The organism is Mesorhizobium sp. WSM4906 (assembly GCF_029674625.1).
Lineage (GTDB): Bacteria > Pseudomonadota > Alphaproteobacteria > Rhizobiales > Rhizobiaceae > Mesorhizobium.
Genome location: NZ_CP121355.1, coordinates 3,582,827 through 3,639,324 on the forward strand (window position 1 = coordinate 3,582,827; position 56,498 = coordinate 3,639,324).

General features: G+C 64.1%; 52 protein-coding genes, 1 tRNA gene and 1 riboswitch (2 of these 54 running past the window's edge). Of the genes, 36 read left to right on the forward strand and 17 right to left on the reverse strand.

Annotation, left to right across the window (positions count from 1 at the left end; genetic code table 11):
- The 17 genes from nuoG to QAZ22_RS17110 all read left to right on the forward strand — a co-directional run.
- A protein-coding gene (gene nuoG / locus QAZ22_RS17030; RefSeq protein ID WP_278201913.1) for an NADH-quinone oxidoreductase subunit NuoG crosses the window boundary here: on the forward strand, positions 1-1,532 show its 3' portion. Its footprint begins 550 nt before the window's first position; 1,532 of the gene's 2,082 nt are visible here — the last part of the coding sequence; its start codon lies beyond the left edge, outside the window; its stop codon occupies positions 1,530-1,532.
- A 2-nt stretch (positions 1,533-1,534) separates the two neighbouring features.
- The gene (nuoH, locus tag QAZ22_RS17035) at positions 1,535-2,578 is read left to right on the forward strand and encodes an NADH-quinone oxidoreductase subunit NuoH (protein WP_278201914.1); all 1,044 of its coding nucleotides are present in this window, start codon (positions 1,535-1,537) and stop codon (positions 2,576-2,578) included.
- Entirely contained in the window at positions 2,578-3,069 is a 492-nt protein-coding gene (gene nuoI, locus QAZ22_RS17040; protein ID WP_278201916.1) for an NADH-quinone oxidoreductase subunit NuoI, read from the forward strand. The genes nuoH and nuoI overlap by 1 nt, the downstream gene beginning before the upstream one ends.
- A 302-nt stretch (positions 3,070-3,371) precedes the next feature.
- A complete protein-coding gene (locus QAZ22_RS17045) occupies positions 3,372-3,992 on the forward strand; it encodes an NADH-quinone oxidoreductase subunit J (protein WP_278072859.1) in 621 nt (206 codons plus the stop codon).
- A 1-nt stretch (position 3,993) separates the two neighbouring features.
- Positions 3,994-4,302, forward strand: a complete 309-nt coding sequence (gene nuoK, locus QAZ22_RS17050; RefSeq protein ID WP_126099550.1) for an NADH-quinone oxidoreductase subunit NuoK — start codon at positions 3,994-3,996, stop codon at positions 4,300-4,302.
- An 11-nt stretch (positions 4,303-4,313) separates the two neighbouring features.
- The gene (gene nuoL, locus QAZ22_RS17055) at positions 4,314-6,287 is read left to right on the forward strand and encodes an NADH-quinone oxidoreductase subunit L (protein WP_278201918.1); all 1,974 of its coding nucleotides are present in this window, start codon (positions 4,314-4,316) and stop codon (positions 6,285-6,287) included.
- On the forward strand, positions 6,287-7,792 hold the full coding sequence (locus tag QAZ22_RS17060; RefSeq protein ID WP_278201919.1) for an NADH-quinone oxidoreductase subunit M: 1,506 nt from the start codon (positions 6,287-6,289) through the stop codon (positions 7,790-7,792). The genes nuoL and QAZ22_RS17060 overlap by 1 nt, the downstream gene beginning before the upstream one ends.
- Positions 7,793-7,805: 13 nt before the next feature.
- Positions 7,806-9,242: an NADH-quinone oxidoreductase subunit NuoN gene (gene nuoN / locus QAZ22_RS17065; RefSeq protein WP_278201920.1), complete on the forward strand. Its 1,437-nt coding sequence runs from the start codon at positions 7,806-7,808 to the stop codon at positions 9,240-9,242.
- 4 nt (positions 9,243-9,246) lie between these two features.
- Positions 9,247-10,068 carry a biotin--[acetyl-CoA-carboxylase] ligase gene (locus QAZ22_RS17070; protein ID WP_278201921.1) on the forward strand — a complete coding sequence of 274 codons (822 nt, stop codon included), beginning with the start codon at positions 9,247-9,249 and terminating at the stop codon, positions 10,066-10,068.
- A 94-nt stretch (positions 10,069-10,162) separates the two neighbouring features.
- A complete protein-coding gene (locus QAZ22_RS17075) occupies positions 10,163-11,833 on the forward strand; it encodes a ribonuclease J (RefSeq protein WP_278201922.1) in 1,671 nt (556 codons plus the stop codon).
- Between the two features lie 129 nt (positions 11,834-11,962).
- Positions 11,963-12,367: a methylmalonyl-CoA epimerase gene (gene mce, locus QAZ22_RS17080; protein ID WP_278201923.1), complete on the forward strand. Its 405-nt coding sequence runs from the start codon at positions 11,963-11,965 to the stop codon at positions 12,365-12,367.
- Complete coding sequence (locus QAZ22_RS17085; protein ID WP_278201924.1) at positions 12,364-12,648, forward strand: DUF1467 family protein; 285 nt, start codon at positions 12,364-12,366, stop codon at positions 12,646-12,648. The genes mce and QAZ22_RS17085 overlap by 4 nt, the downstream gene beginning before the upstream one ends.
- Positions 12,649-13,292: 644 nt before the next feature.
- The gene (gene proS, locus QAZ22_RS17090) at positions 13,293-14,618 is read left to right on the forward strand and encodes a proline--tRNA ligase (RefSeq protein WP_278201925.1); all 1,326 of its coding nucleotides are present in this window, start codon (positions 13,293-13,295) and stop codon (positions 14,616-14,618) included.
- Complete coding sequence (locus QAZ22_RS17095; protein ID WP_278201927.1) at positions 14,618-15,901, forward strand: lipoprotein-releasing ABC transporter permease subunit; 1,284 nt, start codon at positions 14,618-14,620, stop codon at positions 15,899-15,901. The genes proS and QAZ22_RS17095 overlap by 1 nt, the downstream gene beginning before the upstream one ends.
- Entirely contained in the window at positions 15,898-16,581 is a 684-nt protein-coding gene (locus QAZ22_RS17100) for an ABC transporter ATP-binding protein (protein ID WP_278072869.1), read from the forward strand. The genes QAZ22_RS17095 and QAZ22_RS17100 overlap by 4 nt, the downstream gene beginning before the upstream one ends.
- A gap of 299 nt (positions 16,582-16,880) precedes the next feature.
- Complete coding sequence (locus tag QAZ22_RS17105; protein ID WP_278201928.1) at positions 16,881-17,903, forward strand: IS110 family transposase; 1,023 nt, start codon at positions 16,881-16,883, stop codon at positions 17,901-17,903.
- Positions 17,904-18,583: 680 nt separating this feature from the next.
- The gene (locus QAZ22_RS17110) at positions 18,584-19,834 is read left to right on the forward strand and encodes an SRPBCC family protein (RefSeq protein WP_278201929.1); all 1,251 of its coding nucleotides are present in this window, start codon (positions 18,584-18,586) and stop codon (positions 19,832-19,834) included.
- A gap of 11 nt (positions 19,835-19,845) precedes the next feature.
- Here the strand turns inward: QAZ22_RS17110 and lipB are convergent, their stop codons facing one another.
- On the reverse strand, positions 19,846-20,589 hold the full coding sequence (lipB, locus tag QAZ22_RS17115) for a lipoyl(octanoyl) transferase LipB (protein WP_278201930.1): 744 nt from the start codon (positions 20,587-20,589) through the stop codon (positions 19,846-19,848).
- A 326-nt stretch (positions 20,590-20,915) separates the two neighbouring features.
- Here lipB and QAZ22_RS17120 point away from each other — a divergent pair.
- Positions 20,916-21,000: transfer RNA gene (locus QAZ22_RS17120), tRNA-Leu, on the forward strand.
- Between the two features lie 155 nt (positions 21,001-21,155).
- Here the strand turns inward: QAZ22_RS17120 and sucD are convergent.
- The 5 genes from sucD to QAZ22_RS17145 form a co-directional block, all read right to left on the reverse strand.
- Entirely contained in the window at positions 21,156-22,055 is a 900-nt protein-coding gene (gene sucD, locus QAZ22_RS17125) for a succinate--CoA ligase subunit alpha (protein WP_278201931.1), read from the reverse strand.
- A gap of 13 nt (positions 22,056-22,068) precedes the next feature.
- Positions 22,069-23,256: a malate--CoA ligase subunit beta gene (locus tag QAZ22_RS17130; RefSeq protein ID WP_278201932.1), complete on the reverse strand. Its 1,188-nt coding sequence runs from the start codon at positions 23,254-23,256 to the stop codon at positions 22,069-22,071.
- A 54-nt stretch (positions 23,257-23,310) separates the two neighbouring features.
- Positions 23,311-24,258 (reverse strand): CoA ester lyase, encoded by a 948-nt coding sequence (locus QAZ22_RS17135; RefSeq protein WP_278201933.1) that lies wholly within the window; start codon positions 24,256-24,258, stop codon positions 23,311-23,313.
- A 10-nt stretch (positions 24,259-24,268) separates the two neighbouring features.
- Complete coding sequence (locus QAZ22_RS17140) at positions 24,269-25,459, reverse strand: aminotransferase class V-fold PLP-dependent enzyme (RefSeq protein ID WP_278201934.1); 1,191 nt, start codon at positions 25,457-25,459, stop codon at positions 24,269-24,271.
- 120 nt (positions 25,460-25,579) lie between these two features.
- On the reverse strand, positions 25,580-26,203 hold the full coding sequence (locus QAZ22_RS17145) for a response regulator transcription factor (RefSeq protein ID WP_278201937.1): 624 nt from the start codon (positions 26,201-26,203) through the stop codon (positions 25,580-25,582).
- A gap of 395 nt (positions 26,204-26,598) precedes the next feature.
- On the opposite strand from QAZ22_RS17145, the gene mgtE reads away from it, so the two are divergent.
- Positions 26,599-28,017 carry a magnesium transporter gene (gene mgtE / locus QAZ22_RS17150; RefSeq protein ID WP_278201938.1) on the forward strand — a complete coding sequence of 473 codons (1,419 nt, stop codon included), beginning with the start codon at positions 26,599-26,601 and terminating at the stop codon, positions 28,015-28,017.
- A 152-nt stretch (positions 28,018-28,169) separates the two neighbouring features.
- Entirely contained in the window at positions 28,170-28,556 is a 387-nt protein-coding gene (locus QAZ22_RS17155; RefSeq protein ID WP_126088626.1) for a MerR family DNA-binding transcriptional regulator, read from the forward strand.
- Between the two features lie 302 nt (positions 28,557-28,858).
- Here the strand turns inward: QAZ22_RS17155 and QAZ22_RS17160 are convergent, their stop codons facing one another.
- Positions 28,859-29,335 (reverse strand): isoprenylcysteine carboxylmethyltransferase family protein, encoded by a 477-nt coding sequence (locus tag QAZ22_RS17160; RefSeq protein ID WP_278201939.1) that lies wholly within the window; start codon positions 29,333-29,335, stop codon positions 28,859-28,861.
- A complete protein-coding gene (locus QAZ22_RS17165) occupies positions 29,332-30,333 on the reverse strand; it encodes a DUF1624 domain-containing protein (RefSeq protein WP_278207869.1) in 1,002 nt (333 codons plus the stop codon). Before QAZ22_RS17165 ends, QAZ22_RS17160 begins: the two co-directional genes overlap by 4 nt.
- 215 nt (positions 30,334-30,548) lie before the next feature.
- Here QAZ22_RS17165 and QAZ22_RS17170 point away from each other — a divergent pair, with 215 nt between their 5' ends.
- Positions 30,549-31,748, forward strand: coding sequence for an MFS transporter (locus QAZ22_RS17170; RefSeq protein ID WP_278201940.1), 1,200 nt, complete (start codon positions 30,549-30,551; stop codon positions 31,746-31,748).
- On the opposite strand, the gene QAZ22_RS17175 is transcribed toward QAZ22_RS17170, so the two are convergent.
- Positions 31,717-32,919 carry an aromatic ring-hydroxylating dioxygenase subunit alpha gene (locus QAZ22_RS17175; RefSeq protein ID WP_278201942.1) on the reverse strand — a complete coding sequence of 401 codons (1,203 nt, stop codon included), beginning with the start codon at positions 32,917-32,919 and terminating at the stop codon, positions 31,717-31,719. The two genes, QAZ22_RS17170 and QAZ22_RS17175, sit on opposite strands and share 32 nt — an antisense overlap.
- A 133-nt stretch (positions 32,920-33,052) precedes the next feature.
- Here QAZ22_RS17175 and QAZ22_RS17180 point away from each other — a divergent pair, with 133 nt between their 5' ends.
- The 5 genes from QAZ22_RS17180 to cobO all read left to right on the forward strand — a co-directional run bounded on the left by QAZ22_RS17180 (position 33,053) and on the right by cobO (position 36,255).
- On the forward strand, positions 33,053-33,739 hold the full coding sequence (locus tag QAZ22_RS17180; protein ID WP_278201943.1) for a gamma-glutamylcyclotransferase: 687 nt from the start codon (positions 33,053-33,055) through the stop codon (positions 33,737-33,739).
- Positions 33,740-33,867: 128 nt separating this feature from the next.
- Positions 33,868-34,066: riboswitch (cobalamin riboswitch) on the forward strand.
- A gap of 36 nt (positions 34,067-34,102) precedes the next feature.
- Positions 34,103-34,282: a CbtB domain-containing protein gene (locus tag QAZ22_RS17185; RefSeq protein ID WP_095780832.1), complete on the forward strand. Its 180-nt coding sequence runs from the start codon at positions 34,103-34,105 to the stop codon at positions 34,280-34,282.
- A 15-nt stretch (positions 34,283-34,297) separates the two neighbouring features.
- The gene (locus QAZ22_RS17190; protein ID WP_278201945.1) at positions 34,298-35,095 is read left to right on the forward strand and encodes a CbtA family protein; all 798 of its coding nucleotides are present in this window, start codon (positions 34,298-34,300) and stop codon (positions 35,093-35,095) included.
- On the forward strand, positions 35,088-35,609 hold the full coding sequence (gene cobU, locus QAZ22_RS17195) for a bifunctional adenosylcobinamide kinase/adenosylcobinamide-phosphate guanylyltransferase (RefSeq protein WP_278201946.1): 522 nt from the start codon (positions 35,088-35,090) through the stop codon (positions 35,607-35,609). The genes QAZ22_RS17190 and cobU overlap by 8 nt, the downstream gene beginning before the upstream one ends.
- A gap of 1 nt (position 35,610) precedes the next feature.
- Complete coding sequence (gene cobO, locus QAZ22_RS17200; protein WP_278201948.1) at positions 35,611-36,255, forward strand: cob(I)yrinic acid a,c-diamide adenosyltransferase; 645 nt, start codon at positions 35,611-35,613, stop codon at positions 36,253-36,255.
- On the opposite strand, the gene cbiB is transcribed toward cobO, so the two are convergent.
- Entirely contained in the window at positions 36,252-37,241 is a 990-nt protein-coding gene (cbiB, locus tag QAZ22_RS17205) for an adenosylcobinamide-phosphate synthase CbiB (RefSeq protein WP_278201950.1), read from the reverse strand. The two genes, cobO and cbiB, sit on opposite strands and share 4 nt — an antisense overlap.
- Between cbiB and cobD the strand changes: the two genes are divergently transcribed.
- Both cobD and QAZ22_RS17215 read left to right on the forward strand, forming a co-directional pair.
- The gene (gene cobD, locus QAZ22_RS17210; RefSeq protein WP_278201952.1) at positions 37,240-38,295 is read left to right on the forward strand and encodes a threonine-phosphate decarboxylase CobD; all 1,056 of its coding nucleotides are present in this window, start codon (positions 37,240-37,242) and stop codon (positions 38,293-38,295) included. The two genes, cbiB and cobD, sit on opposite strands and share 2 nt — an antisense overlap.
- Entirely contained in the window at positions 38,292-38,801 is a 510-nt protein-coding gene (locus QAZ22_RS17215; protein WP_278072887.1) for a tyrosine phosphatase family protein, read from the forward strand. The genes cobD and QAZ22_RS17215 overlap by 4 nt, the downstream gene beginning before the upstream one ends.
- 100 nt (positions 38,802-38,901) lie before the next feature.
- On the opposite strand, the gene QAZ22_RS17220 is transcribed toward QAZ22_RS17215, so the two are convergent.
- The gene (locus QAZ22_RS17220) at positions 38,902-39,699 is read right to left on the reverse strand and encodes a creatininase family protein (RefSeq protein WP_278201953.1); all 798 of its coding nucleotides are present in this window, start codon (positions 39,697-39,699) and stop codon (positions 38,902-38,904) included.
- Positions 39,700-39,767: 68 nt separating this feature from the next.
- Positions 39,768-40,151 (reverse strand): RidA family protein, encoded by a 384-nt coding sequence (locus QAZ22_RS17225; RefSeq protein ID WP_278201955.1) that lies wholly within the window; start codon positions 40,149-40,151, stop codon positions 39,768-39,770.
- Between the two features lie 253 nt (positions 40,152-40,404).
- Between QAZ22_RS17225 and QAZ22_RS17230 the strand changes: the two genes are divergently transcribed.
- From QAZ22_RS17230 to QAZ22_RS17260, 7 genes are all read left to right on the forward strand, one after another.
- Complete coding sequence (locus tag QAZ22_RS17230) at positions 40,405-41,409, forward strand: ABC transporter substrate-binding protein (RefSeq protein ID WP_278201956.1); 1,005 nt, start codon at positions 40,405-40,407, stop codon at positions 41,407-41,409.
- A 15-nt stretch (positions 41,410-41,424) separates the two neighbouring features.
- A complete protein-coding gene (locus QAZ22_RS17235; RefSeq protein WP_278201958.1) occupies positions 41,425-42,243 on the forward strand; it encodes an ABC transporter ATP-binding protein in 819 nt (272 codons plus the stop codon).
- On the forward strand, positions 42,230-43,081 hold the full coding sequence (locus QAZ22_RS17240; RefSeq protein WP_278201959.1) for an ABC transporter permease: 852 nt from the start codon (positions 42,230-42,232) through the stop codon (positions 43,079-43,081). The genes QAZ22_RS17235 and QAZ22_RS17240 overlap by 14 nt, the downstream gene beginning before the upstream one ends.
- A 450-nt stretch (positions 43,082-43,531) precedes the next feature.
- Complete coding sequence (locus QAZ22_RS17245) at positions 43,532-44,830, forward strand: cytosine deaminase (protein ID WP_278201960.1); 1,299 nt, start codon at positions 43,532-43,534, stop codon at positions 44,828-44,830.
- Positions 44,831-44,832: 2 nt separating this feature from the next.
- On the forward strand, positions 44,833-46,230 hold the full coding sequence (locus QAZ22_RS17250) for an FAD-binding oxidoreductase (protein ID WP_278201961.1): 1,398 nt from the start codon (positions 44,833-44,835) through the stop codon (positions 46,228-46,230).
- A gap of 198 nt (positions 46,231-46,428) precedes the next feature.
- Positions 46,429-47,010, forward strand: a complete 582-nt coding sequence (locus tag QAZ22_RS17255) for an NAD(P)H-dependent oxidoreductase (RefSeq protein ID WP_278201963.1) — start codon at positions 46,429-46,431, stop codon at positions 47,008-47,010.
- Positions 47,010-47,597 (forward strand): NAD(P)H-dependent oxidoreductase, encoded by a 588-nt coding sequence (locus QAZ22_RS17260; protein WP_278201964.1) that lies wholly within the window; start codon positions 47,010-47,012, stop codon positions 47,595-47,597. Before QAZ22_RS17255 ends, QAZ22_RS17260 begins: the two co-directional genes overlap by 1 nt.
- 166 nt (positions 47,598-47,763) lie before the next feature.
- Here the strand turns inward: QAZ22_RS17260 and QAZ22_RS17265 are convergent, their stop codons facing one another.
- The 4 genes from QAZ22_RS17265 to QAZ22_RS17280 all read right to left on the reverse strand — a co-directional run bounded on the left by QAZ22_RS17265 (position 47,764) and on the right by QAZ22_RS17280 (position 54,618).
- A complete protein-coding gene (locus QAZ22_RS17265) occupies positions 47,764-50,211 on the reverse strand; it encodes an FAD-dependent oxidoreductase (protein WP_278201966.1) in 2,448 nt (815 codons plus the stop codon).
- Entirely contained in the window at positions 50,208-51,389 is a 1,182-nt protein-coding gene (locus tag QAZ22_RS17270; RefSeq protein WP_278201967.1) for a pyridoxal phosphate-dependent aminotransferase, read from the reverse strand. Before QAZ22_RS17270 ends, QAZ22_RS17265 begins: the two co-directional genes overlap by 4 nt.
- Positions 51,390-51,553: 164 nt before the next feature.
- Positions 51,554-54,007 carry an FAD-dependent oxidoreductase gene (locus tag QAZ22_RS17275; protein ID WP_278201968.1) on the reverse strand — a complete coding sequence of 818 codons (2,454 nt, stop codon included), beginning with the start codon at positions 54,005-54,007 and terminating at the stop codon, positions 51,554-51,556.
- Positions 54,008-54,030: 23 nt separating this feature from the next.
- Positions 54,031-54,618, reverse strand: a complete 588-nt coding sequence (locus QAZ22_RS17280; protein ID WP_278201969.1) for an XRE family transcriptional regulator — start codon at positions 54,616-54,618, stop codon at positions 54,031-54,033.
- Between the two features lie 229 nt (positions 54,619-54,847).
- On the opposite strand from QAZ22_RS17280, the gene QAZ22_RS17285 reads away from it, so the two are divergent.
- A complete protein-coding gene (locus tag QAZ22_RS17285; RefSeq protein WP_278201970.1) occupies positions 54,848-55,552 on the forward strand; it encodes a nitroreductase in 705 nt (234 codons plus the stop codon).
- 28 nt (positions 55,553-55,580) lie between these two features.
- Here QAZ22_RS17285 and QAZ22_RS17290 read toward each other — a convergent pair whose 3' ends face one another.
- Positions 55,581-56,498, reverse strand: partial view of an MFS transporter gene (locus QAZ22_RS17290; RefSeq protein ID WP_278201972.1) — the 3' portion only. It continues 525 nt past the right edge of the window; 918 of the gene's 1,443 nt are visible here — the last part of the coding sequence; the start codon falls outside the window, past its right edge — the gene reads right to left on this strand; its stop codon occupies positions 55,581-55,583.

Here is a 56,498-nt window from a genome sequence, read left to right on the forward strand (position 1 = left end):
AGATCACCACCTATCTCGAACAGGCGATGACGTCGGAATTGCAGGGCAACGTTATCGACCTCTGCCCGGTCGGCGCACTGACCTCCAAGCCGTTCGCCTTCCAGGCGCGGCCGTGGGAACTGACCAAGACGGAATCGATCGACGTCATGGATGCCGTCGGCTCGGCGATCCGCGTCGATTCCAGAGGCCGTGAAGTGATGCGCATCCTGCCGCGCGTCAACGAGGCGGTGAACGAGGAGTGGATCTCCGACAAGACCCGTTTCATCTGGGACGGTCTGCGCACACAGCGCCTCGATCGCCCCTATGTGCGTAAGGATGGCAAGCTCGCTCCGGCAAGCTGGGCGGAAGCTTTCGCGGCGATCAAGGACGAGGTGTCGAAGACCGCACCCGAGCGCATCGGCGCCATTGCCGGCGACCTCACCGCGGTCGAGGAGATCTATGCGCTCAAGCTTCTGATGGCGGCGCTCGGCTCCAAGAACATCGACTGCCGCCAGGACGGTGCTGCGCTCGATCCGTCGCTCGGCCGCGCCAGCTACATCTTCAATCCGACCATCGAAGGCATCGAGCAGGCCGATGCGGTGCTGATCGTCGGCGCCAATCCGCGCTTCGAGGCCTCGGTGCTCAACGCCCGTATCCGCAAGCGCTGGCGCGTCGGCAACCTGCCGGTCGGCGTCATCGGCGAGATCGGCGACACGCGCTATGACTACGAGCTCATCGGCGCCGGGCCAGAGTCCTTGAAGGACCTGGCCGACGGCAACGGCAAGTTCTTTGAGGTGCTGAAGAATGCAACTCATCCGCTGATCATCATCGGCCAGGGCGCCTTGGCGCGCTCGGACGGCGCGGCGGTGCTCGGCCAGGCGGCAAGGCTGGCGACGGCCGTCAATGCCGTCACGGCCGATTGGAACGGCTTTGCGGTGCTGCACAACGCTGCGGCCCGAGTCGGCGGGCTCGACGTCGGCTTCGTGCCGGGCGAGGGCGGCAAGAATGTCGCCGGCATGCTGGGCGAAACGGATCTCCTGTTCCTGCTTGGCGCCGACGAGATCGACATGGCCAAGACCGGCGGCGCCTTCGTCGTCTATATCGGCACGCATGGCGATGCCGGCGCGCACCGCGCCAACGTCATCCTGCCGGCTGCCGCCTACACCGAAAAGTCCGGCACCTATGTCAACACGGAAGGCCGCGTGCAGCAGACCAACCGCGCCGGCTTCGCCCCGGGCGAAGCGCGCGAGGACTGGGCGATTCTCAGGGCGCTGTCGGATGTGCTCGGCAAGAAACTGCCGTTCGATTCGCTGGCGCAGCTGCGTGCCAAGCTCTACGGCGAACATCCGCATCTCGCCCGCATCGACCAGGTTCTGGCCGGCAGCGCCGAAGACATCGCCAGGGCGGCGAAGCTCGGCGGACGCCTGAACAAGGGCACTTTCACTTCGCCGGTGAAGGATTTCTATCTGACCAACCCGATCGCGCGGGCCTCGGCCGTGATGGCTGAATGTTCGGCGCTGGCCAAGAGCGGCTTCAAGCAGGCGGCGGAATAAGCATGGATACCTTCTTCTCCTTCTACGTGCTGCCTGCGCTGCTGATCCTGTTGAAGTCGGTGGTGCTGATCGTCGTTCTTTTGATCTTCGTGGCCTATGTGCTTTACGCCGACCGCAAGATCTGGGCAGCAGTGCAGCTGCGCCGCGGCCCGAACGTCGTCGGCCCCTGGGGCACGCTGCAGGCCTTCGCCGACCTGTTGAAGTTCGTGTTCAAGGAGCCGGTGATCCCGTCCGGTGCCAACAAGGGCGTTTTCCTGCTGGCGCCGCTGGTCTCGGCGGTGCTCGCAATCTCGGCCTGGGCCGTCATTCCGGTCAGTCAGGGCTGGGCGATCGCCAACATCAATGTCGGCATCCTCTATGTCTTCGCCATCTCCTCGCTCGAGGTCTATGGCGTGATCATGGGCGGCTGGGCGTCCAATTCGAAATATCCGTTCCTCGGCGCGCTGCGCTCGGCCGCGCAGATGGTGTCCTACGAAGTCTCGATCGGCTTCGTCATCGTTACGGTGCTGCTCACCGTCGGTTCGCTCAACCTCTCCGACATCGTGCTCTCGCAGCAAGACGGCCTCGGCACCAGGCTCGGCATGCCCAACACGTTCCTCGACTGGCACTGGCTGTCGCTGTTCCCGATGTTCATCGTGTTCTTCATCTCGGCGCTGGCGGAGACGAACCGTCCGCCTTTCGATCTCGTCGAGGCGGAATCGGAACTGGTTGCCGGCCATATGGTTGAATATTCGTCGACGCCGTTCCTGCTCTTCTTCCTGGGCGAGTACGTCGCCGTCGTGCTGATGTGCGCGTTGGCTACCATCCTCTTCCTTGGCGGCTGGCTGCCACCGTTCGATTTCGCGCCTTTCACCTGGGTGCCGGGCTTGATCTGGTTCGTGCTCAAGGTCTGCCTGGTGTTCTTCATGTTCTCGATGGTGAAGGCGTTCGTGCCGCGCTACCGCTACGACCAGCTGATGCGACTGGGCTGGAAGGTCTTCCTGCCGATTTCGCTCTTCATGGTCGTCGCCACCGCGGCCTTCCTCAAGATCACGGGGTTTGCGTGATGTCCGCTCTGGCCCAAGCCGCAAAGGCGCTGCTGCTGAAGGATTTCGTCAGCGCCTTCTTCCTGTCGATGCGCCAGTTCGTGGCGCCGAAGGAGACGATCAACTATCCGCACGAGAAGGGGCCGCTGAGCCCACGCTTCCGTGGCGAACATGCGCTGCGCCGCTACCCCAACGGCGAGGAACGCTGCATCGCCTGCAAGCTCTGCGAAGCGATCTGCCCGGCGCAGGCGATCACCATCGAGGCCGGCCCGCGCCGCAACGACGGCACGCGCCGCACGGTGCGCTATGACATCGACATGGTGAAATGCATCTATTGCGGCTATTGCCAGGAAGCCTGCCCGGTCGACGCCATCGTCGAGGGGCCGAATTTCGAATTCGCGACCGAGACGCGCGAGGAGCTTTACTACAACAAGGAAAAGCTGCTCGCGAACGGCGATCGCTGGGAGCGGGAATTGGCGCGCAACATCGCGCTGGACGCGCCCTATCGCTGACATTTGACGCATGGACGGGGCGCAGGGGTCTCGTCCAGAGGATGATCCCGAAAAGTTGCGGACTTTTCGGACCAGATCATCCTCCAGAATAAGAATAAAAGAGGATGATCCCGAAAAGTTGCGGACTTTTCGGACCAGATCATCCTACGGAATGAAAGAGTGGCGCATGTTTCTTTCGATAGGGGTCTTTGAACCCGATCGGAACATGCGCTAGGAACACGCGGCTTCGCACCGGAGGCGGGACGAAGCCAGAGACAACGGAGAGGATGAATGTCCGATCCGACAGGAACCCGGGGGAACCCATGCTGAGTGGATTAGAGGCGGTCTTTTTCTACCTCTTCGCCTTTATTGCCGTGGCGTCGGCCTTCATGGTCATCTCGTCGCGCAACCCCGTGCATTCGGTGCTGTTCCTCATCCTCACCTTCTTCAATGCCGCCGGGCTGTTCCTGCTGACCGGCGCCGAGTTCCTGGCCCTGATCCTGCTCGTGGTCTATGTCGGCGCGGTGATGGTGCTGTTCCTGTTCGTCGTCATGATGCTCGATGTCGACTTCGCCGAGATGAAGCAGGGCGCGCTGCAATACGCGCCGATCGGCGCGCTGGTCGGGCTTATCCTGGCGGCTGAGCTGATCGTCGTGCTAGGCGGCTACAGCTTCGCGCCGCAGCTCGCCTCCACGGTCGCGAAGCAGACGCCTGATCTCGCCGCACGCTCGAATACGGCCGCGCTCGGCGACATCCTCTATACGGACTACCTCTATTACTTCCAGATCGCCGGCCTCGTGCTCCTGGTCGCCATGATCGGCGCCATCGTCCTGACGCTGCGCCACAAGGAAGGCGTCAAGCGGCAGTCAATCGCCGCTCAGGTCGGCCGCACGCCGGCCACGGGCATGGAAATCCGCAAGGTCAAGTCGGGCGAGGGTATCTGAGATGGTCGTCGGCATCGCGCATTATCTGACGGTTTCGGCGGTCCTGTTCACGCTCGGCGTGTTCGGCATCTTCTTGAACCGCCGCAACATCATCGTCATCCTCATGTCGATCGAGCTGATCCTGCTCGCGGTCAACATCAATTTCGTCGCCTTCTCGGCGGCACTGCATGACCTCGTCGGACAGGTCTTCGCCCTGTTCGTGCTGACGGTGGCCGCGGCCGAGGCCGCGATCGGACTTGCCATCCTTGTCGTCTTCTTCCGCAACCGCGGCTCGATCGCGGTCGAAGACGTGAACCAGATGAAGGGTTGACGGGAACCACCATGTACCAGGCCATCGTCTTCCTTCCGCTGCTCGGCTTCCTGATTGTCGGCCTGTTCGGCAATTCGCTCGGCGCCAAGGCATCCGAATACATAACCTCCGGCTTCCTGGTGATCTCGGGGGTGCTGTCGTGGATCGTCTTCTTCACCGTCGGCTTCGGCCATGGCGAGGTGTTCACCGTGCCGGTGCTGCGCTGGATCCAGGCCGGGGGCCTCGATGCCGCCTGGGCGCTGAGGATCGATACGCTCACGGTCGTGATGCTGGTCGTCGTCAACACGGTGTCGGCGCTGGTCCATATCTATTCGATCGGCTACATGCACCACGATCCGGACCGGCCGCGCTTCTTCGCCTACCTGTCGCTGTTCACCTTCGCGATGCTGATGCTGGTGACGGCCGACAACCTGGTGCAGATGTTCTTCGGCTGGGAAGGTGTCGGCCTCGCCTCCTACCTGCTGATCGGCTTCTGGTACAAGAAGCCGTCCGCCAACGCCGCCGCGATCAAGGCCTTCGTCGTCAACCGTGTCGGCGACTTCGGCTTCGCGCTCGGCATCTTCGGCGTTTTCGTGCTGTTCGGCTCGGTCAATCTCGGCACCGTCTTTGCCAATGCGGCCTCCTTCCTTCCGGCCGAAGGCGCGCCGGAAGGGGCCGCCGTGCTCACCTTCCTCGGCCATGCGCTCGACAAGCACACGGCGCTGACGGTGGTCTGCCTGTTGCTCTTCATGGGCGCCATGGGCAAGTCGGCGCAGGTGCCGCTGCACACCTGGCTGCCCGACGCCATGGAAGGCCCGACGCCGGTCTCGGCGCTGATCCATGCCGCGACCATGGTGACGGCCGGCGTGTTCATGCTGGCGAGGCTTTCGCCGCTGTTCGAGCTGTCGCATTCGGCGCTCACCGTCGTCACCTTCATCGGCGCCTTCACCGCCTTCTTCGCGGCGACTGTCGGTCTGGTCCAGAACGACATCAAGCGCGTCATCGCCTATTCGACCTGCTCGCAGCTCGGCTACATGTTCGTGGCGCTCGGCGTCGGCGCCTATGGCGCGGCGATCTTCCACCTGTTCACGCACGCCTTCTTCAAGGCGCTGCTCTTCCTCGGCTCGGGCTCGGTCATCCACGCCGTCTCCGACGAGCAGGACATGCGCAAGATGGGTGGATTGAGGACGCTCATCCCGAAGACCTACTGGATGATGGTGATCGGCACGCTGGCGCTGACCGGCGTCGGCATCCCGGCGACGGTGATCGGCACCGCCGGCTTCTTCTCGAAGGACGCCATCATCGCGACGTCCTTCGCCAGCCACAACGCGGTCGCGGGCTTCGCCTTCGTGCTGCTCGTGATCGCCGCCTGCTTCACCAGCTTCTATTCCTGGCGGCTGATCTTCATGACCTTCCACGGCGAGCCGCGCGCCAGCCACGAGGTCATGCACCACGTACATGAATCGCCGCCGGTGATGCTGGTGCCGCTCTATGTTCTGGCGGCCGGCGCGCTGTTTGCCGGCATCATCTTCCACGGCGCCTTCATCGGCGAGGGCTATGCCGAATTCTGGAAGGCGTCGCTGTTCACGCTGCCTGAGAACCAGATCCTGCACGAGATCCACGAACTGCCGCTGTGGGTGGAACTGGCGCCGTTCATCGCCATGCTGATCGGCCTGGCGGTCGCCTGGAAGTTCTACATCCGTTCGCCGGAACTGCCGCGAAGCGTCGCCGCCAACCATCGCCTGCTCTACGGCTTCCTGCTCAACAAGTGGTACTTCGACGAGCTCTACGACTTCCTGTTCGTGCGGCCGACGAAGCGCCTCGGCCGTTTCCTGTGGAAGACCGGTGACGGCGCCATCATCGACGGGCTTGGTCCCGATGGCATCTCGGCGCGCGTCGTCGACGTCACCAACCGCGTCGTCAAATTGCAGACCGGCTATCTCTACCACTATGCCTTCGCCATGCTGATCGGCGTGGCCGCTCTCGTCACCTGGATGATGCTCTGATGACCGACTGGCCAATCCTCTCGCTGGTCACCTTCCTGCCGCTGGTTGGTGTTCTGCTCATTCTGCCGATCAGCGACGACAGCGAAAACGCGCGGCGCAACATCCGCTCGATCGCCTTCATCACGACGGCCTTCACCTTCGTGGTCTCGCTGTTCATCTGGAAGGGCTTCGACAATTCGCAGGCCGGCTTCCAGTTCGTCGAGAAGCACGCCTGGCTGGATTCAGGCATTTCCTACCATATGGGCGTCGACGGCATCTCGATGCTGTTCGTCATCCTGACCACCTTCCTGATGCCGCTTAGCATCCTCGCCTCCTGGGAGGCGATCGAAAAGCGGGTCAAGGCCTATATGATCGCTTTCCTGATCCTCGAAACGCTGATGATCGGCGTGTTCTGCGCGCTCGACATCGTGCTCTTCTACGTCTTCTTCGAGGGCGGCCTGATCCCGATGTTCATCATCATCGGCGTGTGGGGCGGCAAGCGGCGCGTCTACGCCTCGTTCAAGTTCTTCCTCTATACGCTCGCCGGCTCGGTGCTGATGCTGCTCGCCATCATGGCGATGTTCTTCCAATCCGGCACGACCGACATCACCACGCTCTTGACGCACAATTTCCCGGCCAGCATGCAGACCTGGCTGTGGCTCGCCTTCTTCGCCTCCTTCGCAGTGAAGATGCCGATGTGGCCGGTGCATACCTGGCTGCCGGACGCGCATGTCGAGGCGCCGACCGCTGGCTCGGTCATCCTTGCCGCCATCCTGCTGAAGATGGGCGGATACGGCTTCCTGCGCTTCTCGCTGCCGATGTTCCCGCTGGCGTCGGAGACGTTCGCGCCGCTGATCTTCACGCTCTCCGTCGTCGCCATCATCTACACCTCGCTGGTGGCGCTGATGCAGGAGGACATGAAGAAGCTGATCGCCTATTCGTCGGTCGCCCATATGGGCTTTGTCACCATGGGCATCTTCGCGATGAACCAGGAGGGCGTGCAGGGCGCGATGTTCCAGATGCTCAGCCACGGCCTGGTCTCGGGCGCGCTGTTCCTGTGCGTCGGCGTCATCTACGACCGCATGCACACGCGCGAGATCGACGCTTATGGCGGTCTGGTCAACAACATGCCGAAATACGCCACCGTGTTCATGATCTTTACCATGGCCAATGTCGGCCTGCCTGGCACCAGCGGCTTCGTCGGCGAGTTCCTGACAATGCTCGGCGTGTTCCGGGTCAACACCTGGGTGGCCTTCTTCGCCGCCACCGGCGTGATCCTGTCGGCGGCTTACGCGCTCTGGCTCTACCGCCGCGTGATCTTCGGCGCGCTGACCAAGGAAAGCCTGAAGAACCTGCTCGACCTGTCGCCGCGCGAGAAGGCGATCATCTACCCGCTGGTGGTGCTGGTCATCTTCTTCGGCGTCTATCCGGCGCCGGTGTTCGACGCCACGGCGCAGTCGGTCAAGGCGCTCGTCACCAACGTCACCGCATCCATCAATTCCGCGCAGACCGCGGCGGCGAACTGACTGGGGAAACACCATGACGCCGGACCTTCTCTCCAGCCTTTCGCTCTCGACGCCGGAGCTTATCCTCGCCATCGGCGCGCTGGCGCTTCTGATGGTGGGCGCCTATTCGCGCTCCAACAACACGATGACGGTGACCGGGCTTGCGGTCGCGGTGCTTGTGATCGCCGGCTTGTGGCTGGCGTCCTCGGGCGGCGAGGGGGCTGCCTATGGCAGCGCCTTCGTTCAGGATTCCTTCGGCCGCTTCATGAAAATGCTGGCGCTGATCGGCTCGGCGGTGACGCTCGTCATGTCGATGCGTTTCGCCAGGCAGGAGCATTTCGACAAGTTCGAATATCCGGTGCTGATCGTGCTCTGCACGCTCGGCATGATGCTGATGATCTCTGCCAACGGCATGATCGGGCTCTATCTCGGCCTCGAGCTGCAGTCGCTGGCGATCTATGTGCTGGCGGCGATCAACCGAGACAATCTCCGCTCGACCGAAGCGGGCCTCAAATACTTCGTCCTCGGCGCGCTGTCGTCCGGCATGCTGCTCTACGGCATCAGCCTCGTCTACGGCTATACCGGCAACACCGGCTTCCACGAGATCGCGACAGCGCTGGGCGGCGGCGAGCGGCAGCTCGGCCTCGTCTTCGGCCTGGTCTTCGTGCTCGCCGGCCTCGCCTTCAAGATCTCCGCCGTGCCCTTCCACATGTGGACGCCGGACGTCTATGAGGGTGCGCCGACCCCGATCACCGCTTTCCTCGCCGCCGCGCCGAAGATGGCGGCGATGGCGCTGATCGTGCGCGTCACCATGGGCGCCTTCAAGCCGATCGCCGCCGACTGGCAGCAGATCGTCGTCTTCATCTCGATCGCCTCGATGGCGCTCGGCGCCTTCGCGGCGATCGGCCAGACCAACATCAAGCGGCTGATGGCCTATTCCTCGATCGGCCATATGGGCTACGCGCTGGTCGGCCTTGCCGCCAACAGCCAGGCCGGCGTGCGCGGCGTCGTCATCTACATGCTGATCTATCTGGTGATGACACTCGGCACCTTCGCCTTCATCCTCGCCATGCGGCGCAAGGAGGGCAATGTCGAGCAGATCGGCGATCTCGCCGGCCTTGCCTCGACCAACCCGATCATGTCCACCATTCTCACCATCCTGATGTTCTCGCTGGCCGGCATTCCGCCGCTCGCCGGGTTCTGGGGGAAGTGGTACGTGTTCCTCGCTGCCATCAACGCGCATCTCTACGCGCTGGCGATCATCGGCGTGCTGGCCTCTGTGGTGGGTGCCTATTATTACCTGCGCATCATCAAGATCATGTGGTTCGATGAGCCTGTCGGCGGCTTCGTGCCGATGGCCAGCGAATTGCGCCTCGTGCTCGGCGTCAGCGGCGCCTTCGTGCTGTTCTACGTGCTGATCGGCGGGCCGATCGGCAGCTATGCCGAAGCCGCCGCCAAGACCTTCTTCTGACAGGATGGCATTTCGGCTGGCTCCAACCGCGGCGTCGGAGGGGTTCCGGCTCGAGGCCCATGACAGTGTCGGCTCGACCAACGCGCTGGCGCTGGAGCATGCGCGCGCCGGCGATCCCGGCAAGCTATGGGTGGTCTCGAAGAAGCAGGAAAGCGGACGCGGCCGGCGCGGCCGCGCCTGGGCGACGCCCGAAGGCAACCTGGCGGCAACATTGCTCCTGGTTCCGGGCGGCGAGCTCAAGCTTGCCGCGACGCTCGGCTTCGTCGCGGGGCTTGCCCTGGCGGACGCGCTCGATGCCATCGTCCCGCGAGGCCGGATCGCCGTCGGCCTCGATGGTGCCAGCGAAGGGCGCAACCGCTTCGAGCTGAAATGGCCGAACGACGTGCTCGCCTCCGGCGCCAAGCTCGCCGGCATCCTGCTGGAATCGGCGATGCTCGAAGGCGGCCGCTTTGCGGTAGCCGTCGGCATCGGCGTCAATGTCGTGGCGTATCCGGAGGATTTGCCTTATCCGGCGACGTCGCTGCAGGCGCTGGGCGCCAATTGCGACGCCGAGATGCTGTTCCTGGCGCTTTCGGACGCCTGGAGCGAGAATTTCAGATTGTGGGACGACGGGCGCGGCCTCGCCGCGATCAGGAAGCGCTGGCTGGCGCGCGCCGCCGGGCTCGGCGGCGAGGTTGCCGTCAGAATTGACGGCAATGTGGTGCGCGGCGTCTTCGAGACCATTGACGAGGACTGCCGTTTCGTGATCCGCGACGATGACGGATCTGTTCTGACGATCGCGGCCGGCGACGTACATTTCGGCGCGGTCGCCTCGGCGCGGGTATAGTTTTGTTTTGCGCAATTTCGGACGGAAAATCGTGACACACTTTTCCTGGAATTGCGCTAACGGCTTGGCTTGAGCGGCCAGGAAGGAAAGATGCATGGCGAATAGAGAAAACGCCGAACTCGTGTTTGCGCCGCTTGGCGGTGTCGGCGAGATCGGCATGAACTTCGCCCTTTATGGCTACGGGCCGGCCGACGCGCGTGAGTGGATCGTCGTTGATGTCGGCGTCACCTTTCCCGATACCGCGCATCCGGGTGTCGATCTCATCCTGCCCGACACGCGCTTCATCGAGGAGAATCTCGACGGCCTGCGCGGCATCGTCATCACGCATGCGCATGAGGACCACTACGGCGCGCTGCTCGACATCTGGCCGAAGCTCAAGGTCCCGGTCTGGATGACGCCCTTCACCGCCGGCCTGCTCGAGGCCAAGCGGCAGGGCGAGCAGAATGCGCCAAAAATCCCAGCGACCGTCTACCGGGCTGGCGAGAAGTTCACGATAGGGCCGTTCGAGATCGAGGCCATTCCGGTGGCGCACTCGATCCCCGAGCCGATGTCGCTGGCGATCACCACACCGGCCGGCACGGTGATCCACACTGGCGACTGGAAGATCGACCCGGCGCCGACGATCGGCCCGAAGACCGACGAGGCGCGCTTCCGCGCCTATGGCGACAAGGGTGTGCTGGCGCTGATTTGCGATTCCACCAATGCGCTGAGGGAAGGGGAGTCGCCGTCGGAAGTGGCGGTCGGCGAGGGCCTCAAGGGCGTCATAGAGAAGGCCAAGGGCCGCGTCGCGGTCACCACCTTTTCCTCCAATGTCGGGCGCATCATCTCGATCGCCAGGGCGGCGCGCGATACCGGCCGGCAATGCCTGGTGCTCGGCCGCTCGCTGAAGCGCGTCATCGATGTCGCGACCGAGCTCGGCTACATGGACGGCCTGCCGGAATTCATTGCCGAGGAGGATTACGGCTACATCCCGCGCGAGAACCTGGTGATCATCTGCACAGGCAGCCAGGGCGAGCCGCTGGCGGCGCTGGCAAAGCTGTCGCGCGACGAAATGAAGTCGGTGGCGCTGACGGCCGGCGACACGGTGGTGTTTTCCTCGCGGACCATTCCCGGCAACGAGAAGGGGATCCTCGAGATCAAGAACCGGCTGATCGACCTCGGCATGAAGATCGTCGAAGACGGCGATGCGCTGGTGCATGTCTCGGGCCACCCGCGCCGCAGCGAATTGCGCAAGATGTATGAATGGGTGCGGCCGCAGATCGGTGTGCCGGTGCATGGCGAGGCGGCGCATCTGGTCGCGCAGGGCTCGTTGATGTCGATGTCGGGCATCGGCCAGGTGGCACAGGTGCGCGACGGCGATATGCTGAGGCTCTGGCCCGGCCCCGCCACGATCATCGACCAGGTGCCGTTCGGCCGCCTCTACAAGGATGGGCTCTTGATCGGCTCCGACCAGGCGATGGGCATACGCGACCGGCGCAAGCTGTCCTATGCCGGCCATGTCGCGGTCAATGTCGTGCTCGACGAGAAATACGAGCTCGCGGGCGATCCGGACCTTGTGGCGATCGGCGTCGCCGAGGCCGACGCCAGCGGCGAGACGCTGGAGGACCTGATGCTCGATGCGGCAATCGGCGCGGTGGACTCCATCCCCCGCCAGCGCCGAAAAGACCTCGATCTTGTGCAGGAAGCGGTACGCCGTGCCGTACGCGGTGCCGCCAACGAAGCCTGGGGCAAGAAGCCGCTGGTGACGGTATTCGTCACGCGGTGACGAATAAGGGAGTAGGGGAGTAGGGCAGTAGGGCAGTAGGGGAGTAGGGAAGCACGAGTTTTCTTCAGTCTTGTTTTTCCCTACTCCCTTACTGCCCTACTTCCTTACTTCCCTAAAGCGGAGCGCTTTATGCTCGGACGCCTGAACCATGTCGCGCTTGCCGTGCCGGACCTGACCGCGGCGGCTGCCGCGTATCGCGACAGGCTGGGCGCCAGGCTCAGCGAACCGCAGGCGTTGCCGGAGCATGGCGTGACGGTGGTGTTCGTCGATGTCGGCAACACCAAGATAGAGTTGCTCGAGCCGCTGGGCGATGCTTCGCCTATCGCCGCGTTCCTGGAGAAGAATCCCTCGGGCGGCATGCATCACGTCTGCTACGAGGTGGACGACATCCTCGCCGCGCGCGATCATCTCAAGGCGAGCGGCGCGCGTGTGCTCGGCGACGGCAATCCCAAGACCGGCGCCCATGGCAAGCCGGTGCTGTTCCTGCATCCCAAGGACTTCTTCGGCACGCTGGTCGAACTGGAGCAGGCATGAACTGGATTTCGTTTGTCGCGTTGTTCTTCGTCACCTGGTGGCTGGTGCTGTTTGCCGTGCTGCCGTTCAGCCTGCGCACGCAGGACGAGGACCATGATGTCACGCTCGGCACCGTTTCGAGCGCGCCGCGCGGGCCTCATATGCTGCGCGCGGCGATCCGAACGACGATCGTCACGGCGATCGTCCTCGGCATTTTCTACGGCATGACGAGAGGACTGGGCCTGAGCCTCGACGATATCCCGCACATCGTGCCGGACTTTAGTCATACTGCCGGCCGCTAAAGTCCTATTCAGTTTCCGCAAGTATTGATCAACCGACACGCGCTTTGGTTGAAATCGGAAGCCGGCTTCCGATTTTGGCGGCTAGCTGTGAGTAATGCTGTTTGGCAGGTCGCTCTGCTAAGCAGATGATTGCACAAAAAAAATGCAAGGCACGAGGCCTTGCAATTTAAACGCGTCCGATCTGTTTCCGGTGTCCGGCGGCAGCGAGTTACCGCGCCTAGATCGCATCCTCCCAAGACTTTGACCGCGTAGGAGAGCAGATTTTTCTCCGCCCTCTCGGTTATCGGCGCACACTAGACCAAGGCAGGTGAAAATGTCACGAAGAATTTTGCCTCCAAACGGGCAATATCGTGCTGCACTGCACAATAGTGCGGCAGGGCTTGCTTGTGAATCGATCAAATTGAAGGAATCGGCATTTTGCGGCCTAAAGCGCGTCGCGGCGGGACAGATTCAGGCGACGCGCTCCCAAAACCGCTGCGCACTTTTGGCGACATGCATTAAGCAGCCTTTTTGGTCAGGTGCAGAAGGCCCAACACTTTGGAGCGCTCGGGTTTCCATTCCGTCATGAAATGGCTATGAAGCCCGGGCAAGCAGCCTCGGTTGCACCGATTCCGGCGCCGCCATCCTCACTTACGGACCATTCCATGCGTTTGTCGCGCTATTTCCTGCCCATTCTCAAAGAAAATCCTCGCGAGGCCGAGATCGTCTCGCATCGGCTGATGCTGCGCGCCGGCATGATCCGCCAGCAAGGGCAGGGCAGCTTCTCCTGGCTGCCGCTCGGCAAGCGCGTGCTTGACAAGGTCTGCCAGATCATCCGCGAGGAGCAGAACCGGGCGGGCGCGCTGGAAATCCTGATGCCGACCATCCAGTCGGCGGATCTCTGGCGCGAGAGCGGCCGTTACAACGACTACGGCAAGGAGATGCTGCGCATCAAGGATCGCCAGGACCGCGACATGCTCTACGGTCCGACCAACGAGGAAATGGTCACCGAGATCTTCCGCGCCTACGTCAAGTCCTACAAGGACCTGCCGCTCAATCTCTACCACATCCAGTGGAAGTTCCGCGACGAGGTGCGTCCCCGCTTCGGCGTCATGCGCAGCAGAGAGTTCCTGATGAAGGATGCCTACTCCTTCGATCTCGATTTCGAAGGCGCGAGGGCCGCATACAACCGCATGTTCGTGTCCTACCTCAGGACGTTCACGCGCATGGGACTGCAGGCCATTCCGATGCGCGCCGACACCGGCCCGATCGGCGGCGACCTCAGCCACGAGTTCATCATCCTGGCCGAGACTGGCGAGAGCCAAGTGTTCTGCGACCGCGCCTATCTATCGCTCGACGTGCCCGGCGCGGACACGAACTTTTCCAACGATGCCGAGATCGACGGCATCGTGAAGAAATGGACGACGCCTTACGCCGCCACCGACGAGATGCATGACGAAGCCGCCTGGGCGAACGTCCCCGATGGCGACAGGCTCTCGGCGCGCGGCATCGAGGTCGGCCATATCTTCCATTTCGGCGAGAAATATTCGAAGCCGATGGGCGCCAAAGTGACCGGGCCTGACGGCAAGGACCATTTCGCCTCGGGCGGCTCCTATGGCATCGGCCCGTCGCGACTGGTCGCGGCGATCATCGAGGCCAGCCATGACGAGAACGGCATCGTCTGGCCGGAAGCGGTGGCGCCGTTCGATATCGGCCTGATCAACATGAAGGTGGGCGACGCCGAGTGCGATCGCGTCTGCGACGAGCTTTACTCGGCGCTGAGTGCTGCCGGCAAGGACGTGCTCTATGACGACACCGACCAGCGGCCCGGCGGCAAGTTCGCCACCGCGGACCTGATCGGCCTTCCCTGGCAGGTGATCGTCGGCCCGCGCGGCGTGGCCGCCGGCGAAGTCGAGATCAAGAACCGCCGGAGCGGCGAGCGCGAAACGCTGCCGATCGCGGAAGCCAAGAAGCGCCTGGGTATCGCCTGATGAGCGAGGCGGCTGCAGCCCGATCGCCGGCAGGCGCCTTTTCAGGCTTCGAGCGTATGGTGGCGTGGCGCTACCTACGCTCGCGCCGCAAGGAGACGGTGATCTCGGTCATCGCCTCGATCTCCTTCCTCGGCATCATGCTGGGTGTCGCAACGCTGATCGTCGTCATGGCGGTGATGAATGGTTTTCGCGCCGAGCTTCTTACACGCATTCTCGGTGTCAACGGCCATCTGATCGCGCAGCCGCTCGATTCGCCGCTGGAGGACTACGCCCAGGTGGCGAGCCGTATCAATGGTGTTGCCGGCGTCAAATACGCCATACCGCTGATCGACGGGCAGGTGCTGGCGCAAGGCAATGTCGGCGGCGGCGCCGGCGCGCTGGTGCGCGGCATTCGCGCGGAAGACCTCGGCAAGATCTCGATCGTTTCCAGCAACATCAAGCAGGGCACGCTCGACGGTTTCGACACCGGCGACGGCGTGGCGATCGGCAAGCGCATGGCCGAGAATCTGGGGCTGGTGCTCGGCGACACGATCACGCTGATCTCGCCGGAAGGCGACGTCACGCCGCTCGGCACGACGCCGCGCATGAAGGGCTACAAGGTGGCGGCGATCTTCGAGGTCGGCATGTCGGAGTATGACAGCTCGATCGTCTATATGCCGTTCTCGGAAGCGCAGCTCTATTTCAACATGGACGGGCGGGCGCAGACGATCGAGATCTATGTCGACAATCCCGACAATGTCGATGCGCTGAAGCCGCAGGTGGAACAGGCGGCGCAACGGCCGATCGAGCTCGTCGACTGGCGCCAGCGCAACGAGACCTTCTTCTCGGCGCTGCAGGTCGAGCGCAACGTCATGTTCATGATCCTGACGCTGATCGTGCTGGTGGCGGCGCTCAACATCATCTCCGGCCTCGTCATGCTGGTGAAGGACAAGGGCCACGACATCGCCATCCTGCGCACGATGGGGGCCTCGCGCGGCGCGATCCTGCGCATCTTCCTGATGACGGGCGCGGCGATCGGCGTCACCGGCACCATCGCTGGCGTGCTGCTCGGCGTCGTCATCTGCCTCAACATCGAATCGATCCGCCAGTTCTTCTCCTGGATGACGGGCAGGATCCTGTTCAACCCCGAGCTCTATTTCCTCAGCCAGCTGCCGGCGAAAATGGACGCGCGCGAGACCACCTATGTCGTCATCATGGCGCTCGGCCTATCCTTCATCGCGACCGTGTTTCCGGCCTGGCGGGCGGCCCGGCTCGATCCGGTCGAAGCCCTGAGGTACGAGTGATGGCCGAAGCCATTATCGAGCTCAAGGGCGTCGAGCGGCACTATGTCCAGGGGCCGCGCAAGCTCACCATTCTGAACGGCGCCGACTTCTCGCTCAGACGCGGCGAGATGGTGGCGCTGGTGGCGCCGTCGGGCAGCGGCAAGTCGACGCTCCTGCATACTGCGGGACTGCTGGAGCGTCCGGACGCCGGCGACGTGATCCTCAGCGGCCGCGCCTGCGGCAGGCTCTCCGACGAGGAACGCACAGCGATCCGCCGCAACGATATCGGCTTCGTCTATCAGTTCCATCATCTGCTGCCGGAATTCTCGGCGCTCGAAAACATCATGATGCCGCAACTGATCAAGGGACTTCCTCCCAAGGAGGCGTCGGAGCGGGCGGCACAGCTGCTCGATTACATGCAGATCGGCAAGCGCGCGCAGCACCGTCCGGCCGAGCTCTCGGGCGGCGAGCAGCAGCGCGTGGCAATAGCGCGCGCCGTCGCCAATGCGCCGCTGGTGCTTCTCGCCGACGAGCCGACGGGCAACCTCGATCCGACGACCGCCTCCTATGTCTTCGACGCGCTGGAGGCGCTGGTCAGGCAGTCGGGGCTGGCGGCGTTGATCGTCACGCACAATCACGAACTCGCCTCGCGCATGGACCGGCGGGTAACGCTGGCCGAGGGGAAGGTCGTGCCGCTTTAGGGTGTGTGTCTCCCGACGTCGTCATCCTAGGGCGGAGCGACGCGAAGCGGAGCGAAGACCCTAGGATCCATGCCGTTACCTCCGCCGAAGAATGCAACGCTGCAGAATGGGGCAGAGGTCGGCTCCTCGGGAGCCTCGTTCTGCATCGCAGTATCGCCTCTATATCACGGCATGGATTCTAGGGTCTGCGCGCGTCGCTTGCTCCTTGCTCCGCCCTAGAATGATGGGTGGACGGCCCCTTGCGGCATCGAATGTGCCAAACTGGTCGTGTTGGAACCCAGCGGAGGAGACCGTCCGTCATGCAAGCTATCAGATTTGGAATCGATTTGGCCAAGAACGTGTTTCAGGTGCACGGCGTGGATGCAGCCGGGCAGGTGGTGGTGCAGCGCCAGCTGCGGCGCGCGCAGGTGGAGAAGTTCTTCGCCGCGCAGCCGCCGGCGCTGATCGGCATGGAGGCGTGCGGCTCGGCCCATCATTGGGCCCGCACGCTGAGCGCGCTCGGCCACGAGGTCAAGCTGATGCCGCCGGCCTATGTGAAGCCCTATGTTGCGCGCAACAAGAACGATGCCCGCGATGCGCAAGGCTGTTGCGAAGCGGTGAGCCGGCCCGACATGCGCTTCGTGCCGATCAAGACGGTCGAACAGCAATGGGCCCGAGCGCTGCATCGCACACGTGACCTTCTGGTGCGCCAGCGCACGCAACTGGCCAACGCCATGCGTGGGCAGCTCTATGAGATGGGTCTGATAGGTGCCAAGGGGGCCGCAGGCATCGAGGCCCTGCTGCAGCGCATCGAGGCAGCCGATGAAGCCATTCCCGCGGCGCTGTTGATCTGTCTGGCGCCTCTGGCCGGGCAATGGCGGGCGCTGGATGGCGAGATCGGCAAGCTGGACAAGCAGATCCTGGCTCAGGTCAGGCAGCAGCGAGCGGCCTTGCGGCTGACGACGATCCCGAGCGTCGGCCCGATCATCGCGCATGCAGCCGTCGCCACCATCGGCGATGGCCGCCAGTTCGCTTCGGCCAGGGACTTCGCCGCCTGGCTGGGCCTGACCCGCAAGAGCCATGACACCGGCGGCAAGCACAGCTTGACGGGCCATATCAGCCGCGCCGGCGACAGGGACCTGCGAAGGCTGCTCATTCTGGGCGCCAGTTCCTGGTTGCGCCAGGTCAGGGCCAAACCCGACAAGGGCTCACCCTGGGTTCGCGGCCTGCTGGCCAGGCGGCCGGTCAAGGTCGCCGTCGTCGCCCAGGCGGCCAAGACCGCCCGCATCATCTGGGCAATGCTGCAATCGGGACAGGAATACAGGGCGCCGACTGCGGCATAAACGCAAATCGAGGCCCTCAACAAGCGTAAGGAGCAAAAAGCAGCACGGCAAAATGGTCAGGACCTGGGTCGAGACACTCCGCCTTCGTCATCGCGATACAAAGCGCGCTAGAATGATTGGAACTCGATCCGCGTAACCCTTGCGGGCCAGCGGTCTTCGAAATCGACCGCACTAAAGGCCGAATACATGACCGCTCCAGACCTGCGCCGTCGTTGCCATTTTGCCTCTTGCCCAAAAGGGGCCGTCCATACATGACGAAGTGGGTGTGTTGGCCAATCGCAAAGGGCGGTGTTCTGCCTGCGTAGCAACCTCGTCAACCTTTCCTTAACCGTGCCCAAACGGACCGCCGGGATTCGCCCGGGGCGTCGCTCCCTGATCGTTGACATTCGAACAAAATTAGAACAAATTACGAACATACCAACAACAGGAGAGAGTTATGGCCGATCTGGTTCAGGATGTCGTCTCGCTGGTTTGCATGAGCACATTTCTCATTTCCATGGCGATCTGGATTGGCGCCATGTGATCGGGCGGCTCGCCGCCGCTTGCCCGGGGGCAACGGTCCGCCCTCTGTTTGGGGCGGGCAAGAGCCCGCCCTGGGACGGGCAAGAGCCCGCCCCTTGTTAAGCCTTTCTTGGCTGCGCCGCCGCTAGGCTGGTTTCCGAAACTGGGAGCCAAAGGCAGTGTCGGTCATCGCCACGGTCACCCTCGTGGCCGGAAATCTCGGACTGATCTTTCTTTTGATGACGGCGCCGCTCGGGCAGCGCACGGTTCGCGTCAGCCGTGTTGTGGCGGCTGACGCGAACCGCCTCTGGCAGGCGCTTTGGCCGTTCGGCAGCCATGCCGGCTGGTCGGGTGAAATCCTTTCCGCCGAACCGCTGGACGGCGAGGGGACGGCGCTGATCAAACTGTCCTGGGAAGGGCGGGATGGCAGGCCGATCGAGCGCAAGGCACGGTTCGACGACGTGGTGGAAGGCAGCCGCTTCTCGATGCGGGTCATCGAGGACACGGCGCTCGATTCGTCGTTCTGGGCCAATTATAGCGAAACCGCCGAGCTCGTCGCAGAAGGGGATGCGACGCGGGTCACGCTTACACAAACCGATCGCTATCGCGGGATCGCTTTCCTGATCTTCCGCTTCTTCGCCATGCGCCGCGAGCTCGCGAAGCTGCAAGTCTGGGCGAGAACCGGAACCTATCGCAAGGGCGGCTGGTTCGAGCATCCGGTGAGCCAGATCGGTTTCGCTCTGCTTTCGGCCTTCATCCTGTGGCCGTTCTTCGGGCTCAATCCCGGCGGGCTGGCGCTCGCCGCCATCCTGACCTCGGTGGTCGCCCTGCACGAGCTTGGCCATATGGCGGCGTTCCGCCTTACGGGACATCGCCAGGCGCGGATGATCTTCATCCCGCTGCTCGGCGGCATCGCCATGGGCGGCAGGCCCTATGACAGCCGCTTCGAGGTCGCCTTCGTGGCGCTGATGGGCGCGGGCTTCTCCGCCTTCCTGGTGCCTCCCCTGATCGCCGCCAGCGGCCTTGCCGGCAGCGAAGGGCATCGCCTTGCGGCAATGCTGCTGGCGACGCTTGCCGGCTGCGCCTCGCTGTTCAACATCGCCAATCTGGTGCCGGTGTGGAAGTTCGACGGCGGCCAGGTACTGCGCCAAATCTGTCCGGGACCGCTCGCGCTGGCGCTGGCGTCCTTCCTGCTCTTGTCCGCCTTGCTGGTGCTCGGCTGGCGCGCCGGTTTCTCGCCCAGCTTCCTGCTCATTGCCGGCGCAGTGTTTTCGATGCTCAGCCTACTCACCGTCGGAAGCGGCGTGAAGCCGCGTCATGAGCTGAAGCCGATCCGGACCTTCGACCGCCTGGCCATGGCCGGCGCGCTACTCGCGGTCTTTGCCATTCACGGCTACGGCGTGCTCTGGGCCTCCGCCCAGCTGATGTAGCTGCGGCGGGTTCAGCCTGCCTTTCGGGCCAGCTCGGCGGCTGGAACCGCGGCAGGTCCGAACACGTGCTCGAAGGCGGATTTCAGCGCGACGTCGAGGTCGGCCATGGTCACCGGCAGGCCGAGGTCGACAAGGCTGGTGACGCCGTGGTCCGAGACGCCGCAGGGCACGATGCCGCTGAAATGACCGAGCTCCGGCTCGACATTGATGGCGATGCCGTGAAAACTCACCCAGCGCCTGAGCCTGATGCCTATTGCCGCGATCTTGTCCTCGGCGGGCGAGCCGTCCGGCAGGGCGGGGCGATCCGGCCGCACCACCCAGACGCCGACCCGGTCCTCGCGCCGCTCGCCGCGCACGTTGAAGGCGGCGAGCGTGCCGATGATCCATTCTTCGAGCGCCGCGACGAAGGCGCGGACATCCTCGCGCCGGCGCTTCAAGTCGAGCATCACATAGGCCACGCGCTGGCCGGGGCCGTGATAGGTGTATTCGCCGCCTCGGCCCGCGGCGAATACCGGGAAACGGTCGGGCTCGATCAGGTCCTCGACGCGCGCGCTGGTGCCGGCCGTATAGAGCGGCGGATGCTCGACCAGCCAGACCATCTCGCCGGCAGCGCCGCTGCGGATCGCCTCGGCGCGCGCCTCCATGAAGGCGAGCGCATCAGGATAGGGGGTCAAGCCGGGCTCGATGACCCACTCGACCGGCGCCGAACCGGGAAGGGGCAGAAACGACGTGGCGATCTGGCTGCGTTCTGTCATGGCGCGTCTCTTCTGAGGCGCGCCATGGTTGGAACCGGATCCAGGCGAGCTCAGATGTGTTCGTATCCCCAAATCCGTCAGCGGCTTCGGGCGATGTGCAATTGCACCTCATATGGCGGCAATCGACAAAAACGTCCAGTTCCGCCGGCTCGCGGCAAGGCTGTGAGGCGTTGTGCCAGATGCTTTGTCCGATGCATGTCGTCCTCCCAAAACCGCTCCACACTTTTGGGCGACATACATTAGCGAATATTCCGCACGGCGCACTTGTTTCGCCGGAAACGATTTGCTACAGGCCCCGGGCCGGACGGTTCCGGCTCCTACCACGTGCGGTCGTGGCGGAATTGGTAGACGCGCAGCGTTGAGGTCGCTGTGGGGCAACCCGTGGAAGTTCGAGTCTTCTCGACCGCACCAAGTTCTTCCGACAAGACCGTTTCTGATCCGCCGGCAGGACCTGCGCCAGCGATCAATATCGCGGGCTTCCGACTGGCTTCTGGGGGCTGAAACGGTAACGGCGGCGTGTCATGCAGACCACGCCGCCGCACTCGCAATCCTGCTCGATCAGAGTGTCAGGCCGCCTTCTTCGTCCGCGCCAGCGTATCGGCCACGACCTCGCCGAACGAAGCTGGCGTCGGCACGATCACGACGCCGGCTTCCTTCAGGATCTCGACCTTCTCCTGCGCCGACTCGCCGAAGGCGGAGATGATCGCGCCGGCATGGCCCATGCGGCGGCCCTTCGGCGCCGAAAGGCCGGCGATGTAGGCGATCAGCGGCTTGCGCATATTGTCGCGCGCCCAGATCGCGGCTTCGGCTTCCTGCGGTCCGCCGATCTCGCCGATCATCACCACGGCGTCGGTGTCCTCGTCGCGCTCGAAGAGCTGGAGGATGTCCTTGAAGGACGAGCCATTGATCGGATCGCCGCCGATGCCGACGCTGGTCGACACGCCGATGCCGAGCACCTTCATCTGCGAGGCCGCCTCGTAGCCCAGAGTGCCGGAGCGCCCGACGATGCCGACGCGGCCGGGCAGATAGATGCTGCCCGGCATGATGCCCATCAGCGCCTGTCCGGGCGTGATGACGCCGGCGCAGTTCGGCCCGACCAGCCGCATGCGGTCCTCGAAACGGTAGCGGCGCATGTAGCGCTTGACCTGCATCATGTCCTGCGAGGGGATGCCGTCGGTGATGCAGACGCAAAGCTTTATGCCGGCGTCGGCCGCTTCCATGATCGAATCGGCAGCGAAGGGCGGCGGCACGAAGACGATGCTGGCTTCGGCACGGGTCTCGCGCACCGCGCCCTTGACGGTGTTGAAGACTGGCAGGCCGAGATGGGTCTGGCCGCCCTTGCCGGGTGTCACGCCGCCGACCAGCTTGGTGCCGTAGCGCTTCATGTCCTCGGCGTGGAAGCTGCCGATCTTGCCGGTAAAACCCTGGACGATGACGCGGGTGCTGCGGTTGAGCAGGATTGCCATTTCTCGACCTCCCTCAGGCTGCTTTTTTGTTCTTGGCGGCCGCCCGCCAGGCGGCGACGGCTTTCTCGGCGGCTTCGGCCAGCGTGTCGGCGACGATCACCTTCTCGCCGGAATCGGCCAGGATGCGACGGCCCTCCTCGACCTTGGTGCCGGAGAGCCGCACCACCAGTGGCACATCGACGCCGACCTCGCGGATCGCCTTGATGACGCCCTCGGCCACCCAGTCGCAGCGGTTGATGCCGGCAAAGATGTTGACCAGGATGGCCTCGACTTGTCTGTCGCCGAGCACGGCGCGGAAGGATTTAGCCACACGCTCGGGCGAGGCGCCGCCGCCGATGTCGAGGAAGTTGGCCGGCTCGCCGCCGGCGATCTTGATCATGTCCATCGTCGCCATGGCGAGGCCGGCGCCGTTGATGATGCAGCCGATATTGCCGTCCAGCCCGACATAGGAAAGGCCGCGGTCGCTGGCGAAAGTCTCGCGCGGGTCTTCCTGGCTCTTGTCGCGCAACTCGGAGATTTCCGGGCGGCGGAACAGCGCGTTCTCGTCGAAGGACATTTTTGCGTCGAGCGCGACGAGGCTACCGTCGCGGGTCACCACCAGCGGATTGATCTCCAGCATCGAGGCGTCATAGTCGCGGAACACCTGATAGCAGCCGAGGATGGTTTCGGTGGCCTTGCCGATCAGGTTGCTCTCAAGGCCGAGGCCGAAGGCGATCTCGCGCGCCTGGAAGCCCTGCATGCCGACACCGGGATCGACGGTGGCGCGGATGATGGAATCCGGCTTCTTTTCGGAAATGTCCTCGATCTCCATGCCGCCGGCGGCCGACGCCACGATCATGACGCGCTCTTCCTTGCGGTCGAGCACGAAGCCGAGATAGAGCTCCTGCGCGATGTCGACCGCTTCCTCGAGATAGAGGCGCGAGATCAGCTTGCCGCGCGGACCGGTCTGCTGGGTCACCAGCTTGCGGCCGAGCATGGCTTCCGCCGCGTTGGAGATCTCCTCGTCGTTGGAGCACACCTTGATGCCGCCGGCCTTGCCGCGCGCGCCGGAATGGACCTGCGCCTTCAGCACCCATCTCGAGCCGCCGATCTCGCGCGCCCGGTAGGTCGCCTGCTCGGGGCTGTAGGCAAGCCCGCCGCGCGGCACATGCACGCCGTGACGGGCGAGCAGTTCCTTGGCCTGGTATTCGTGAATGTCCATCTTGTACTCCCGGTAATTCTTTAATGCGCCGCGCTGTGCGGCCCTCTTGGTCAATCAAGTTTGGCCGGCGCGCTCGATCGCCTCGCTCACCACCAGCACGTTGCGGGCCATACGTTCCGACGCCGCGTCGATCATCTTGCCGTCGAGCGCGGCGGCGCCCTTGCCGAGCGCCTCGGCCTCCTTCAGCACCTCGAGGATGCGGCGGGCGCGGGTGACCTCTTTTTCCGGCGGCGAGAAGACGTCGTTGGCCAAAGCGATCTGCGAGGGGTGGATCGCCCATTTGCCCTCGATGCCGAGCGCGGCGGCGCGCCTGGCGGCTGCCTTGTAGCCTTCCGGGTCGGAGAAATCGCCGAACGGTCCGTCGATGGCGCGCAGGCCATAGGCGCGGCAGGCGACCGTCATGCGCGACAGGGCGAAATGCCATTGGTCGCCGGGATAGTCCGGATTCAGGCCGCCGATGTTGACGGTGCGTGCCTTGTTGCTGGCGGCATAGTCGGCAACGCCGAAATGCATCGCTTCCAGCCGGCCGGGCGTGGCGGCGATCGCCTCGACATTGGCCATGCCGAGCGCCGTCTCGATCAAGGCTTCGAGGCCGACGCGGGTCTTATAACCCTTGGCCATCTCGATCTGGTTGACCATGGCCTCGACCATATAGAGGTCGGCCGGAACGCCTACCTTCGGCACCAGGATGGTGTCCAGACGGTCGCCGGCCTGTTCCATGACATCGACCACGTCGCGGTACATGTAATGGGTGTCGAGGCCGTTGATGCGCACCGAGACGGTCTTGCCCTTGGCGCGCCAGTCGATGTCGTTCAGCGCCTGGATGATGTTCTTGCGGGCGCGCTCCTTGTCCGGCGGCGCGACGGCGTCCTCGATGTCGAGGAAGACGAAGTCGGCGGCGCTGCTCGCCGCCTTGTCGATCATTTCCGGGCTGGAGCCTGGAACCGCCAGCTCGCTGCGCTGGAGCCTGAGCTTCTTGAGGTGGTTGATGGTGTGGCTCATCGTCCGCTCCTCACGCCGCCTCGGCGACCGGCATTGCGGCGGTGCGCCGGAAGTGGTCGATCGCGGCCGCCACGCCGGAGCCCGGCGCCAGGCGCACGCCGCAATCGAGCAGCGCCATTTCGGCCGCCGACAGCGAGGCGCAGACCATCACCTCGTTCAGCCAGCCGAGATGGCCGATGCGGAAGACCTTGCCGAACACCTTGTTGAGGCCGCCGCCAAGTGACGTCTGGTAGGTCCGGTAGGCGCGCTTGACGACGTCGCCGCTGTCGATGCCTTCCGGCACCAGGATCGCGCTCACCGTGTCGGAGTGCCATTGCGGCGCCTTGGCGCAGAGCTTCAGCCCCCAGGCGTCGACCGCCTTGCGCACGCCCTCGGCCAGGCGATGGTGGCGGGCGAAGATGTTGTCCAGCCCTTCCTCGGCGATGAGGTCGAGCGAGGCGCGCAGGCCGCGCAGCAACTGCGTGGCGGGCGTGTAGGGGAAGTAGCCGGCGTCATTGGCGCGGATCATGTCCTCGAAGGAGAAGTAGCAGCGCCTATGGGTGGCGATCCGCGACGCGGCCAGCGCCTTGTTGCTGACCGACAGGAAGCCGAGGCCGGCCGGCAGCATGAAGCCTTTCTGCGAACCGCTCACTGCGCAGTCGACACGCCATTCCTCCTGGCGGAAGTCGATCGAGCCGATCGACGACACGCCGTCGACGAAGAGAAGCGCAGGGTGGTTCACGGCGTCGAGGGCGGCGCGGCAGCCGGCGACGTCGCTGGTGACGCCGGTCGCGGTCTCGTTCTGCGTGCAGAACACCGCCTTGATGCGATGCGCCTTGTCCGCCCGCAGTCTCTCGGCATAGAGGTCGAGCGGGACGCCCGTTCCCCATTCGCAGTCGATGACGTCGACGTCGAAGCCAAGGCGCTCGGCCATGTCGACCCACAGATGCGAGAACTGGCCGAAGCGCGACATCAGCACCCGGTCGCCGGGGTTGAGCACGTTGGTCATCGCCGCCTCCCAGGCGCCGGTGCCTGACGATGGGTAGATGAAGACGCGACCAGTCTCGTTCTTGAAAACTCGCTTGATGTCCTCGAACAGCGGCAGCGTGAGATTGGGGAAGGAGGCGGCGCGCATGTCCTCCATCGGCAGGTTCATGGCCTGCCGGACCTCTTCGGGAATATTGGTGGGTCCTGGGATGAAAAGATGGGTGAACCCAGCCATGCGCGAACTCCTCCGATCGTTGGGATTGTTCGGGGAGTGTCGTTGGGGCGGCGTGTCGCAACAACACCTTGCCGGGTAAGTTGTCGCCGCGCGCGGGTAGGGCGGACCTACCCGGGCTCCCTACCCGAAAGGCGACTTGGAGGTGCGGCGCTTCTCGTTCGCATAGAGCGCGACCGCCATGGCGCGGTTGCGCACATCGAGCTTGTCGTAGAGATTCTTGAGGTGGTACTTCACCGTGTTTTCCGAGATCCCCGTCCGGGTCGCGATCTGGAGATTGGTCCAGCCATCGGAAAGCACCGCGAGCAGCTCGCGCTCACGCACGGTGAGCTGCGACAGCGGCGTGTCGTTGACCTTGTTGATGTCGATATAGGGGATGCAGATGCGCCCATGCGCGACCGCCAGGATCGTCTCGAAGATGATCGGCGGATCGTCGAACTGGAAGCAATAGCCCTGGGCACCGAGGCGCACGCACTGCTTCAGGATGCCGATGTCATGATCGTTGGAAAAGACCGTGATGCGCAGGTCGAGCTTGCGGTTCTGGACTTCCGCCAGGATATCGGCGCCATCCATGTCGGCGAGCCTCCAGCCGATGACGGCGACGTCGAAGCTGGTGTCCGCCGCCAGCTCGAGGAATTGCATGCCGCTCTGCACGGAACTCACCAGCTCGAAACGGCCATCGCATTCGAGCATCTCGCGGAGCGCCGACACGACGAGCGGATTGCGTTCGGCAACGACGACGCGCACGCGCCTCGAGCCAACTGCTTCGTTCGTTTTCCGGGACTTGAGGTCCAAGGCCTGCCGCTTGTCCTTTCGATCTTGCAACTTGCCGGCCACTCAGGACCTGCATCATGACAATTCTGCCGCAACCGCAGGGGCGCGCTCTTTCCGCTGCGACATGCGCTGTCGCGCCGGCTGAAACCGAAAATTGTCCTGCCGCCAGATCGCTTCGAAGGCGTCACGGGACATATTTCGCTGAATATTCCGCATGCTAGCGCAACGATTTCGCAAGACGAATCGCTTCACGGCCCTATCTGCCGCATTGGCATCGGATTTCCCCGAAAAGCGGTTTCCACTTTCGGGGCTCATGCTCTAGACCTTGATTTCGCACCATTTCCGGATTCCTGTTGGCGGAGGCGCTGGTGGAAGCCCAGGACACAGAGACGACCGGCGCCAGGGCCGCCGACGAGCACCACGCCGACATCTACGGCGAGGACGGCGCCGTCCGCTCCTCTTTCCTTGCCCAGATCGGCGCGGCGATCGCGGACCGCGACACGCTCACTTTAAAGCGCGAAGTCGACGATCTGCACCAGTCGGAACTCGGCGATCTGCTGGAGGCGCTGCATCCCGAACAGCGCCGGGCCTTGGTCGAGCTGCTCGGCTCCGATTTCGACTTCTCCGCGCTGACCGAGGTCGACGAGGCGATCCGCCTCGACATCGTCGACAATTTGCCCAACGAGCAGATCGCGCAGGCGGTGCAGGAGCTCGATTCCGACGACGCCGTCTACATCCTCGAGGATCTCGACCAGGAGGACCAGGAAGAGATCCTCTCGCAGCTGCCCTTCACCGAACGCATCAGGCTGAGGCGCTCGCTCGACTATCCGGAAGAGACAGCCGGCCGGCGCATGCAGACGGAGTTCGTCGCCGTGCCGCCGTTCTGGACGATCGGCCAGACCATCGACTACATGCGTGAGGACAAGAACCTTCCGGAGCGCTTCAGCCAGATCTTCGTCATCGACCCGAGCTTCAAGCTGCTCGGCGCCATCGACCTCGACCAGATCCTGCGCACCAAGCGGGCTGTAAAGGTCGAGGAGGTGATGCACGAGACCCGGCATGCCATCCCGGCCACCATGGACCAGGAAGAGGCGGCGCGGGAATTCGAGCAGTACGACCTGCTCTCTGCAGCCGTGGTCGACGAGAACGACCGGCTGGTCGGCGTGCTCACCATCGACGACGTCGTCGACGTCATCCAGCAGGAAGCGGAGGAAGACCTGCTGCGCATGGGCGGCGTCGGCGACGAAGAGCTGTCCGATACCGTGCTGGCGACATCGCGCTCGCGCGTGCCGTGGCTGCTCGTCAATCTGCTGACGGCGTTCCTGGCGGCGTCGGTGATCGGCCTGTTCGACCGCACGATCGAGCATATCGTGGCGCTGGCGGTGCTGATGCCGATCGTCGCCGGCATGGGCGGCAATGCCGGGTCGCAGACCATGACGGTGACCGTGCGCGCGCTGGCGACGCGGGATCTCGACATCTACAATGCAGCCCGCATCATCCGGCGCGAGGTGGGTGTGGGTTTCATCAACGGCATCGTGTTCGCCGTGCTGATCGGCATGGTCGCCGGGATCTGGTTCCACGACCCCAATCTCGGCGGCATCATCGCCGCGGCGATGATCATCAACATGTTCGCCGCGGCGCTGGCAGGCATCCTGATCCCGTTGCTGCTCGACCGCTTCAAGATCGATCCGGCGGTGGCCTCGGCCGTCTTCGTAACCACCGTCACCGACTGTGTCGGCTTCTTTGCTTTCCTTGGGCTGGCCACCTGGTGGTTCAGCATTCGCTAAAGCAATCGAGCGCCGTCAATTGACTTTTACGTAAATGCCGTGCGACGTTGCCTCGGGGTCAAGTGCCGATTCCAGCACATGACGAGGTTTGATCGGAGGAAGGGCGACGCTCCAGCTTGGCGATGCCTGGACGTTTGGGCGTGGGAGCGAGAATGCGGGAATATTACACGATCACCGAACTGACGCGCGAGTTCGACGTGTCGACCCGGACGTTGCGGTTCTACGAGGATGAGGGGCTCGTGCAGCCGATCAGGCGCGGCCGCACCCGGCTGTTCCGCCCCTCCGACCGGCATCTCATCCGTCAGATCATGCGCGGCAAGCGGCTCGGCTTCTCGATCGCCGAGATCCGAGAGATCATCCAGATGTACAAGGAGCCGCCGGGCGAGGTCGGCCAGCTCAAGCTGATGATCAGGCGCATCGAGGAAAAGCGCGAGGACCTGCGGCAGAAGCGGCGCGATCTCGAGGAAACGCTCGCCGAGCTCGACCAGGCCGAGGAGTCCTGCGTGGAGCGGCTGGCGGAACTTGGCGTGAATACCTGAGGGCACCCATCATAGCGAACTTTGGCGATTAGCCGAAGCGTTCCAAACTTCGTCATCCTTGGGCGTAGCGAAGCGAAGACCCAAGGATCCATGCCGTAACCTTTGCCGAATGGTGCAGCGGAGCAGAATTCTGCGCCGTGGTCGGCTCTCGAAAGTCACGGCATGGATCCTATGGTCTACGCCGCGTCGCTTCGCTCCTTGCTTCGCTATAGGATGACGATGGAACAGACGCTTCGGCCAATCGCCGAGGAATGCGATCTGCTTGCGCTAGCGATCTCACCATGGAGCCAGAAAGTGCGTGCTCAAATCCAGCGCCGGACCCGCTTGGCGTAATCCCGATATTTCTTGCCGAACTTTGCCGTCAGCATCCTTTCCTCCTTCTCGATCGCCATCTTCTGCGTCGCGAAGGCGGCGAGGAAGGCGAAGATCAGGAACCAGGCGATACCGGTGATGAAGGCGACGCCGATCAACAGCAGCGTGTTGGCGAGATACATCGGATTGCGGGTGATGCCGAAGGGGCCGGACGTCACCAGATGGTCGGGCTCGGCATTGGGATTGAGCGTCGTTTTCGCGCGCACCATGGTGCGGATCGCCGTGACCCAAAGTGCTGCGACGCCGAAGAGCGCCACCCAGCCGGCGCCGACCAGTATGTCGCCGAAGATGTCGCCGATCCAGGGTAGCGGGTAGAGCATGCCGAGCACGACGCTGAGCGCGATCGCCACGACATAGATCACGGGCGGCCAGGGGATGATCCCATGCTTCGGCTGGGTGTCGGTCATTGCTGTCCTCCCTCCATCGTGCTTTCCGTCGCCGCGGTGCAGGTGCTCGCGAGATCGGCAAGATGCGACTTCCAGATGCTGGTCTGGTCGTTGCTGTAAAGCTTGTCGAGAGACCCTTCGTCCTTCAGCGTGTCCAGCATGCAGCCACAATAGCTGGAACAGAACGTCGTGTCCCGCTGCTGTTCGCAGGACGTCTGGCAGGCTTTCAGGAAGCCGGCGTCCTTGTCTTGCGGCGGTGCCGGCATGACCTGCGAAAGCAGCCAGACCGAGCCGAACAGTACCGGCTGGTGGATGAGGTAGAAGGCGAGGCTGTGTCGGCCGATGAAGGTGAAGGGGTTCGACCAGCGGCCGGGGATCCAGTTCCCCAGCCGGGCGAGAAGCCCGGAGGCCGAAGCGAGCTTGACGGCCGCGATGCCGGCAAGCACCGGGCCGAACCATGGAAACAGCGGCACATAGTCGTTCGAGCGCGGGTTGGTCGCCGACAGCCCGACCCACCACAGCGCCGGATGATCGAAGACTTCCGACCGCAGATAGTAGGGCGCCGCGATCACGGCCGCGGCGACAACGGCCGTCAGCAGCGCCGGTAGCCTGAGGAAGGCGAGGCCGAGCAGGCTCGCCAGCGCGATCTCATGCAGGATGCCGAAGAAGATGAAGCCGTCCGGCGTGGCGATGTAGGTGACGGCCGAGATGGCGATCGCCGCCACGGCAACCATGGCGAAGCGTTTCCAGAAGCTCGGCCAACGGATCTGCCTTCCATGGGCGAGAAACAGGCTGACGCCGACCAGGAACAGGAAGGTCGAGGCGATGCAGCGCGCATAGAGCTTCCACCAGCCGAAGGCGGTCAGGCCGGGCGTGGTGTAGCCGAAATTCTCGAGATCCCAGGTGAAGTGGTAGCTCGCCATCGCGATCAGCGCGATGCCGCGCAGGATGTCGATGGCGGCGATGCGGCTGTGTTTCGGCGCGTCCTGGACGGCTTCGCTTGTCGTTTGAAGGCTCATCATCTCGCAATCCGATTCAGTCGTGCCAAACGACTATCACGGTTCGCGCGAACAGCAGAGGGGCCGCTGCCGTTGGGGGAATGGCGCGCCGCTTTAGGCCAGCAGCGGAAAGCCTTTGGCCGGCTTCGCTTTTCGGCCTCTCGGAGTCGGTTTCCTGCTACCTGCCAGCCGGTAGTCCGGCCAGATTTGGCGAGCGATTCACTTTCGGAGGGCCGATGTCCACCCATGTGCGCCATCCGATCTGGCTTCCGGCTCTCAGGCCAGCCGATGCGCGCACCTTCGCCTCGCTCTATGCGGTCGAATCCTTTGCCCGCGCCACGATCTCCAGCGTCATCCCGATCCAGGCCTACGAGATCCTGCACAACGAACAGATCGTCTCGATCCTCTACACCATCGTCTCGCTGCTCGGGCTCTCGGTGACGCTGTTCATGCCGATGCTGATCCGCCGCTTCGCGCGCCGCTGGGTCTATACGGCCGGCTGCCTGATGCTGGCGATCGGCTCGGTGTTCTTCGTCACCCACACGCTGCCGGGACAACTCGCCGGCATGCTCTGCCGCGTCATGGGCGCGAGCGCGCTGTCCATCACGCTCAACCTCTACATCATGGATCACATCCGCAAGACCGACTTCATGCAGGCGGAGTCACTGCGCATGGCCTGGTCGATGTTTGCCTGGACGGGCGGACCGACGCTCGGCATCTTCCTCTACACGCGCTTCGGCATCTATGCCGCGCATGGCGCGGTCGTGGCTTTCGCGCTGGCACTGCTCGCGCTGTTCTGGGCCTACCGGCTGGGCGACAACCCGTCGATCCGTCCCGGCAAGAGCCGGCCGGCCAATCCGCTCGCCAATATTGGCCGCTTCGTCGCGCAGCCGCGGCTCAGGCTTGCCTGGCTGATCGCCTTCGGCCGCTCCTGCTTCTGGACGACCTTCTTCGTCTATGGTCCGCTGTTCATGGTGATCACCGGCGAGGGCAAGCTTGCCGGCGGGCTGCTGGTGTCGGCGGGCAACGCGCTGCTGTTCATGGCGATCTTCTGGGGCAAGGCGGGAAAGCGTTTTGGCGGCCGCCGCACCATGACCTTCGCCTATTTCGCCATGGCGACGATGCTTTTCGCGGCCGGCGGCGTCGGCGACGCCGCGCCACTGCTCACCGCCGCCTTCCTGCTTTGCGGCGCCTTGTTCACGATCGCGCTCGACGCGCTGGGCTCGACCGCCTTCATGCGCTCGGTGCGCTCTTACGAAAGGGCGCAGATGGCGGCGGTCTACCGCACCTATCTCGATTTTTCCGAGCTGACGCCGCCGCTGGTCTATTCGGTGGTGCTCTCTTTCTTCGGTCTCGGCTCGGTGTTCGTCACGCTCGGCCTGTTAGCCGCCTTTTGCGGCTTCTTCACCTGGCGCTATCTGCCGAAGTCGTTTTGACTGGGGACTGAAATGCCGCGTGGCGCCCGCGCACCCACTCGTGGAAGCGGCGCAAATCATATTCTTCGGGCATCAGCACGCCGGCTTCGTGACGGATAGAGCGCAGGCCCTTCTGGTTGACCTCGCAGATCGCGGCGTCCTCCTCCAGCACCTGGGTGCCGAAGGCGACGATGTTGTCGATATCGGTTTGTGCGAGCGCTTCCGGCGCGAAAAGCCATTCGGCGGTGAGCTCGGTCTGCTCGGGTCCGAGCGGCGCGAGCCGCACCGTGCGGACGTAGTCGACATGGCCAACGATGAACATCGAGGGCAGCGATGTGGCGTAGGTCTGGCCGGCGACGCGCTCGGCCGGCGTCAGGCCGGCAAAGACCGGTCCATGGACACGCCCGTCTTGCGACCAGGTTTCGGCGCCGGCGCGCAGACCGCCGGAAAACTCCGGCGCGTCGTTGTCGGCGTGGCGCGCCCATTCCGGATCGTCGTGCCTCGCCATCAGGCCGCGGCCGTAGATCGGCACCAGCCGCGACAGGTCCTTGTGCACGCCCGGGCAGTGCAGGCACTCGTTGAAGTTCTCCCAGAAAATCTTCCAGTTGCAGTTCATCACCTTGCTGAGCCGGTGGCCGGTGACGAGCGTCTCCAGCGGCCAGTTCGCAAGGTCGCCGGAAGCAGGATCGAAGGAGGCTTCCGACGAGCCGCCGGCATCCTCGGCAAGGTTGACGAAGACGAAGCCGCGCCAGACCGACAGCGCCACCCGGTAGAGCGGGAAATCGGCCTTGTCGAAGCCTTCGGGCAGCGATTTCGACGGCACCCGCACCAGGTCGCCGCGCAGCGAGTAGGACCAGGCGTGGTAGGGGCAGGTGAGAAGCCTGGCCTTCAGCCGCCCAGCGCTTTCCTGGCAAAGCTGCGAGCCGCGATGCCGGCAGGTGTTGTGGAAGGCTCGCAGGCTTCCGGTTTCGTCGCGCAGCACGACGACTTCCTGCGAGCCGATGCGGGACGTTCGAAAGGCGAGAGGTTCCGCGAGATCGGCCTCGCGGCAGACCATCAGCCAGCTCCGGTACCAGATCGCTTCGAGATCGCGCTGGTAGGCATCGGGTTCCCGATACGCCGTGGCGGGCAATGTCGGCTCGAGGCTGGTAAGACCATAGTAGCGATCGCGTCCGCTCGGATTCGGCTGCATCGGCTTCTCCTTCGCTGCCGACAGCCGACACCCGGGCCGGGCCGTTGTCAATTGCCGGGCATTGTGGCGTCCCGGCACCGCCCTTAAAGTCGTTTCCGACGCTGGCGCTTGCCGGCTGGTCGGGATCGCAAATATGCCTACAAGAACGATGTCGCTCACCGAGGAGCTGGTCGCTCGCTGTTTTCGAGTCGTCGAAGACAGCGGCCCCGATCCGCATGCCGCGCACCTTGATAACGCCGACTATGAGACGATGCTGGACGCCCTGGAGGCTGAACTCCCCGCTGACGAGCCACTCTGGCTGTTCGGCTATGGCTCGCTGATCTGGAAGCCCGAGATCGATCATGTCGAGGAGCGGGTTGCCGTGGCGCGCGGCTGGCACCGTTCCTTCTGCATGAACATGACGCGCTGGCGCGGTACCAAGGAGCAGCCGGGTCTGATGATGGCCCTGGATCGCGGCGGGCAGTGCAAAGGTGTCGCTTTCCGACTGAACGGCAACGACCGCCGGCAGGCATTGGACAAGCTTTTCCGGCGCGAGATGACGCTGAAGCCGACAAGCTATCATCCTCGGCTCCTCAACCTGACGGGCAACGCCGGACGCTTCCAGGCGCTGGCCTTTGTCATCAACCGCAAAGGCACGACCTATGCCGGTCCGATCGAGGAGAAGGTGGTGGTCGAGCGGCTGGCGACATCCTGCGGCCATTGGGGCTCGGGCGCGGACTATCTCTACAATACGGTGAAGAACCTCGAGCAGCGCGGCATTCACGACCGCCATTTGTGGCGATTGCAGCAGCTGGTTGCCGAGCGGATCGCCGCTTCTTAGAGCATGTCTCACGAAACAGGGAACCGGTTTCGGGACAAAGACATGCGTGGGATCAGAAACCCAAACCCGTGCCGCAATCACGCTGCGGCGTGACGGATTTTGGTTTGCCGGGCGCGACGATTCTGCCTATAGTCGATCGCGTCGTCGGTTCCGTTTTTGGAGCCAAGAGGGAATGCGGTGAGGGTGGAGTTTCCGCCCAAAGCCGTGGCTGCCCCCGCAACTGTGTGCGGTAGTCCTCTCCATAAACCACTGAGGATTTTCCTCGGGAAGGTGGGGAAGGGCGCGGATCCGCGAGCCAGGAGACCTGCCGGCGACGGGAAAGTTGACTTCGATGCCCTCGGGTGGAGGGCGAAAGGACAAGACATGAATACCGCTTCCGTCTCCCTCGGCGCCTCCGTCTCCTCGCAGTCGCGCATCATGCAGCTGGCCTTGGCCGCGCTGCTCGGCATTTTCGTCGTCGGTTTCGTCGGCTTCTCGCATATCGATGCGGTCCACAACGCCGCCCACGACTATCGCCATTCGATGGCTTTTCCCTGCCACTGAGCAAGGCCTGACATCATGAATCTGTTTCGCAACGTCGTGTTCATCGCGGCGATCGCGGGGCTAGTGGCGGGCATAGCGCTCGCCTGCATGCAGGCCTATGCGACCGTGCCGCTGATCCTGAAGGCGGAAGTCTATGAAAAGGCCGGCAGCGGTCATCACCACGATCACGCCGCCGCCAGCACAAGCAACAACGCAATGAGTTCGGCCGCTCCGGCGGACAACGCGATGAGCAGCGTGACTCCGGTGCCGGCGGAAGCGGCTGCTCCGGCCGAGGACGAGGGCTGGGCGCCGGCCGACGGCTTCGAGCGCTTCGCCTTCAACGTGGTCGCCAACATCGTCACCGGCATCGGCTTCGCGCTGATCCTGGTCGCGATCTCCGAATTCGCCGGCGGCATCGGCAACTGGCGCCAGGGCGTGTTCTGGGGCCTTGCCGGTTTCGCGGTTTTCACCCTGGCGCCTGGCCTCGGCCTGCCGCCCGAACTGCCGGCGATGCCCGCGGCCGACCTTTTGCCGCGCCAGATCTGGTGGATTTCGACAGTGGCCGCGACGGCCGCCGGGCTCGGTTTGATCGCTTTCCGAAAGTCGTTGCCGCTTGCGATCCTCGGTGTTGCGCTGATCGTGGCGCCGCACATTGTCGGTGCGCCGCAGCCGGAAAGTTTCGAAACGGCAATTCCGGAAGGTCTACATCACCAGTTCGTCGTTGCGGTGACGCTCACCGATCTGGTTTTCTGGCTGGTGCTGGGCGCAGTTGTCGGCGTGGTGCGCGGCCGCTTCACCGGCACGGCGACCAGCCTGCGCGGCAGCTTTGCCTGATCGCGCCAAGGGTCGTCTGACCTTCATCGTCGGCGGGGCGCGCGCGGGAAAGAGCGCGCATGCCGAAACCTTGGCGACGGCGAACCCATCGCCCTGGACCTACATTGCAACCGCACAAGCCTATGACGACGAGATGCGCGAGCGCATCGCGCTGCATCGCGCGCGCCGCGGCGAAGGCTGGGTCACCGTCGATGCGCCGCTCGATCTCACCGACGCGATCGAGGCCTTGCCCGATCACCAGCCGGTGCTCGTCGACTGCCTGACATTGTGGCTGACCAATCATATGCTGGCCGACCATGACATCGAGGCCGAGTGCCGGCGGCTGACCGATGCGCTGTCGCGGCCGCGCGGACCCTGGTTCGTGGTGTCGAACGAAGTCGGGCTCGGCATCGTGCCGGACAACGCGCTGGCGCGCCGGTTCCGCGACGCCGCCGGCCGGCTCAACCAGCAGGTCGCGGCGGTCGCCGATAGCGTGTTGATGATGGTGGCGGGGCTGCCGCTCAAGGTGAAATAACATGGCCGAAATCGACGACAAGACCATCGACGACAAGACCATCAACGAGGGGGACGCCGAACGCCATCGCGCCAAGATGGCCAAGCGCAAGGCGGTGCAGGATGCCGAGGTGGCCGGCAAGACGATCGAGAAGGGACTGCTGATCGTCAACACGGGGCCGGGCAAGGGCAAGACCACGGCTGCCTTCGGGCTGGCGCTGAGGATGCTGGGCTACGGCAAGCGCGTCGGCGTCGTCCAGTTCATCAAGGGCAAGTGGCATACGGGCGAAAAGGATGCCTTCGCCGCTTTCGGCGACCGCGTCGTCTGGCACGCGATGGGCGAAGGCTTCACCTGGGAAACCCAGGACCTGAAGCGCGACATCGCCGCCGCCGAAGCCGCCTGGGCGAAGGCGCTCGAGTTGATGGCCGACCCATCGATCAGCCTCGTGGTGCTCGACGAGCTCAACATCGCCCTGCGCTACGATTATCTTGATCTCGAGAAGGTGGTCGCGGCGCTGAAGGCGCGCCGCGAGGGCCTGCACGTCATCGTCACCGGCCGGAATGCCAAACCGCTGCTTGTGGAGGCGGCCGATCTCGTCACCGAAATGGGTCTTACCAAGCACCACTTCTCGGCCGGCGTGAAGGCGCAGCAGGGAATTGAGTTTTAGCCGCCGATCAAAATGGTCAGGTAGATCACGATCGCCGACAGAATCGCGAACAAGCCGATCAGCAGCCCGTCGGCGACGCGGTAGAGCTTCAGCGCCTGTCTTATGTCGGTGCTTTCCGCCTCGCGCCGGCCGCCTTCGCCCATGAAGGCGTCCTCGACGATCTCGCCGCCATAGCTGCGCGGCCCTGCCAGGGACAGCCCCAGCGCGCCGGCCATGGCGGCTTCCGGCCAGCCAGCGTTGGGCGAGCGATGCTTTTTCGCGTCGCGGCGCATGACCAGCCAAGCCTCGCGGGGATCGGCGCCTTTGACCAGGAAGGCCGCGAGCACGATCAACAGGCCGGTGAGCCGCGATGCCGGCAGGTTGATCCTGTCGTCGAAGAGCGCCGCGGCGCGGCCGAATGCCTCATATTTCGGCGTGCGGTGGCCGATCATCGAATCGGCGGTGTTGGCGGCCTTGTAGGCAGCGCCCCCGGCCAGCCCGCCGATACCGGTCCAGAAGGCAGGCGCGACGATGCCGTCGGAAAAATTCTCGGCCAGGCTTTCGATCGCGGCGCGGGCGACGCCCGCCTTGTCGAGCTTTTCGGGATCACGGCCGACGATGCGCGAAACGGCGATACGGCCAAGCGTCAGGCCGCCGGTCTCCAGCGCATCGGCGACATCCTCGACATGCTCCGCCAGGCTTTTCTGTGACAGCAGCGATGAGCCGATGATGGCTGCAATGACAACGCCGGACGGGAAGATCAGCCAAAGCAGGACATGCAGCGCCAGGCCGATGGCCGCCGGCACCAGCAGGATGACGAGCAGCGCCTGGACGCCGCGGCGACGACGCAATTCGTCGGAATCGGTCGCGCGGTTGAGCCTGCGATCGAGAAAGGATATCAGCCTGCCGATCCAGGTTACCGGATGGCCGATGGCGTTAAACAGCCAGTCGGGATAGCCAAGGGCACGTTCAACGGCGAGTGACAGGAAAGCGATCAGGATCGACATGAAGCTTCTTGACGGAGCGGTTGCTGCAGTGGATCACGGCGGATCCCTCGGCCGGGCGAGCGCGCTCTTCCCCCACGCGCCACGGCCTTTCGTCGACCTCTCGACAGGTATCAATCCGCACTCCTATCCGCTTTTTGAATTGCCCGCCACCGCCCTGTCACGATTGCCGGAATCCGAACGGCTGCGTGAATTGGCCGAAATTGCGGCCAAGGCCTATGGCGCGCCGTCGGCTGCGCATGTCGCGGCTGGGCCTGGCACGCAAATCCTCCTGCCGCGCGTCGCTTCACTGGTGAGGCCCGGCAAGGCGCGGGTGCTCGGTCCGACCTATGCCGAACACGCCAGGGCTGCCGCGATCGCGGGCCATGCGGTCGCGGAGGTGAACGAATTCACAGCGTTGGCGGACGCCGACCTTGCGGTGCTGGTCAATCCGAACAATCCGGATGGACGGGTGATCGAACGGGACCGATTGCTCGATCTCGCCGTGCGGCTTCGCGCGAGGGGCGGCCTGCTGGTCGTCGACGAAGCGTTCATGGATGTCGGCCCAATAGAGCACAGCCTGGCCGGCGATGTCGGGGAGGGCGGCATCGTGGTGCTGCGCTCCTTCGGCAAGTTCTTCGGCCTTGCGGGCGTCAGGCTCGGCTTCGCGCTTGCCGATACGCTGACGGTCGAGCGGCTCGACGTACAACTCGGGCCTTGGGCCGTTGCCGGCCCGGCGCTCGAATACGGTATCCGCGCGTTGGCGGACACCAAGTGGCAGGGCGACATGCGACGACGCCTTGCAGGCGATGCCGAGCGTCTCGACGCGTTGCTCGGCCGATTCGAGGTTCCGGTCGCCGGCGGCACCAGTCTGTTCCGCTATTTGTCTTTCCCTGACGCTCCAAACCTGTTTGCGGCACTTGGGCGGCGTGGTGTGCTGGTTCGCCATTTCGCCGCGCGGCCCCATGTTTTGCGCATCGGTCTGCCGGGCAGCGAGGAGGAATGGCAGCGCCTCGAAAGCGCGCTTGCCGACTGGGCCGCGCGGCGCGACGATGCGGCGAAGGAGACCGCGCCATGATTCACGTCTGCTCGCTGTCGAAGCTGGAAGAGACGGTGGCGAGGACTGGCGCCGAGCGGCTGCTGTCGCTGCTCGCGGCGGGCACCGAAGTGACACGTCCGGCCTCCATCCTGGCGGAGAATCATCTGCATCTGGTCATGCACGATATCGCAGTCGCGCAGGAAGGCATGACCATGCCGGGCGAGGAGCATGTGCGCGCGCTGCTCGACTTCGCCTATCGCTGGGATCGGGTAAAGCCCATGGTCGTGCACTGCTATGCCGGCATCAGCCGCTCGACGGCATCGGCCTATATCATCGCGGCAGCGCTGGCGCCCAAGCGCGACGAGGCGGAACTGGCGAAGACGCTACGCTTTCTCTCGCCGTCAGCGACGCCCAATCCCCGGCTGATTGCCGTCGCCGATACCTTGCTCGGACGTGACGGCCGGATGATTGCGGCGATCGAAGCAATCGGGCGCGGCGCCGACGCGTTTGAAGGGACGCCGTTCGAGCTGGATATCCAGGCTTAAAGCGCGTCGCGTTGAAACGGAGTCGGGCGACGCGCTTTAAACTCTTGTTTTTATGCATGTCGTTTCCGCAAAACCGCTGCGCACTTTTGCGCGACATGCATTAAAGCAGCCAGTCCGCAAGCTTCGCCTTACGAACGTCCCTGACAAGGCTGATGAAACCATCCGCCTGATGCTCTGCGGTCAGCCGGCCTTTTTCGGCGGTGGCGATGCTGGCGTCGCCGACCACGCCGTTCGGATTGAGGTCGCTGGCGATCCAGGCGAAGGCGTGCGTTCCGGTGTGGCGCAGCAGGGCGAATTCCTTTTCGGCGCGACCCACATGCGAGACGAAATTATCGGCCTTGGTCATGTCGACGAGGTCGGGCCGGAAGTGCAGCATCAGCGAGGTCTCGACATCGCCGCCATGGATGCCGTGGCGGTCTTCCAGCTCGGTATACATGCCGGCCGGCCGGCCGAAGCGCTGCCAGCTCGTCTTTACCGCCAGCATTTTTGCGCGCACGCGCAGTTCGCGCGTGATGATGCCCATGATCTCTTCGTTGCCGCCATGCGAGTTGACGACGATCAGTTTTCTCACCCCGGCGCGCGCGATCGACAGACCGAGCTCGGTCCATGCATCCACCAGCGTCGTGGCCGGCAAAGTCAGCGTGCCCGGCGCATGCAGATGCTCGTTCGACTTGCCGACAGCCTGGACCGGCAGGATGCGGATATCGAGTTCGCCGGGCAGGCGCGCGATCACCGTCTCCAACATGCCCATCATGATCGAGGTGTCGGTCGAGACCGGAAGGTGAGGGCCATGCTGCTCGATCGCCGCCACCGGCAGCACGGCGATCGTTGCCTCCGCGTCGATCGAGGCGTATTCGGTCGTCCGGTAATCGCCCCACCATACCCGTCTTTTTGTCATGTCGTCTCCCGAAGGTCTGTTTGTCCGGACTGGAGCGGTCTAAAGCGCTTGGCGTCCGCGGGCAACCGCTAGCCGGCTGCCAGCACTTCCACCTCGACCTTGAATTCCGGGCGGGCAAAGCCCGAAACGATCATAAGCGTCGAAGCGGGCGCCGGATCGGAAAAGAGGCGGTTGCGGACATCCATATAGGCTTGCAGATGCGTGCGATCGGTGACGAACGCATTGATGCGCACGACATCGTTCAGCGTCAGCCCGGCTTCGCTTAGGATTGCGGCGATGTTCTTGAAGCAGAGCTCGGTCTGCGCGCCGACATCGTCGGGGACGGTGTCATCCGCAGCGATGCCCAGCTGGCCCGAGCACAGGACAAGACGCTTCCCCACCGGGATTTCGACGCCGTGACTATAGCGGGCAAAGGGCGGCTTGATCGATTGGGGGGCGAGGTATTTGAGCATGCCATTCTCCTGTCCGCCGGCAGACTAAGGCCGGATTCACGAAAGCTTCAAGATGCGGTGCATGCCGCCCGGGCGATTATGGACAGGCGTCCAAAAAATAGGCACGATGCCTCCCGTACAGCATGACCCGTCCGGTCTCGGCAATGACTGCCGCGCAAGCAGGCGGCCCAGGCGGTGGCATGTGTCTTGCTTCTTGAACCAATGGTGTCGAGCCCAGCGCACAGCGCGCCGGAGCCAAGAGAGGGTGATGTTAATGTACGGAAAAGAAAAGATCCTGGCGGGTGCGATCGCGCTGCTTGCAGCCAGCACGCTGGGCGCCGCGGCCAACGAGAAGGTCACCTTCGGCACCAACTGGCTGGCCGAGCCGGAACATGGCGGCTACTACCAGGCGATCGCCGACGGCACCTATGCCGCCTGTGGTCTCGATGTCACCATCATGCAGGGCGGCCCTCAGGTCAGCGGCCGCCCCATGCTGCTTGCCGGAAAGATCGATTTCTACATGGGTGGCAACCTGCTCTCGGCCTTCGACGCCGTGCAGCAGGGCATTCCGATGCGCGTCGTCGCCGCCGACTTCCAGAAGGATCCTCAGGTCATCATGTCCCAGCCGGGGCAGGGGCTGGATAAATGGGAGGACCTCAAGAACGCCGACCAATACATCCTCGCCGACGAGGGTGCGCAGACCTTCTTCCAGTGGATGGTGACCGATCTCGGCTTCGATGCCGCCAAGCGCGTACCCTACACGTTCAATCCGGCGCCCTTCATCGCCAACAAGAAGTCGATCCAGCAAGGCTATGTCACATCCGAGCCTTTCGCCGTGCAGAAGCAGGGCGGCTTCGTGCCGAACCAGTTCCTGCTCGCCGACAACGGCTGGGATACCTACGCGACGACCATCGAGGTGATGCAGGACACGATCGACAAGCGGCCGGAGGTGGTGCAGTGCTTCGTCGATGGCTCGGCCAAAGGATGGTACAATTATCTCTACGGCGACAACAAAGCCGCCAACGAGATGATCAAGAAGGACAATCCGGACATGACGGATGAGCAGATCGCCTTCTCGATCGAGCAGCTGAAGAAGTTCGGCATCGTCGATTCCGGCGATTCGGAAAAGCTCGGTATCGGCGGGATGACCGATGCGCGCATCCAGAGCTTCTACGACAAGATGGTCAAGGCCAAGGTCGCGCAGCCGGGCATCGATATCAAGAAGGCCTATACCCTCGCCTTCATCAACAAGGGTGTCGGGCTGGAGCTGAAGAAATAAGGCGGCCTGCCTGAGATGATCCAGGAGAAAGTGGCGCAGAAAGCAGCATCGAGCGAGAGCCCGATGCTGCTTTCGCTGCGCAATGTCGGCAAGGTGTTTTCCAACGGCGTGACGGCGCTGAGCAAGGTCGATCTGGCGATCCGGGAAGGCGATTTCCTCAGCCTGCTCGGCCCGTCGGGCTGCGGCAAGTCGACGGCGCTGAGGCTGATCGCCGGCTTGTCGACGCCGACCTCCGGTCAGCTCGACTGGCGCGGCTCGATCGATCGCTCGAATATCGGCTTCGTCTTCCAGGAGCCGACGCTGCTGCCATGGGCGAGCGTCTTCGACAATGTCTGGCTGCCGCTCAGGCTGAAGGGCGTGTCGCGCGCAGGGGCCAAGCCCGCCGTGATGGAGATGCTGTCGCGCGTCCACCTCACCGGCTTCGAGAATGCCGTGCCGCGCGAGCTGTCCGGCGGCATGAAGATGCGCGTTTCGATCGCTCGCGCCATGGTGACCAAGCCGCGCATCCTTCTGATGGACGAACCCTTCGCGGCGCTCGACGAGATCACCCGCTTCAAGCTCAATAACGACCTTCTAGAGCTTTGGCAGGACGAGCGCTTCACCGTCGTCTTCGTCACGCACAGCGTCTTCGAGAGCGTGTTCCTGTCGAGCCGCGTCGTCGTCATGGCGGCACGACCGGGCCGGGTCCACGGGGAACTTGCCATCGAAGCGCCTTATCCGCGCGACGAGGCGTTCCGGACCTCGCCCGACTATGCCGCACTTTGCCGGCAGGCCTCGGACGTGCTGGTGAATGCCATCAACTCAACCGCCGGACCTCACCATGACGGCCACTGAAGACACCGCAATGCAGCTCGACGCGGAAGAGGCGCGCCGCGTTCGCCAGGAGCGGCTGGAGCGGATCGGCAAATGGGTGCTGCCCTTGACGATCATGGTGCTGGCGATCTGGCTGTGGGACCGCATCTGCGTCTGGAACGAGATCCCGCAGTACATCCTGCCGCGTCCTGGCGTGGTGCTGCAGACGCTGCATGACGATGCCGGCCTGTTGTTCTCGTCGCTCCTGGTGACGCTCAGGATCACTTTTCTCAGCCTGTTGCTTGCCGTCATCGGCGGCGTCGGGCTGGCGGTGCTCTTCGCGCAGTCGAAATGGGTGGAGATGTCGTTCTTCCCCTTCGCCATCGTGCTGCAGGTGACGCCGATCGTCGCGATCTTCCCGCTGATCAACATCTACATCAACAATCAGACGACGAAGCTTCTGCTCTGCGCCTGGATCGTCGCCTTCTTCCCGATCCTTTCCAACACGACGCTCGGGCTGAACTCGGTCGACCGCAACTTGCGCGACCTGTTCAAGCTCAACGGCGCGACACGCTGGCAACAATTGCGCTATCTGCGCCTGCCGGCGGCGATGCCTTATTTTCTCGGCGGGCTGAAGATCGCCGGCGGCCTGTCGCTGATCGGTGCGGTGGTGGCCGAATTCGTCGCCGGCGCGCAGGGACAGTCGTCCGGGCTTGCGTCCCGCATCATCGAGGCCGGCTACCGGCTCAACGCTCCCAGGCTGTTCGCGGCGCTGATCCTGATCTCGCTGACCGGCATCCTCATCTTCCTGGTGCTGTCGCTGGTGTCGCATCTCATCCTGCGCCGCTGGCACGAGAGCGCGTTGAAGCAGGAGCGGTAGGGTGCGTGATGTGATTGAGAATAGTGAGGGGCTGGTTGAGCCGAAGACACAGCGAACAGGCGTGCGGAGACATCGCGAACAGTTTTGTGCCGCCGCATTCTGGGGCGATCGTAACGGAATGGATCCTCGGGTCTACGCGTCCGCTTCGCTTCCGCTCCGCCCGTGGATGACGAAGGACAAGAAAGCGGATGCAATTCGCCAACGCTGGAGATTGGTAGGAGCTGCGGTATCCCCGACGTTTGCGATTGGTGCGGGCATCCTTCCTCTTCGTCATCCACGGGCGGAGCGGGAGCGAAGCGGACGCGCAGACCCTAGGATCCATGCCGTTCCTTTCGAGCTTAGCGGCGGTGCAAAACTGTTCGCGATGTCTCCGCACAGCCGTTCAGCGTGTCTCCGACCCAACCGACCCCTTTGGGGAACTATGTTGCATAGGACAGCGGGGGGCAGGCCTTGATACCAACCTCTGGTTCTTATCGCCTGGCCAACGTTCGGCTTCATCGATCCCTCACGCCGGGTCTTGCCGCCGCTTTCGACCCGGACGGGTTTGCACTGGCCGCCATTACCATCGCCGATGGCAAGATCGCCGACCTTGCCGCGCACGACCGGGCAGTGGCACCGGCCGAGGCGATCGACCTCGGCGGCCGCATCGTGCTGCCGTGTTTCGTCGACTGCCACACGCATATCGACAAGGGCCATATCTGGCCGCGAAAGCCCAATCCCGACGGCACCTTCATGGGCGCGCTCAATGCCACCGGCGCCGACCGCGCCGCCCGCTGGAGCGCGGAGGACGTGGCGCGGCGCATGGATTTCTCGCTGCGCTCAGCTTACGCGCATGGCACCAAGGCCGTGCGCACGCATCTCGACAGCGTGCCGCCGCAGGAGGAGATCTCCTGGCCTGTATTCGAGACGATGCGGGAAAAATGGCGCGGGCGCATCGAGCTGCAGGCCGCCTGCCTGCTCGGCATCGAAGGCGTGCGCGACAAGGCCTGGTTCGAGCGGCTGGCGAAACGCGTCGCCGCGGCCAAGGGCGTGCTTGGCGTGGTCACCTATATGGTGCCCGACCTCGAAGAACTGCTCGACAAGGTGTTTGCTGAAGCCATCAAGCACGGGCTCGACCTCGATTTCCATGCCGACGAAACTGACGATGTCGCGGCGATGTCGCTGAAGAAGATCGCCGAAGCTTCGCTGTGGAACGGTTTCGACGGCAACATCCTGGTCGGCCATTGCTGCTCGCTCTCGCGCCAGCCGGACCTGGAGGTGCTCGACACGCTGGACAAGGTGGCGAAGGCCGGACTGGCGGTCGTGTCGCTGCCGATGTGCAATCTCTATCTCCAGGACAGGCGCGGCAACAACACGACCCCGCGCTGGCGCGGCGTGACGCTGCTGCACGAGATGAAGGCGCGCGACATCAAGGTGGCGGTCGCTTCCGACAACACGCGCGATCCGTTCTACGCATATGGAGATCTCGACATGCTTGAGGTCTATCGCATGGCGACCCGCATCCTGCATTTCGACCACCCGGTCGGCGACTGGCCGAAGGCCGTGGCGGCGACGCCGGCCGAGGTGATGCGGCTCGACGGCGCCGGCACGCTTGCTGCCGGCGGCAGCGCCGACTTCGTCGTCTTCAAGGGACGGAGCTGGACCGAATTGCTGTCGCGGCCCGAATCGGATCGCATCGTCGTGCGCGACGGCAGGGCGATCGAACGCCAACTGCCCGACTATGCCGAACTCGACGAACTGATGGTGTAACGATGGATATCGTAGCGCTGAAGCGCGACCTGGAAGGGCTCAAGATCGACGATCATCCTGCGATCGTCCAGCAGAAGAGCCGCGACTTCTACTGGTACAGCCCGGTTCTGAAGCAGCAGCTTGACCACATCAAAGGCGACCTGATCGTCACGCCGAAGAATGAGGGCGAGGTGATCCGCGTGCTTGCCGCCTGCCACCGCCACGGCGTGCCGGTCACGCCGCGCGGCAGCGGCACGGGCAATTACGGGCAGGCGATGCCGCTGTCCGGCGGCGTGGTGCTCAATCTCGCCGAGATGAACGACGTGAAGACGATCGCGCCGGGCCGCGTGGTGACCGGACCAGGCGCGGTTCTGGCTGAGATCGACAAGGCGACGCGGGCGCACTCCAGCCAGGAACTGCGCATGTCGCCGTCGACCTACAATACCGCTTCGATCGGCGGCTTCGTCGCCGGCGGTTCCGGCGGCGTCGGCTCGATCCGCTGGGGTGGGTTGCGCGACCTCGGCAATGTCATCCGGCTGAGAACCGTGACGATGGAGGCCGAGCCGCGCGTCATGGACCTCACCGGCGAGGAGGTTCTGAAGGTGATGCACGCCTACGGCACCAACGGCATCATCACCGAGGTCGAGATGCCGCTGACGGCGTCCTATGACTGGATCGATGTCATCGTCGGTTTCGACGATTTCATGGACGCGGCCGGCTTCGGCAACGACCTCGCCGTGCAGGACGGCATTTTGGCGAAGCTGATCACGCCGATCGCCGCGCCTATCCCCTATGACTATTTCAAGCGGCACCAGAAATTCTTCCGGCGCGAGCAGAGCATCGTGGTGTGCATGATCGCGCCGCATGCCATGGACGCCTTCCTCGCCTTCGTCCGCAGCGGCAAGGGCGAGATTGTCTTCCGCGCCGACCAGGAGGCTGACCTCAAGGGGCTGCCGCCGGCCTACGAGCTGACCTGGAACCATACGACGCTGCGCGCCATCCGGGTCGATCCGACCATCACCTATCTGCAGGCGCGCTATCCGTCGCCGGACCATCTCGTCCACGTCAAGGCGATGGTCGATCGCTTCGGCGACGAGGTGCCGGCGCATCTCGAATTCATTCGGTTCGATGGCGCCATCGGTGCAGCCGGCCTGCCGCTGGTGCGCTACACCACGGAAGAACGGCTCGACGAGATCATCCGCATTCATGAGGACAATGGCTGCTGGATCTTCAACCCGCACCGCTACACGCTGGAAGAAGGCGGCATGAAGCAGACCGACGAGGTGCAGCTTGCCTTCAAGCGCGAGACCGACCCGCAAGGCCTGCTCAACCCCGGCAAGATGATCGCCTGGGAGAATCCCCGCTACGACTACCGCTCGGGCAAGCCCTTCCTGTTCAAGGGCCTGCAAAAGGCGAGCTAGGTCGATGAGCGTGCGGCGCTGTACCCCCCTCTGGCCTGCCGGCCATCTCCCCCTCAAGGGGGGAGATTGGCAGCTTCGGCGCCTCGCTTCCAACGTTGGAGATTGGCGAAGGCGGCGAAGCGAATAATCTCCCCCCTTGAGGGGGAGATGCCCGGCAGGGCAGAGGGGGGTGCCTCGCGCTGATCTGCGAGTTTCTTTATGAACATCCTCATCCTCTACGCGCATCCGGTGGAGACCAGCTTCAATGCCGGCCTGCACCGGACGATCGTCGAGCGGCTTTCCGTGGCCGGCCACACCATCGACGACTGCGATCTCTATGCCGAGGACTTCGACCCGCGGCTCACGCGCGCCGAGCGGCTCGGCTATCATGGCCAGCGTGAGCCGAACGATGCGGTCGCCGGCTACATCGAAAGGCTTCAGACAGCGGAAGCGTTGGTGCTGTCGTTTCCGGTCTGGAACTACGGCTATCCGGCGATCCTGAAAGGCTTCTTCGACCGCGTCTTCCTGCCCGGCGTGTCATTCAAGCTGGTTGACGGCAAGGTTCGGCCGACGCTGCACAACATCCGCAAGCTCGCGGCCGTCACGACCTATGGCGGCAGCCGTTTTCGCGCCATGCTGATGGGCGATCCGCCGCGCAAGATCGTGAAGCGCATGCTGCGTGCCACCATCAGGCCCGGCGCTCCCGTCTCCTATCTCGCGCATTACTCGATGAACCTTTCGACGGATCAGACCCGCAAAGCCTTCATGAGGAAGGTGGCCGCCAGCATGGACGCGTTCTGATGCGTGTGCTGGTGGTCTATTGCCATCCGGTTCCGGAGAGCTATTGCGCGGCGATCCGCGATACGGCGATAGAAGTGCTGACACGACGAGGCTGGGACGTGCGGCTCCTCGACCTCTATGCCGAGAATTTCAATCCGGTGATGAGCTGCGGGGAGCGACGCTCCTACAACGACCGCGCGCCTGAGGATCCGGCACTCGAGCCGCATTTCGAGCATCTGCAATGGGCTGAGGCGATCCTCTTCATCTATCCGACCTGGTGGTATGGCCTGCCGGCCATGCTGAAGGGGTGGTTCGATCGCGTCTGGGCAACCGACATCGCCTTCAAGCTGCCCGTCGGCAAGGGACGGATCACGTCGCTGATGCGGCATGTGACCAAGGTCGGCGTGATCACCACTTGCGGCGCGCCGACCTGGTGGAGCGTCGTTGTCGGCCAGCCCGGCCGCAAGACGATTCTGCGTGGCATGCGCGCGCTCTGCGCCACGCGCTGCAAGACCTTCTTCCTGGCGCATTATCTGATGGATTCTTCGACGCCGAAGAGTCGGGCGGCTTTCCTCGGCAAGGTAAGGGCGAGGCTGGAGAGGTTTTGAGCGCCGTCTTCCCCTTCTCCCTTGTGGGAGAAGGTGGCCGCGTCGCGGCCGGATGAAGGGTGCTCCAGGGAAAGCCAGCGTCTCATTCCGCTGGAATACCCCTCATCCGTCTCGGCGCTGCGCGCCGATCCACCTTCTCCCACAAGGGGAGAAGGGGAAGGCTGCGCTACATCTTCACCCTTTCCGCTTTCGGATCGTACATCGGCTTCAGCGATGCTTCCGCGGCGAACCGCGCACCGGCGATTTCCACCTCGTAGGACGAACCCAGCATGTCCGCCTCGCTCTCGCCCTGGCACGGCACATAGCCGAGGCCGATCGCGCCGCCGAGATGGTGGCCGTAATTGCCGGAGGTGATCGGGCCGACGATCCTGCCGTCGCGCAGGATCGCTTCGTTGTGGAAGAGCAGGGGCTCAGGATCCTTCAGGCGGAACTGCACCAAGCGGCGGCTTAGCCCCGCTTCCTTCTTTCGCAGCACCGCGTCGCGGCCAATGAAATCGGGCTTGCTCGTCTTCACCGCAAAGCCGAGGCCGGCCTCCAGCACATTGTCCTCGTCGGTGATGTCGTGACCGAAATGGCGGAAGGCCTTTTCGATGCGGCAGGAATCGAGCGTATGCAGGCCGCAAAGCTTCAGGCTGACATCGGCGCCGGCTTCAGTGATCGCTTCGAAGACGTGGGCAGCCTGGTCGCTCGAGACATAGAGTTCCCAGCCGAGCTCGCCGACATAGGTGACGCGATGGGCGCGGGCGAGCCCCATGCCGACCTCGATCTCTTGAAAAGTGCCGAACGGATTGGCCTCGTTGGAGAAATCGTTCGGACTGACCTTCTGGATCAGTTTTCGCGAGTCCGGACCCATCAGGCAGATGACGGCTTCGGCGGCGGTCACATCGGTGATGACGACGAACTCGTCGGCCACATGCCGCCTCAGCCAAGCAAGGTCGCGCTGAAGCGTGGCGCCCGGCACCACGAGGAAATAGGCCGTCTCCGACAGCCGTGTCACGGTAAGATCGCTCTCGATGCCGCCCTTGGCGTTGAGCATCTGCGTATAGACGATCCTACCGGGCGCGACGTCCATGTCGTTGGCGCAGAGCCGCTGCAGGAAGGCACAGGCGTCGCGGCCCTCGACACGGATCTTGCCGAAGGAGGTCATGTCGAACAGGCCGACGCCGCTGCGCACGGCGAGGTGCTCCTCGCGCTGGTTGTCGAACCAGTTCTGCCGCTTCCAGGAATAGCGGTATTCGCGCTCCTGTCCGGGCCTAGCAAACCAGTTGGCCCGCTCCCAGCCCGCCACCTCGCCGAAGACCGCGCCGCGCGCCTTCAGATGCTCGTGCAGGGGCGAGCGACGCACGCCACGCGAGGTCGCCATCTGGCGGTAAGGGAAATGATCGGCATAGAGCAGGCCGAGCGTTTCGGAGACGCGCTCCTTGAGGTAGCGGCGGTTCTTCTGGAAGGGCTGAGCGCGGCGGATGTCGACCTCCCAGAGGTCGAAGGGCGCCTCGCCGTCGTTGATCCACTGCGCCAACGCCATCCCGGCGCCGCCCGAGGAGACGATGCCGATCGAATTGTAGCCGGTCGCCATCCAGTAGCCGGAAAGCTCCGGCGCCTCGCCGAGATAATAGCGGTCGTCGGGCGTGAAACTTTCGGGACCGTTGAAGAAGGTATGGATGCCGGCCGTGCCCAGCATCGGCATGCGGTTGACGCCCATTTCGAGGATCGGCTCGAAATGGTCCATGTCCTCAGGCAGCTGGTCGAAGCAGAAATCCTCGCGAATGCCGTCCATGCCCCAGGGCTTCGCCACCGGTTCGAAGGCGCCGAGCATCATCTTGCCGGCGTCCTCCTTGTAGTAGGCGCACTCGTCCGGCACGCGCAGCACCGGCAGGCGAGAGAGACCCGGGATCGGCTCGGTGACGAGATAGAAATGCTCGCAGGCATGCAGCGGGATGGTGACGCCGTTCTGCCGTCCAAGCTCGCGCGCCCACATGCCGGCGCAGTTGACGACGATGTCGGTCTCGATCGTGCCCTGATCCTCGCCCTGCGCCCAGGAGACGCCGGAGACGCGGCCATTTTTGGTGTGGACCTTGGTGACTTTCACGTTCTCGATGATCGTGGCGCCGCGCTGGCGCGCGCCCTTGGCCAGCGCCATGGCGATGTTGGCCGGATCGCACTGGCCGTCGAGCGGCAGATGCACGGCGCCAACCACGTCGGAGACGTTGAGATGCGGATACATCTCCTTGACTTCGCTCGGCGAAATCTCGCGAACGTCGACATCGAAAGCGCGGGCGAGCGATGCCTGCCTATAAATTTCGTGCTTACGCTCCTGGGTGAGCGCCACCGTGATCGAGCCGACCTGGCGCATGCCGGTGCCGACGCCGGTTTCGGCTTCGAGCTTGACGTAAAGGTCGGCGGAATACTTCGCCATCCGCGTCATGTTCTGCGAGGCGCGCAACTGGCCGATCAGGCCGGCCGCATGCCAGGTCGTGCCGCAGGTGAGCTGCTTGCGTTCGAGCAGCACGATGTCGGTCCAGCCGAGCTTAGCCAGATGATAGGCGACCGAGCAGCCCGAGACGCCGCCGCCGATGATGACGGCGCGGGCTTTGCTGGGAATGGTCTTGGTCATGCGGCCTCGCGGCGATAGTTGGAAGCGAAGCGGCGTACGCGAAGCGCTGCTTCCTGAAGGACAGGTTCGGGCTGGCAGAGGCTGATGCGGATGTGGCCGGCTGCGGCCTCGCCGAAGCTCGAGCCCGGCATGACGCCGACCTTTTCCTTGTCGAGCAGCGCCCAGGCGAATTTCTCATCGTCAGGCTCGACGGCCGAGATGTCGAGCATGACATACATGCCGCCTTCGGAGCCGTGCACGGTGAGTTCATTTGCGCCGCGTATGGCATTGAGGAAGACGGTGCGGCGCGCGGCGTAGCGCTCGGCGATTTCCTTCACGCCGTAGTGGTTCTCCAGCGCCTCGGCGCAGGCGATCGAGATGAACGCCGGCAGGCCGTAGGTCGTCACCAGGTTGAGGTCGGTCATCAGCGCTATCATCGCTCTCGGGCCGGTCAGCCAGCCCATGCGCCAGCCGGTCATGCCGTGGCTCTTCGACATCGAATTGATGACCAGCGTGCGCTCGGCCATGCCGGGCAGCGAGCGCGGCGAGATGTGCTCGCCGCCGCCAAGCGTCCAGTAGACCTCGTCAGACAGCAGCCAGAGATCGCGTTCCTTGCAGATTTCGGCCAGCTCTTCGAGCCGTTCGCGCGAGTAGACCGCCCCGGTCGGGTTGTTCGGCGTGTTGATAAGGATGGCGCGCGTGTTGGGCCTGAGCGCCGCGCGGATCATGTCGGCGTGCGGCTGGAAACCGTCCCCGGCCGGCGTCTCGACCACGGTGAAGCTGGCGCCGGCGGCGCTGAAGGTGTTGGGATAGGTGGCGTAGTAAGGCGCGACGACGATGGCGTGATCGCCGGCATCGAGCACGCCCTGCACGGCGGCGTAGAGCGCGCCCTGGCCACCAGCCGTGGCGATGATCTCGTCCGGTTCCGTCAAGATGCCGGTGCAAGCGGTGGAGGCCGCCGCCATCGCCTTGCGCAGGCGCGGCAGGCCTGGCAGAGGGGTGTAGTGATGGTTGCTGCCGCGGACGGCGTTGACGCAGGCCTCGATCGTCTCAGAGGGCGTGTCGAAGTCGTGATCTCCGACCGAGAGCACGATGATGTCCTCGCCGGCCGCCCTGCGGGTCCAGGCGGCGAAATGGACTTCCCAGCCATCCTTGCCCGAAGGCACGATGCCGGTAATGCGCTTCGATGGTTTTGGCATTCTAGGACCTTTCCCGACCATATCGGCCGCATTCTGACGGGCTATTTTGCGCCAATTCCGGCGCAAAGCCCCTTGTGCGTACCGCCGGTACGCCCTGCGGTTCTTCGCTTGATCTTGTCACAAAATTCCTCCGCCAGAATGGACCGCCACGGCCGGGAAAGGTCCTAAGCTCTCAACCTCTCATTCTTCGGATCCCAGAGCGGCTCGTCCTTCTGCACCACCGCCTTGAAGCGGTCGCCGAAGATCTCGACCTCGATCGCCGTGCCCGGCTCGGCAAGGTCGGCGCGGAGCATGCCGAGCGCGATGGATTTGTCGACACGATGACCCCAGCCGCCCGAAGTCGTCTCGCCGACGATGCTGCCGCTATGCCAGAGCGTCGACATATAGGGCGCATCGCAATCGCCGGGGTTCTCGACGACAAGCGTGACGAAGCGCTTCTTCACGCCCTGCTGCTTTTCGTTGAGCAGCGCCGCCTTGCCGCGGAAGTCGGGCTTGTCCCATTTGACGAAGCGCTCCAGCCCGCCCTGCAGGATCGAATAGTCGGTCGACAGATCGCCCTTCCAGGCGCGGTAGCCTTTTTCCAGCCGCAGCGAATCCAGCGCATACATGCCGAAGGGCTTTAACCCATGCTTCTGGCCGGCGGCCCAGACCGCGTCGAACACGGTGGCTGTGTTTGCCACCTTGGTGTGGATCTCCCAGCCGAGCTCGCCGGCGAAGGAGACGCGCACCAGCTTCGCCCAGCGCCCGGCGACGGTCGTTTCCTGATGCGTCAGCCAAGGCAGCGTCAGATCGGCGGCGCAAACCTCGGCAAGGATGGCGCGCGAGTTCGGGCCGGCGAGGATCTGCGTGGAGTATTCCTCCGTCCGGTCGGTCAGCGTGAAGGCCGCATCGGCCGGCATGCGCGACTTCAGCCATTCGAAATCGTGCCACTGCGCCACCGCCGCGGTGATCAGCGTCATCTGGTCTTCACCATGGCGCACGACCGACATTTCGGTGACGATGCGGCCCTTGTCGTCGGCAAAATAGACGAGGCCGATACGGCCGGGTTTCGGCACGAGGCCGGTGACCTGCAGCGCCAGCCATTCGGCGGCGCCCGGACCTTCGAGGTTGAAGCGCGAGAAGCCGGGCAGGTCGAGGATGCCGGCGGCGTCGCGCACGGCCAGGCATTCCTCTCGCACACGCTGCTGCCACGGTCCGTCGCGGCGGAAGGTCAGCGTCGATTCCTCCGAAATGTCGTCGCCGGGCTTCGCATACCAGGTAGCGCGCTCCCAGCCGTTGTAGGCGTCGAACTGGCCGCCGAGCGCCTTGATACGATCATGCAGCGGTGAGTGTTTGCGGTCGCGCCCGGCCGGCCAGGCATGGCGCGGGAACTGGATGGCGTATTCATTGCCGTAGATCTCCAGGCCCTTGGCGACACAATAGTCAGGAGCGGACGCGAAGGCGGTGAAGCGGCGTGGGTCGCAGGACCACATGTCCCATTCCGTCTGACCCTCGGTCACCCATTCGGCCAGCACCTTGCCGGCGCCGCCGCCTTGCGCGATGCCGAAAGTGAAGACGCAGGCCTCGAAGGCATTCGGCACGCCGGGCATCGGTCCGATCAGCGGGTTGCCGTCGGGCGCGTAGGGGATCGGCCCGTTGATGACCTTGGAGAGGCCGGCGGTGCCAAGGATCGGCACGCGGGCGACGGCGTCGGCGAGATAATGCTCCAGCCGGTCGAGGTCGTCGGGGAAGAGCTGGAAGGAAAAATCCTCCGGCATGGGATCGTTATGCGTCGCCCAGTGCGCGCGGCAATTGCGCTCATAAGGGCCGAGATTCATGCCGGTCTTTTCCTGGCGCAGATAATAGGACGTGTCGACATCGCGCAGCAACGGCAGCTTATGCCCCTGTTCCTTCGTCCAGGCGGCCAGCTCGGGGATCTCCTCGAACAATATGTACTGATGGCTCATCACCATCATCGGCACTTCGCGGCCGAACATTTTTCCAACTTCGGCGGCGCGGTAGCCGGCCGCGTTGATGACGATCTCGCAGCGGATTTCGCCCTGCGGCGTCGCGACCACCCATTCGCCGTTCTCGCGGCGAACGCCGGTGACCGGGCAGAAGCGGATAATCCTGGCGCCCATGTCGCGCGCGCCCTTGGCAAGCGCCTGCGTCAGCTGCGCCGGGTCGATATCGCCGTCGCTCGGATCGTAGAGCGCGCCCTCCAGCTCGTGCGTCTCAATGAAGGGATAGCGCCGCTTGATCTCGTCGAGGCCGACGACATCGATGTCCATGCCCTGGTAGCGGCCCATGCCCTTGGCGCGCTGGAACTCCTGCATACGCTCCTTGGTGTGGGCGAGTCTGAGCGAGCCGGTGACATGGTAGTTCATCGGATAGTCGACCACTTCGGCCAAACCCCGGTAGAGCTCTGTCGAGTAGCGCTGCATGTTCATCAGCGACCATGACGAGGAGAAGGTCGGCACATTGCCGGCGGCGTGCCAGGTCGAGCCGGAGGTCAGCTCGTTCTTCTCCAACAGCACGCAGTCGGTCCAGCCGGCCTTGCAGAGGTGGTAGAGCGAGGAGGCGCCGACGACACCGCCTCCGATGATCACCACGCGCGCCGTGGTCGGCAAACCGGCCATGTTTCTTCCTCCCAAGCTCCAACTCAATATACCGGCGGCGAAACCACCCAGATGACTACTGCCGGCTCGGCGCCCGGATTGCGCCAGCGGAACGGCTTGCCTTCGAAACGAAAACTGTCGCCTTCGCCGAGCCGATGCCAGACGCCGCCGATCTCGATCTCGAAAGTGCCCGACACGACATAGCCCGCTTCCTCAGTCGGACGGCGCGCTTCGGTCTTCAGTTCGGCGCCCGGCGCGAAGACCGAGCGCAGCATCTCGAAGCTACCGCCGAGGTCGGGCGACAGAAGCTCCTCCACGAGACCTGATTCGCTTGTGCCAAGCGAGCGGCGGCTGCCCGCGCGCACAACCACGCCGCGTTCCTTCTCGACAGGCACGTCATGGCTGAAGAACAGGCTGAGCGGCACGCCAAAGAGCTCGGCGAAGGCTCTGAGATCGCCGAGCGAAGGAACCGAAAGTCCGCGCTCGACCTGGCTGACCCAGCCGACGGAGCGGCCGAGCTTGAACGCGATCTCGCTGAGCGTCAGCCCGCGCGCCTTGCGCAGCGCACGGATATCGCCGGCAAGCAGCCGCTCGCCATTGTCCTGCTCCGGTCTGACGGCGGTCGAGGCCAATCGTGAACTCGTGAAAAAATATGAACAATTTTCATGTGAGGACAAACCAGTGAAAAAATCAAGCGGATTTTCATACGCTGCAAGATTTGCTTGCGCGATTTTGGCGCTTGATGCAAAGGCTGCCCTACGAACGGAGGGTGGGGCGTCCGATCGGGACCAATCTAGTTCTTGTGTCTGCGGATAGTCGTTTGCGGAAACCGGGTTCCGGCCATGCCTGAAGGGACGGCCCATGCTGGATAAGAATAGCCGGATCGTGCTCGATGCGGCGATCGTCGACGAGGCGATCATTTCGCGCCGGTCCGTGCGCGCGTTTTTGCCCGACATGGTCGACGACGAGACGATCCGCGCCATCCTGACGGTGGCGGCGCGGGCGCCGTCAGGCACCAACATGCAGCCTTGGCGGGTCTATGTGACCAAGGGCGAGGTGAAGCAGCGCATCAGCGACGCCATCCTCAATTCCGGCATTCGTGCCGAGAAGGCGGAGTGGGACGAGTACCGCTACTATCCCGACCAGTTCTTCGAGCCTTATCTCAGCCGGCGCCGGGCCAACGGCTTCGGTCTCTACGGCGCGATCGGCATCGGCCGGCGCGAGGTCGACAAGATGCGCGCGCAGCACGATCGCAACTTCATCTTCTTCGACGCGCCGGTCGGCATGATCTTCACGGTCGACCGGCGGCTGAACAAGGGGTCGTGGATCGACTACGGCATGTTCCTGCAGAACATCATGGTCGCGGCGCGGGGCAGGGGGCTGCATACCTGTCCGCAAGCCGCCTTCGCACCCTACCACCGGCAGATCCGCCCGGTGCTCAACATTCCCGACGAGGAAGTCGTCGTCTGCGGCATGGCGCTGGGCTATGAGGACAACTCCAAGCCCGAGAATGAATTCCGCACCGACCGCGCGCCGCTCGAAGAATGGGTGACGTTCGCTGAGTAGCGCGGACAGGGACCGGTCGCCCTGACTGCTAGTCCGTGCTCATATGGGCACCGTGGCCGCTGACATGGGCGCCGTCCTGCGGTGTCAGCCTGAGATAAGCGAGCAGCGCGCAAAACGTGATCAGGGCCTCGACGATGAACAGGATGCGGTAGTCGTCGACGCTGGCCTGGCCGCCTCCGGCAAGCAGCGACAGCAACGCCGCCGCCAGGCCGACGCTGATCGCGACCGCCAGCTGCCAGAGGATGTAATAGAGCGCGCTGAAGCGCGAGAGCTGCTCCGGCGCGATGTCCGAGTAGGCGAGATTGCCGGTCGAGGCCCACTGCACGGAGCGGAAGAGGCCGAAGACGAAGATGTAGGTAAGCACGATCCAGGCGGGCGTGCTTTCCTGCATCAAGGCAAACCCCGCGACCAGCAGGGCGACGATCGGCGTGTTGGTGACCAGCACGCGCCTGAAGCCGAAGCGGTTGAGGATGCGCGGCATGAAGAAGCGCATCAGCACCGACCCGATCGCCGCCACGAAGGTCAGCGATCCGGCCTGGACGGCGCTCATGCCGAAGCCGAGCTGGAACATCAGCGGCAAGAGGAAAACCACCGAACTCAGCCCGATCGTGTCGAGACCGCCGCCGGTCAGGAAGCTGACGCGAAAGGTGCGGATGCGCAGCAGGTTGAGGTCGAGCAGCGGGTTACGGGTGCGCAGGCAGTAAAGCGCGGCGACGGTCAGGATGGCGATCGCCAGCCCGAGCTCCATGGCGATGCTGGCGCTCGCGGCATCCTTCGCGGCAAGCGAATCCATGCCGAAGACGAGCAGCGCCATGCCGCTGCCGACGAGCAGGAAGCCCGGAAAATCGAAAGGCGTGCGGACCGGCTTGGTGATCGTGGGGAACAGCGAGGCGGCGAGCAGCGCGGCCGTCAGCGCGATCGGTATGTTGATGTAGAAGATCCAGCG

What these genes read in the sequence shown, in the direction of transcription:
- nuoH (WP_278201914.1), top strand. Translation starts at nt 1,535, where the DNA reads ATGGATACCTTCTTCTCCTTCTACGTGCTGCCTGCGCTGCTGATCCTG.
- QAZ22_RS17275 (WP_278201968.1), bottom strand. Translation starts at nt 54,007, where the DNA reads ATGGCCGGTTTGCCGACCACGGCGCGCGTGGTGATCATCGGAGGCGGT.
- QAZ22_RS17250 (WP_278201961.1), top strand. Translation starts at nt 44,833, where the DNA reads ATGGATATCGTAGCGCTGAAGCGCGACCTGGAAGGGCTCAAGATCGAC.
- QAZ22_RS17255 (WP_278201963.1), top strand. Translation starts at nt 46,429, where the DNA reads ATGAACATCCTCATCCTCTACGCGCATCCGGTGGAGACCAGCTTCAAT.
- nuoN (WP_278201920.1), top strand. Translation starts at nt 7,806, where the DNA reads ATGACGCCGGACCTTCTCTCCAGCCTTTCGCTCTCGACGCCGGAGCTT.
- QAZ22_RS17130 (WP_278201932.1), bottom strand. Translation starts at nt 23,256, where the DNA reads ATGGACATTCACGAATACCAGGCCAAGGAACTGCTCGCCCGTCACGGC.
- QAZ22_RS17105 (WP_278201928.1), top strand. Translation starts at nt 16,881, where the DNA reads ATGCAAGCTATCAGATTTGGAATCGATTTGGCCAAGAACGTGTTTCAG.
- nuoK (WP_126099550.1), top strand. Translation starts at nt 3,994, where the DNA reads ATGGTCGTCGGCATCGCGCATTATCTGACGGTTTCGGCGGTCCTGTTC.
- QAZ22_RS17190 (WP_278201945.1), top strand. Translation starts at nt 34,298, where the DNA reads ATGAATCTGTTTCGCAACGTCGTGTTCATCGCGGCGATCGCGGGGCTA.
- QAZ22_RS17185 (WP_095780832.1), top strand. Translation starts at nt 34,103, where the DNA reads ATGAATACCGCTTCCGTCTCCCTCGGCGCCTCCGTCTCCTCGCAGTCG.
- QAZ22_RS17155 (WP_126088626.1), top strand. Translation starts at nt 28,170, where the DNA reads ATGCGGGAATATTACACGATCACCGAACTGACGCGCGAGTTCGACGTG.
- QAZ22_RS17175 (WP_278201942.1), bottom strand. Translation starts at nt 32,919, where the DNA reads ATGCAGCCGAATCCGAGCGGACGCGATCGCTACTATGGTCTTACCAGC.
- proS (WP_278201925.1), top strand. Translation starts at nt 13,293, where the DNA reads ATGCGTTTGTCGCGCTATTTCCTGCCCATTCTCAAAGAAAATCCTCGC.
- QAZ22_RS17135 (WP_278201933.1), bottom strand. Translation starts at nt 24,258, where the DNA reads ATGAGCCACACCATCAACCACCTCAAGAAGCTCAGGCTCCAGCGCAGC.
- QAZ22_RS17225 (WP_278201955.1), bottom strand. Translation starts at nt 40,151, where the DNA reads ATGCTCAAATACCTCGCCCCCCAATCGATCAAGCCGCCCTTTGCCCGC.
- lipB (WP_278201930.1), bottom strand. Translation starts at nt 20,589, where the DNA reads ATGACAGAACGCAGCCAGATCGCCACGTCGTTTCTGCCCCTTCCCGGT.
- QAZ22_RS17215 (WP_278072887.1), top strand. Translation starts at nt 38,292, where the DNA reads ATGATTCACGTCTGCTCGCTGTCGAAGCTGGAAGAGACGGTGGCGAGG.
- cobD (WP_278201952.1), top strand. Translation starts at nt 37,240, where the DNA reads ATGAAGCTTCTTGACGGAGCGGTTGCTGCAGTGGATCACGGCGGATCC.
- QAZ22_RS17265 (WP_278201966.1), bottom strand. Translation starts at nt 50,211, where the DNA reads ATGACCAAGACCATTCCCAGCAAAGCCCGCGCCGTCATCATCGGCGGC.
- QAZ22_RS17160 (WP_278201939.1), bottom strand. Translation starts at nt 29,335, where the DNA reads ATGACCGACACCCAGCCGAAGCATGGGATCATCCCCTGGCCGCCCGTG.
- QAZ22_RS17170 (WP_278201940.1), top strand. Translation starts at nt 30,549, where the DNA reads ATGTCCACCCATGTGCGCCATCCGATCTGGCTTCCGGCTCTCAGGCCA.
- QAZ22_RS17270 (WP_278201967.1), bottom strand. Translation starts at nt 51,389, where the DNA reads ATGCCAAAACCATCGAAGCGCATTACCGGCATCGTGCCTTCGGGCAAG.
- QAZ22_RS17165 (WP_278207869.1), bottom strand. Translation starts at nt 30,333, where the DNA reads ATGAGCCTTCAAACGACAAGCGAAGCCGTCCAGGACGCGCCGAAACAC.
- QAZ22_RS17240 (WP_278201959.1), top strand. Translation starts at nt 42,230, where the DNA reads ATGACGGCCACTGAAGACACCGCAATGCAGCTCGACGCGGAAGAGGCG.
- sucD (WP_278201931.1), bottom strand. Translation starts at nt 22,055, where the DNA reads ATGGCAATCCTGCTCAACCGCAGCACCCGCGTCATCGTCCAGGGTTTT.
- QAZ22_RS17180 (WP_278201943.1), top strand. Translation starts at nt 33,053, where the DNA reads ATGCCTACAAGAACGATGTCGCTCACCGAGGAGCTGGTCGCTCGCTGT.
- QAZ22_RS17230 (WP_278201956.1), top strand. Translation starts at nt 40,405, where the DNA reads ATGTACGGAAAAGAAAAGATCCTGGCGGGTGCGATCGCGCTGCTTGCA.
- QAZ22_RS17260 (WP_278201964.1), top strand. Translation starts at nt 47,010, where the DNA reads ATGCGTGTGCTGGTGGTCTATTGCCATCCGGTTCCGGAGAGCTATTGC.
- QAZ22_RS17140 (WP_278201934.1), bottom strand. Translation starts at nt 25,459, where the DNA reads ATGGCTGGGTTCACCCATCTTTTCATCCCAGGACCCACCAATATTCCC.
- QAZ22_RS17285 (WP_278201970.1), top strand. Translation starts at nt 54,848, where the DNA reads ATGCTGGATAAGAATAGCCGGATCGTGCTCGATGCGGCGATCGTCGAC.
- QAZ22_RS17220 (WP_278201953.1), bottom strand. Translation starts at nt 39,699, where the DNA reads ATGACAAAAAGACGGGTATGGTGGGGCGATTACCGGACGACCGAATAC.
- QAZ22_RS17085 (WP_278201924.1), top strand. Translation starts at nt 12,364, where the DNA reads ATGAACTGGATTTCGTTTGTCGCGTTGTTCTTCGTCACCTGGTGGCTG.
- cbiB (WP_278201950.1), bottom strand. Translation starts at nt 37,241, where the DNA reads ATGTCGATCCTGATCGCTTTCCTGTCACTCGCCGTTGAACGTGCCCTT.
- QAZ22_RS17235 (WP_278201958.1), top strand. Translation starts at nt 41,425, where the DNA reads ATGATCCAGGAGAAAGTGGCGCAGAAAGCAGCATCGAGCGAGAGCCCG.
- mce (WP_278201923.1), top strand. Translation starts at nt 11,963, where the DNA reads ATGCTCGGACGCCTGAACCATGTCGCGCTTGCCGTGCCGGACCTGACC.
- QAZ22_RS17070 (WP_278201921.1), top strand. Translation starts at nt 9,247, where the DNA reads ATGGCATTTCGGCTGGCTCCAACCGCGGCGTCGGAGGGGTTCCGGCTC.
- QAZ22_RS17095 (WP_278201927.1), top strand. Translation starts at nt 14,618, where the DNA reads ATGAGCGAGGCGGCTGCAGCCCGATCGCCGGCAGGCGCCTTTTCAGGC.
- cobO (WP_278201948.1), top strand. Translation starts at nt 35,611, where the DNA reads ATGGCCGAAATCGACGACAAGACCATCGACGACAAGACCATCAACGAG.
- nuoL (WP_278201918.1), top strand. Translation starts at nt 4,314, where the DNA reads ATGTACCAGGCCATCGTCTTCCTTCCGCTGCTCGGCTTCCTGATTGTC.
- QAZ22_RS17060 (WP_278201919.1), top strand. Translation starts at nt 6,287, where the DNA reads ATGACCGACTGGCCAATCCTCTCGCTGGTCACCTTCCTGCCGCTGGTT.
- nuoI (WP_278201916.1), top strand. Translation starts at nt 2,578, where the DNA reads ATGTCCGCTCTGGCCCAAGCCGCAAAGGCGCTGCTGCTGAAGGATTTC.
- QAZ22_RS17075 (WP_278201922.1), top strand. Translation starts at nt 10,163, where the DNA reads ATGGCGAATAGAGAAAACGCCGAACTCGTGTTTGCGCCGCTTGGCGGT.
- QAZ22_RS17045 (WP_278072859.1), top strand. Translation starts at nt 3,372, where the DNA reads ATGCTGAGTGGATTAGAGGCGGTCTTTTTCTACCTCTTCGCCTTTATT.